Origin of the sequence: Gordonia sp. DT101, assembly GCF_049844895.1 — a bacterium.
Classification (GTDB): Bacteria; Actinomycetota; Actinomycetes; order Mycobacteriales; family Mycobacteriaceae; genus Gordonia.
This window is the reverse complement of record NZ_JBNCLX010000006.1, coordinates 284762-341497: the sequence shown is the minus strand read 5'-3', so window position 1 is coordinate 341497 and position 56736 is coordinate 284762. Positions and strand designations below refer to the sequence as shown.

Below are 56736 nucleotides of genomic sequence, written 5' to 3'. Positions count from 1 at the left end.
GCCATGACCGTGGTCGACGTGAACACCGGAAAGTTCACCGGGTCCGGCGGAAACCTCGAGGAGACCGTCACCCGCAACAACCTCGAGGCGGCCGAGGAGATCGTGCGGCAGATGCGCCTGCGCGACATCGGCGGCATGATCATCGTCGACTTCATCGACATGGTCCTCGAATCGAACCGGGACCTCGTCCTGCGCCGTCTGACCGAGGCGCTCGCACGCGACCGGACCAGGCACCAGGTGTCCGAGGTGACATCGCTGGGGCTGGTGCAGATGACGCGCAAGCGTCTCGGTACCGGTCTGCTCGAGGCCTTCTCCACGACGTGCACCCAGTGCAGCGGACGCGGCATCATCGTGCACGCGAATCCGGTGGAGGTCCGATCCGACGACACCGCGCGGTCCGACGGCGGCGGTGGATCGAAGCGATCGCGGCGCAACCGTCGCAAGGCTGAGCCGGCACCCGACACCCAGAAGCCGACACACAATCCGGCCGAGCATCCGATGTTCCGCGCCATGGCGGCGCACTCTCACGATCCCGACGGTGAGCACGAGCCGCAGGACGTGCACGGCGAATCGGAGGAGAAGGCGGATACCTCGGCCGGACGGGCAGATGCCGTTGCTCAGGGCGATGACGCCCACATGGTCGAGAAGACCCCGAAGACGTCGGGGGAGAAGTCGGCCGCCGCGGGCTCCCGTGACGCGGATTCTCGTGAGAGCGTGAGATCCGAGCCCAGCGCGGCGGCGGGCGAGTCCGTGGCCGCGCCGGCCGAGCAGCCCGCCACCGCGCCGAGCACGCCCGAGGTCGCGGCGACGGAGTCCGAGCCGGCGTCCCCCGCGCCTAAACGCCGACGTCGGGTGGTCCGCCAGGCGGCCTCCCCGCCGACGGCCTCGGAGCCGGTGGTCCTCACCGCCGACGCCGACGGATCGTCGTCGGGACCGAAGACCACGTTCGGGCCGACTGGCGGAAGCGCGTCGTCCGAGGCCGCCGTCGCGGTCCGGCGTCGCCCTCGCCGCCGGACGGCAGGCAGGCCCGCCGGCCCGCCGCCGGCGGAGGAATGAGGATGGCGACCGCTGTGAGCAGGTCGGGAGCGTACACGTGAGTTTGACCCGAGCGACGACGGTCCCGTAATCTTGATTGGTCGCCTTCCGCGGAGGGCTTGAGCTGTGCCCGGAACACCCAGGACGACCCTGGGACCGGCAGATGCGCGAGACCCGACGGCAGGCATCTGGTGTGATCCGTAGTGACTCCCCGGCGCAGATGCGGGGTTGGCGTGCGGCCCGTACCAGGCACGCACCACCCACACACCCCGGTGCGCAACAGCGCCGTGGGTCCGACAGACGAGTTAAAGAGGACAGCTTCGATGGCAACGTACGCGATCGTCAAGACCGGCGGTAAGCAGTACAAGGTCGCTGAGGGCGACATTGTGAAGGTCGAGAAGATCGACAGCGAGCCGGGCAGCAGCGTGAGCCTGCCGGTGGCGCTGGTCGTCGATGGCTCGAACCTCACCACCGATGTGGACAAGTTGGCGAAGATCTCGGTGACCGGTGAGGTCGTCGAGCACGTCAAGGGCCCGAAGATCCGCATCCACAAGTTCAAGAACAAGACCGGCTACCACAAGCGCCAGGGTCACCGTCAGAAGCTGACGGTCCTCAAGGTCACCGGTATCAAGTAACTCGATTCCCGCACGTACCTCAGGAGGACTGCAGAGATGGCACACAAGAAGGGCGCGTCCAGCTCGCGCAACGGTCGTGATTCCAACGCCCAGCGGCTCGGCGTGAAGCGTTTCGGTGGACAGAAGGTCAGCGCGGGCGAGATCCTGGTCCGTCAGCGCGGCACCAAGTTCCACCCGGGCGTCAACGTGGGTCGCGGTGGCGACGACACCCTGTTCGCACTGGAGACCGGCTCGGTGGAGTTCGGCACCAAGCGTGGCCGCAAGACGGTCAACATCGTCCCGGAGACCGTCGCGGTCTGACGGACGCCGGGAGCACGTTCAGCTCTACACAGGGCGGGCAAGGGTCATGACGTACCCGGCCCGCCCTGCTTGTTTTCTCAGGAAGGAAGTCACCGATGTCTCGGTTCGTCGACCGTGTGACGATTCACGTCGCGGCGGGCAACGGCGGCCACGGCTGCTCGTCGGTGCACCGCGAGAAGTTCAAGCCGCTCGGCGGTCCCGACGGTGGCAACGGGGGCAACGGCGGGTCGGTTCGTCTCGTCGTCGACCCGCAGGTGCACACGCTGCTGGACTTCCACTTCCGGCCGCACGCCAAGGCGTCCAACGGTAAGCCCGGCGCGGGGGACAACCGAGACGGCGCCACCGGTGACGACCTGGTGTTGGAGGTTCCCGACGGTACCGTCGTGCTCGACGAGGACGGCAAGATCCTTGTCGACCTGGTAGGCGAGGGCACCACGTTCGAGGCCGCGCAAGGCGGACGCGGCGGACTCGGCAACGCGTCGCTGGCGTCCAAGGCGCGCAAGGCGCCCGGTTTCGCCCTGCTCGGCGAGGACGGGCAGCATCGCGATCTCGTCCTCGAACTGAAGTCGGTGGCCGATGTCGGGCTGGTCGGATTCCCGTCGGCCGGCAAGTCGTCGCTCGTGTCGGTGCTGTCGGCGGCCAAGCCGAAGATCGCCGACTACCCGTTCACCACCCTCGCGCCGAATCTGGGTGTGGTGCAGACCGCCGGAGACGTGTTCACCATCGCCGATGTGCCGGGCCTGATCCCCGGGGCCTCGACCGGCCGCGGGCTGGGGCTCGAGTTCCTCCGGCACCTGGAGCGCTGCGCAGTGCTCGCTCACGTCGTCGACTGCGCCACCCTGGAACCCGGTCGCGATCCGGTCTCCGACATCGACGCCCTCGAGGCGGAACTGTCTGCATACCAACCCGCTCTCGACACCGACCACAGCCTCGGTGACCTGGCCGAGCGACCGCGCGTGGTCATCCTCAACAAGATCGATGTGCCCGACGCGGCAGACCTTGCCGATATCGTCGAACCCGAACTCGTACAACGTGGTTGGCCGGTCTTTCGTATCTCCGCCGTGAGCCACGAAGGCCTGCGGGAACTGACCTTCGCCCTGGCGAAGATGGTCGCGGACTATCGCGAGAGCCACCCGAAGCCCCAGCCGCGCCGCCAGGTGATCCGCCCCCAGGCGGTCGACGAGGCGGGATTCAGTGTGTCGGCCGACCCCGACGTGGACGGCGGATTCATCGTTCGCGGCACCCGCCCGGAGCGGTGGATCGCGCAGACCCAGTTCGACAACGACGAGGCCGTCGGTTATCTGGCCGACCGCCTCAACCGGCTGGGGGTGGAGGACGAACTCGTCCGGCTGGGTGCCAAGCCCGGCGCACCCGTGACGATCGGCGACGTGTCGTTCGACTGGGAGCCGATGACGCCCATGGGCGATGACGTTCCGGTCACCGGCCGCGGCACCGACATCCGACTCGACCGCAACGATCGTATCGGCGCGGCCGAGCGCAAGCAGGCCCGGCGACTGCGTCGCGGCGTGCCACAGCCCGACGAGGACGGCGAACAGGACGTCCGGTGAGCGACGTCCGTGAACGGATCGCCCGCGCACGCAGTGTGGTGGTCAAGATCGGATCGTCGGCGCTGACCGATCTGCACGAGGGACTCGATCGGAGTCGCCTCGACCGTCTCGCCGACGCACTGGAAGCGCGGATGCGTGCGGGTTCGGACGTGATCGTGGTGTCGTCGGGTGCCATCGGTGCCGGCATCGCACCGCTGGGATTGAAACGACGACCGACAGATCTCGCCACCAAGCAGGCTGCGGCGAGTGTCGGCCAACTGGCGCTCGCGCACGCGTGGGGAACCTCGTTCCATCGTTACGGCCGGACCGTCGGACAGGTCCTGCTCACCGCCGACGACATCTCCAACCGCGCCCATCATGCGAATGCCCAACGGACACTTGACCGTCTGCGATCGCTCGGTGCCGTTGCGGTGGTGAACGAGAACGACACCGTTGCGACCACCGAGATCCGTTTCGGTGACAACGATCGTCTCGCCGCCCTCGTCGCCCATCTCGCCGGTGCCGACGCGTTGATCCTGCTGTCGGACGTCGACGGCCTCTACGACGGTGATCCGCGCAGGGTCGGCGCCGACGGGCGAAGGGCGGGTCTGATCCCCGAGGTCCACGGGCCGGAGGATCTCGACGGCGTGATCGCCGGCTCCGGAGGCGCCCTCGGCACCGGCGGCATGGCCTCCAAACTCGCCGCTGCCCGGCTGTCGGCCGACGCCGGTGTGCCGGTGTTGCTCGCCGCGGCCGATCAGGCTCCGCAAGCCCTGGCGGATGCCTCGGTCGGGACGGTCTTCGCCGCGCGGGGCGAGCGCCTCTCGGCGCGACGTTTCTGGGTCCGACATGCCGCCGATGCGCGTGGACAACTCGTCCTCGACGACGGCGCGGTCGCCGCAGTCGCGCGACGACGCCGGTCGCTGCTCGCCGCCGGCATCGTCGGTGTGAACGGGCGGTTCTACGGTGGCGACGTGGTGGAGCTCGTCGACCTCACCGGTGCCGTGCGGGCACGCGGAGTGGTGGCCTACGACTCCGACGATATCGCCCTCGCAGTGGGGCGTTCGACCACCGACCTGCCATCGGAGCTCCGTCGCCCGGTGATCCACGCGGACGATCTGGTCGCGACCTGACCTGGCAGAGCCTTTGGCCCCAGGCACATTCATTGCGATGTCCTGGCGATCATTCACGCCGTCGCGCGCGCCCGTGATTCCGACAACCCCGGTAGCACCACCGACGCCAGATGGTCGATCTTGAGGTCTGCGATGTCGTCGGCACGGGTTGCGCCCCGGTTGACGACGGCGAGCTCCTTCCCGGTGCGGTGCGCATGGCGCGCAAACCGGAGTCCGCTCATGACGGTCAGCGACGATCCGATCACGAGCAGTGCATCCGCGTCGTCGACCATCGAGAATGCTTGGCGCACCAACGGTTTGGGAACGCTCTCACCGAAGTAGACGATGTCGGGTTTGACGATGCCACCGCATCGTGGGCAGTCGATCATCTGGAAATCGCTGGTGTCGTCGATCGCGGCGTCGGCGTCGGGGGCCACCTCGATGGCGCCGCGACCACGGACCCGCTCGGTGAATCCGGCGTTGAGCGTGTCGAGTTCGTGCGCGAGCTGATGCCGAGAGATCAGCCAGTCGCAGTCGAGGCAGCGGACGCGTCCGTAGCAGCCGTGCAGTTCGAGGACCCTTCGCGTGCCGGCCTTGGTGTGCAACAGGTCGACGTTTTGGGTGATCACGCCGGTGAGGAGCCCCAGGCGCTGGAGTTCGGTGAGTGCGCGGTGCGCGGCATTGGGCCGCGCGGCATCCATGTACCGCCAGCCGAGGTGGTTGCGGGCCCAGTAGTGGCGGCGGAACTCCGGCGACGACAGGAACATCTCCAGCGTCATCGGGGTGCGGGGTGGCGCGCCCGGGCTGCGATAGTCGGGGATTCCGGACTCGGTGGAGATCCCGGCGCCGGTGAGAGCAACGATCCGGCGCCCGTCGAGCAAGGTGCGCAACTCGTCGATCCGCGCCTCGACGTCGGTGTCGACGGCTGTCGGCTCGGCCGGATTCCAGCCGATCTGGAGTCTGGTGCGCACTCTGCCCAGAATAACCGCACGAACAGAAGACCCGCCACGACTGGTCGTCGTGACGGGTCCGGTGTCTGTGGCGCGGTCGCCGACTGACTAGACGGTGCTGTGCTTGCCTGTCGGAGCCGGCACGGCGACGAGCGGGTACACGCCGTCCTCGTCGTGCACCTCGGTGCCGACGACGGGCGGGTTGAAGACGCACAGCATGCGCAACTGCGTGTCGGCGGTGACCGTGTGCCGTTCGTGACCGTTCAGCAGGTACATGGTGCCCGGGGCGAGGGGATAGGTCTCGCCGGACTCGCGGTCGAAGAGCGTGCCCTCACCTTCGACGAGCCAAACCGCCTCCACGTGGTTGGCGTAGTGGAACTCGTTGACCGATCCGGCGTTGATCGTGGTCTCGTGGAACGAGAACCCGACGTGGTCGCCACCGAGGACGATGCGCTTGGAGACCCAATTGCCCTTCGGGTCGGCGACGTCGCGGTCGGTACCGGTGATTTCTGCTGTGGTTCGGACGATCATCCGATCACCTCCTTGACGGAATTGCTGATGATCTGCAGTCCGCGACCCAGGTCCTCGGTCGAAATCGTCAGCGCGGGAAGAAGTTTCACGACCTCATCGGACGGTCCGGAGGTCTCGGCGAGCAGGCCGGCACCGAATGCCGAAGCGCACACCTTGCTGGCGGTGGCCGACTCCTCGAAGACGAGTCCGCGGACCATCCCGCGGCCACGAGTGCTGATGCCCTCGTAGCGCTCGGCCAGTTCGGTGAAGGCGGTGTTGATCTGCTCGCCCTTGGCGTACACGTCCTTGGTGAGCGAGTCGTCGCTCCAGAAGTGCTCGATGGTCTTCATGCCGGTCACGAACGCGGGGTTGTTGCCGCGGAACGTGCCGTTGTGCTCACCCGGAGTCCAGACATCGAGCTCCGGCTTGAACAGCGTCAGGGCCAACGGGAGGCCGTAACCGCTGATCGACTTCGACAAGGTGACGATGTCTGGCTTGATGCCGGCCTCCTCGAACGAGAAGAACTCACCGGTGCGGCCACAGCCCATCTGGACGTCGTCGACGATCAGCAGGATGTCGCGACGCTCGCAGAGATCGGACAGCGCGCGCAGCCACTCCATCCGGGCGACATTGACGCCGCCCTCGCCCTGCACGGTCTCGACGATCACCGCGGCCGGGCGGTTCAGACCGCTGCCCGAATCGTCGAGCACACGCTCGAACCAGCCGAAGTCCTCGGTGACGCCACCGAAGTAGTTGTCGAACGGCATCGGGGTCGCGTGGACCAGCGGGATGCCGGCGCCGGCGCGCTTCATCGAGTTACCGGTCACCGAGAGCGATCCCAGCGTCATACCGTGAAAAGCGTTGGTGAAGCTGATGATCGACTCACGGCCGGTCACCTTGCGGGCCAGCTTGAGTGCGGCCTCCACCGCATTGGTGCCGGTGGGGCCGGGGAACTGGATCTTGTAGTCCAGCCCACGAGGCGCGAGGATCTTCTGTGTGAAGGTCTCGATGAACTTTCCCTTGGCGACAGTGGCCATGTCGAGGCCGTGGGTGATGCCGTCGTCGGAGATGTAGTCCAGCAGGGCCGCTTTCATGATCGGGTTGTTGTGCCCGTAGTTCAGTGAGCCGGCTCCGGCAAAGAAGTCCAGGTATTCGCGGCCCGTGGTGTCGGTCATCCACGAACCACTCGCGCGGGTGAACACGGCCGGCCAGCTACGGCAGTAGCTGCGCACTTCGGACTCGTGTTGGGTGAAGACCGAATCATCAACGGTCTGATCGAGAAGCTGCATCGTGACTTCCCCCTTTTTTGGTTGTGACGATCAATGCACGGCGGCGGCCGAGATCACCGGTGACCCGGAATCGTGGCACCGCCAAATTTCACAAATGTTGTGCGAAATCAGAATTCGGAAACTGTCGGTTCGAGGATGTAGAGATCCTCGGGCTCGTGGGCGTCGGGGAACTGTTCTGCTGCGAACAGATCCTGACGTTCGAATCGCAGTCCACGCGCATCGGCGACGGACTCGAACAAACGTTGCGACGCGCCGTTGTCGGGGCTGATCGTGGTGTGCATCGCCACCACACCGGACCGCTGGGTGCGGTCGAGCAACCGGTGCAGCATGGTGCCGGCGATGCCGTGACCACGGTATGTGTCGTCCACCGCGACCTGCCAGACCATGATGGTCGACGGATCGGTCTGACGGCGATATCCGGTGACGAATCCGACCGGATGTCCATCGACTTCGGCGACGATGGATGTCGTGGCGAAATCATGGCACCACAGGACATAGGCGTAACTCGAGTTGACGTCGAGAACCTTTGAGTCCGAGGCGATTTCCCACAGTCGCATGCCGTCGTCGGCGGTGGGCTGTCGATAATCGACAGTAAGGGCAGTTGTTGGGGCCGTTCTAGTTTGGGACGGGCTCATGACCTTTTCGACGTTAACAATGTGTGTCCGCGAAGTCATCTAGCAGCGGAAATCGGTCGGTGAATGCCCTACCTTCCGCCTGTTCAGCACCGGTTTGTGAAGTGGGTCACATTGATGTCACCCGGTGCCTGTGCGTGGTGGTGGGGCGGACGTCATCGACAGCGGCCCGGGGCGCAGAATGAAGGCAATGACCAGAATCATCGCCGGTGACTCCCGCGGGCGCAGATTGTCCGTTCCTGACGACGGTACGCGTCCTACGTCCGATCGGGTCCGCGAAGCCATCTTCAACATGATTTCTGCCCGATTCGATCTCGCGGGTGCCAGTGTCCTCGACCTGTACGCGGGGTCGGGTGCGCTGGCGCTCGAGGCGCTCTCCCGCGGCGCCGGGCACGCCACCCTGGTGGATTCCCGGCGACGCGCCACGTCGGTGATCAGTGCCAACCTCGCTGCCTGCGGAAAGGCCGGATCGGGTGTGGTGGTCACCCGCGCCGTGGCGTCGTATTTGTCGACGATGCCAACCGGCAGATTCGACCTGATCTTCCTCGATCCGCCGTATGACCAGGAGAACGGCGAGATGGCGGCCGATCTCGCGGCCCTCGCGCGCGGATGGCTGGCCGATGGCGGGATCGTGGTGGTGGAACGGAGTGCGCGCGCGCCGTCGACCGAGTGGCCGGACTCGATGAGCGTGCTCGTCCAGAAGAACTACGGAGATACCCGTGTGGAGGTGGCCGACAATGACTGATCGTGTCGACGGCGTCGAACCGATGGAAATCGGATCGCTGCAGGTCCCGCTGCCGATCCTGTGCGCACCGATGGCCGGCGGTCCGTCGACGCCTGCGCTGGTCGCCGCGGTGGGCGCGGCGGGTGGACTCGGCTGGCTCCCCGCGGGTTACCTGACTCCCGACGCGCTGGAGGACCTCGTCGCCGACCTCGAACAGCGGTCGGACCGGCCCTATGGCGTGAATCTCTTCCTGTCCGGGCCCGAGCCCGACGAGGCCGCCGATCGCGCAGTGCAGGCCTACATCGAGGAACTCGGCGGAGAGGCGGCGCGCTATGGCGTCGCACCGGGGGAGCCGCGGTTCACCGACGAGCGTGTGGCCGAGAAACTCGACGTACTGGCCCGGCATCGGCCATCGATCATCAGCTTCACCTTCGGCGACCCGGGCGCCACGATCATCTCGCGCGTACACAACGAGCTCGGCGTGCCCGTGGCAGTGACCGTGACGTCGGCGACGGAGGCCGGGGCCGCGGTGGCATCGGGTGCCGATGCGGTGGTGGTACAAGGCATCGAGGCCGGCGGGCACCGCGGATTGTGGCTCGACGATCCGTCCGAACCCGACGGGGGACCACGCACGACGACCGCCGACCTCGTGCGCACGGTCGTCGGGGCGGTCGATGTCCCGGTGATCGCAGCGGGCGGCATCGCCGACGGCGCCACGATCGGATCGCTGGTGGCGCTCGGTGCAGTCGGTGCGCAACTGGGGACGGCGTTCCTGTGCTGTGACGAGGCCGGGACGTCTGTGCCGCATCGTCGGGCGCTGCAGGAAGGGCTCTATGCCGACACCGTCGTCACGCGGGCCTTCTCGGGGCGCTCGGCACGCTCATTGCGGAACGGGTTCACCGAGCGGCATCCGGAAGCGCCGGCGAGGTATCCACACGTGCATCACGTGACGAAACCGATCCGGTCCGCGGCGACCGCCGCCGGTGAGGCCGACGACATCAATCTGTGGGCCGGGACGAGTTGGAGGTCGGTGACCGCCGGTCCGGTGGCCGGTCTGGTGGCTCGGCTGGCGGCCGAGCTGACTGCCGGGTCATGACCCGGGCGATGGTGACCGCTCGCGTAGATTTCCGGATATGACGTCAGCTGTCTTTCCCGGATCCTTCGACCCGTTCACGGTCGGCCACCGCTACATCGTGGAGCGAGCGGCCGCCCGATTCGACTCCCTGGTTGTCACCGTGGTGGTGAATCCGAACAAGCAGGGCATGTTCGGCGTCGACGAACGTATCGCCCTCATCCGCGAGGATTGTGCCGATCTGCCGAATGTGCGGGTGGACCGGTGGACCGGACTGCTCGTGGACTACGCCCGCAACGAGGGGATCGACACCATCGTGAAGGGGTTGCGCTCGGGCACCGACTTCGATTACGAGGTGCCGATGGCCCAGATGAACCGCGACCTCACCGATGTCGAGACGATGTTTCTGCTCACCGATCCGCGTTTCGCGCACGTGTCGAGTTCCTTGGTCAAAGAGGTGGCCAAGCTCGGCGGCGACGTCGTGCCGTTCCTGTCGTCCAGGATTCACGAGCGTCTACAGGCGCGACTGGCGGGGGAGCGCCAGATCTAGCCTCACCGCTGCGCGACACACCCCGTCCGCCTCACTGATCACACACACACCATTCGGCACAATAGTCACAGTTGTTTCATTCGCAGACCGAAGGCATACGCCGGATTGGGGTAGCTGTGTACCGGGTTTTTGAAGCGCTCGACGAACTCGTCGCGATTGTCGAGGAAGCGCGAAGCGTCCCGATGACCGCGGGCTGCGTCGTTCCGCGAGGCGATGTTCTCGAACTTCTCGACGACCTCAAGGATTCCATCCCGGGTGAGCTCGACGACGCCCAGGACGTGCTCGACCAGCGGGATTCGCTCGTCGGCAATGCCCGAGAGCACGCGGAGAACGTGATCGGCAAGGCCGACTCGGAATCCGAGGCGGTGATGGGCCACGCTCGCGCCGAGGCCGACCGCATCCTCTCCGAGGCAAAGGCGCAGGCCGATCGCATGGTGGACGAGGCGGGCGCCCACGGTAACCAGCTGGTGGACGAGGCGACTGCGGAGGCTCATCGCCTGTCGACGAGCGCGGCGCGCGAGTTCGATGCCGTCACCGGACGTGCGCGGGCCGAAGCGCAGCGGACCATCGACTCGGCCAACAACTCCTACGACAAGTCGGTTGCCGACGGCATCGCCGAACAGCAGCGCCTGGTCTCGGAGGCCGAGGTGGTCGCCGCCTCCAAGTCCGAGGCCGAGCGCATCATCGATGCCGCCCACGCAGAGGCCGACCGACTGCGTGGCGACTGTGACATCTACGTCGACGAGAAGCTGGCGCAGTTCGAGGAGATCCTCACGGGCACGCTGCGGTCGGTGAACCGAGGCCGCCATCAGCTCCGCACGGGTGCCGGCATGCATGACTACGTCGAGTACCCGCGCAGCGTGGACGAGCCGCCGGCACCGCGGGGCGGCCCGTCGTCGAGCCGGGATGTCGCCGACGAGCAGGGTTCCCGCCTGGCAGTGTGAGGCGATCGGCCTGCCGCGAGCGATTCGTGCGGATGTCGTTCGAACACCCCGCAGGCCGGGCGTATCGTGCAACTGTGTCTGAACATGCAATGAGCCGCGGAACCGCCGCGGGCGAGTCGGTGTCTCCCGGCGGCCCGCGCGGTGGCCCCGAACGGCGGACGCCCGACTCGGCAGCAGCTGTCCGTGATCCCTTCGTGCTCGACATCCGGTCCCTCGGCCGACGGCCGGGAACGATGTCGGAGGTACACCGCACCGCCATCGCCCCGGAGCGTCTCGGCGTCGACATGATCGCGATTCCCGAGGACTCGGAGGTGGACCTCGATCTGCGACTGGAATCGGTCAGCGAAGGCGTGCTGGTGACCGGGACCGTGAGCGGTGAGACCCAAGGGCAGTGCTCGCGGTGCCTGGAACCGGTCGACGGCACCGTCACGGTCTTCCTCACCGAACTGTTCGCCTATCCCGACAGCGAGACCGAACAGACCACCGACGCCGAGGACATTCACCGAATCAAGGACGATCGCGTCGACCTGGAGCAATCGATCATCGACGCCGTCGCGCTCGAACTCCCGATGTCGCCGCTGTGCTCCGACGACTGCGAAGGTCTCTGTCCGGAGTGCGGCGTCCGGCTCGCGGTCGCCGAGCCCGGGCACGCCCACGACGTCATCGACCCGCGCTGGGCGGCCCTGCGGGACAAATTCGGGTCCACCGAGGAGGCATCCCCGCACACCTCGGGACGCCCGGACAACCAGGGCGGTGACTGAGCCGTCGTGGCCGAAGGAAAGGGCGCGACCGACGAGTCGACGCGGACCGAGACCACCGACGGCGGGTTCGGGGATCTGCTCACCGCCGTACGCGGCGAGTTGTCTCCGCCGATGCTCACCCTCGCATTGACCCATCGTTCCTACGCGTACGAGAACGGGGGATTGCCCACCAACGAGCGCCTGGAGTTCCTGGGCGATTCGGTACTCGGTGTGGTGATCACCGAGCGTCTCTACCTGCGATATCCAGACAAATCCGAGGGTGAGCTGGCCAAGATCCGGGCGAGTGTGGTGAACATGCATGCACTCGCGGACGTGGCCCGCGGTCTCGGTCCGGGCGGTCTCGGTCGTCATCTCCACCTCGGCCGGGGTGAGGAGATGACCGGTGGGCGCGACAAGGACAGCATCCTCGCGGACGGCCTGGAGTCGCTGCTCGGAGCGCTGTACCTGGAGCATGGGCTGGCCGAATGTCAGACCATCATCCTGGGTCTGTTCGACGACATCATCGGGCATGCAGGTCATCTCGGGGCCGGGCTGGATTGGAAGACCTCGCTGCAGGAGCTCTCCGCCGAACACGGATTCGGTCCACCGCACTATCAGATCTCGTCGACCGGGCCCGATCACAACAAGGAATTCACCGCGACCGCGATGATCGCCGGGGAAGGGCTCGGCGAGGGCAGTGGCCGGACCAAGAAGGAGGCCGAGCAGAAAGCGGCGGCCCTGGCCTGGCAGGTGCTGACCGACCGCGCCGCGGCCGCGAACTGATCGGCGGACCCGGTGCCCGAGCTACCCGAGGTCGAGACAGTTCGACGTGGCCTCACCGACCATGTGGCCGGCAGGCAGATCGTCGCCGTCGAGGTGTTGCACCCACGATCGGTGCGGCGTCACCTCGGGGGTGGCGCGGACCTTGCCGGACGCCTGATCGGTAAGACCGTGACCGGTGCTCACCGGCGCGGCAAATATCTCTGGCTCGACCTCGGTGACGACACCGACGGATTCCCGGTCGTCGTCCATCTGGGCATGAGCGGTCAGATGCTGATCACCGACGCAGGGGCACCCGACCATGTGCATCTTCGGATCCGCGCCACTCTCGACGACGGCAACGAGCTGCGATTCGTTGACCAACGGACCTTCGGCGGTTGGCATGTCGACGAGTACCTGGGGCCGCCGGTCGCCGACGGGGGCGGGCTGCCCGAGTCGATCGCGCACATCGCACCCGACCCCTTCGACCCGACGTTCGATCCGGCCGCGGTCGTCGTCGCGATCAGGGCCCGGCACTCGGAGATCAAGCGTGTGCTCCTCGACCAGACGGTGATCTCGGGAGTCGGCAACATCTACGCCGACGAGGCGTTGTGGCGCAGTCGAATTCACGGCACGCGGATGGCGGATCGATTGAGCCGGGCCAAGATCGCCGACCTGGTCGCATCGGTCACCGAGGTGATGGGCGAGGCCCTCGTGGTCGGCGGGACATCGTTCGACTCGTTGTACGTGAACGTCAACGGGCAGTCGGGCTACTTCGAACGATCGCTCAATGCGTACGGGCGCGAAGGACTGCCGTGCCGGCGCTGCGGTGCGATCATGCGCCGCGAGCAGTTCATGAACCGCAGCTCGTACTATTGCCCGCGATGCCAGCGACGCGAATCGAGCCGGAAACAAACCGGGTCCATTCGTGTTGTGCGTTCAGCAGAGATCGCAGCACCAGAGATCGCAACGAAGCGGACCAGCGGCGGTACCCGAGAAAAAGGATCGAATCAGCGACCATGACGACCGATCAGCAGACCACGCAGGCAGCGACCGACGGCCGGGCGGCACCCCATCCCCACACCGATCTGTGGGTCGAACGGACCGGCACCCGCCGCTATACCGGGCGGAGTTCGCGGGGCGCCGAGGTCCTGATCGGCTCCGAGGATGTCGAGGGTGTGTTCACCCCCGGGGAACTGCTCAAGATTGCGCTGGCCGCCTGCACCGGCATGTCGTCGGATCGTCCGCTGTCGCGGCGGCTCGGTGACGACTACGACGCGACCGTCCGGGTGAGCGGTGCGGCCGACCGCGAGAACGAGCGGTACCCGGTCCTCGACGAGATCCTCGAGGTCGACCTGTCCGAACTCGATGACGCGGCCGCCGAGCGGCTGCTCGTGGTCGTCGAGCGGGCGATCGACGCGGTCTGCACGGTCGGCCGGACGATCAAGGCCGGTGCCACGGTGAACCTCGCGATCGAGACCGACTGAGCCATGCCCGACAACGGGGACGTCCGTCTCACCGCGTATGTGCACGGACAGGTCCAGGGTGTCGGATTCCGCTGGTGGACGCGCTCCCGGGCGCTCGAGCTGGGACTCGTCGGCTATGCCGCCAACCTGGCCGACGGCCGCGTGCTGGTGGTCGCAGAAGGGCCCCGGGACGCGGCCGACGCGCTGCTGGCGTTGCTGCGGTCGGGCGACACCGCGGGTTCGGTCGACCTCGTCGTCGAGCGGTTCGACGATGCTCGCGGCGATCTGAGCGGCTTCGTCGAGCGGTGACCCGCGCCGACCGCGGTCGCACGAGGCGCGGGAGGGACGTGCTCACTGCCGCGTGGTGACGGTGATCAGGCCACGATGGTGAGTATTCTGTACCGTCGTGCACCTCAAAAGCCTCACCCTGAAGGGCTTCAAGTCGTTTGCGTCGTCCACGACGCTGCGATTCGAGCCGGGTATCACCTGTGTGGTGGGGCCGAACGGGTCGGGCAAGTCCAACGTCGTCGATGCGCTGACCTGGGTGATGGGTGAGCAGGGCGCCAAGGCGCTGCGCGGCGGCAAGATGGAAGATGTCATCTTTGCGGGCACCTCTGGACGGCCGCCCCTCGGTCGCGCCGAGGTGACCCTGACCATCGACAACTCCGACGGCGCACTGCCCATCGAGTACTCCGAGGTCTCCATCACGCGGCGGATGTTCCGCGACGGGGCGGGCGAGTACGAGATCAACGGGAACTCCTGCCGGCTGATGGACGTGCAGGAGCTCTTGAGCGACTCGGGTATCGGCCGGGAGATGCACGTCATCGTCGGACAGGGCAGACTCGCGGCCATCCTGGAGTCACGACCCGAGGATCGGCGGGCGTTCATCGAGGAGGCCGCGGGCGTCCTCAAACATCGCAAGCGGAAAGAGAAGGCGGTCCGCAAGCTCGACGGCATGCAGGCCAACCTCGCCCGCCTGACCGACCTGACCGCGGAACTGCGCCGTCAGCTCAAACCACTGGGACGGCAGGCCGAGGTGGCCCGTCGGGCCCAGACAGTGCAGGCCGACCTCCGCGATGCGCGCCTGCGATTGGCCGCCGACGATCTGGTGTCCCGCCGTTCCGAGATGGCCGAGCACACGGCGGTCGAGGACGAGGTCCGGCAACAGCAGGACGAGGTGACCGCCGCGCTCGACCATGTCACGGCCGAACTCGCCGAGCACGAACGCCACCTCGCGGAGGTCGCGCCGGCGGCCACCGCCGCCGCTCAGACCTGGTTCCGGCTGTCGGCGCTGGCCGAGCGGGTGGACGCGACCTGCCGGGTGGCCGCCGAGCGCAGCCGCTACCTGAGCGAGCCGACCAGCCCGACCGGTGGCCCCGATCCCGACGAACTCGATCGTGAGGCCGAGGAAGCAGCGCTGACCGAAGCCGAACTCGACGGCACCGTCGGCGCCGCGGCTGAGTATCTGGACGCCGCGAAGGCAGAACTGTCCCGATCCGAGCAGGTGGCCGCCGACGCCGAACAGGCCCACATGGCGGCGGTACGGGCCATCGCCGACCGACGAGAGGGACTCGCCCGCCTCGAGGGCCAGGTCGTCAACCTGCGGACCAAATCCGAGTCGGTCGACGCCGAGACGGCACGTATCACCGCCGCGATCGCGGCGGCGAACGAGCGTGCCGAAGCTGCCCAGACCCAGCAGGACTCGATGGCCGAAACGCTGAGCGAGTACGAGGCCGCCGAGCACGGACTCGACGAGCACCACGAACGGTCGGTCACGGCACTGAACCAGGCCAACGAGCGGGTGGCGTCCCTGCAGGCCGGGCAGCGTGAGACCGAGCAGCGGATCGCGTCGCTGTCCGCGCGGATCGAGGCACTGGAGGTCGGCCTCGAACGCAACGACGGCGGTGCCTGGCTGCTCGACAACGCGCCCGACGGTCTCGTCGCACCGATGTCGGAACTGCTCACCGTCGACGCCGGCTACGAGACGGCGATCGCCGGTGCGCTCGGGCCGGCGGTCGACGCGATCGCCACCGTCGACGCGATCGCTGCGGTGCGGGCGCTCGCCGCGCTGAAATCCGGCGACGGCGGTCGCGCCGCACTGATCCTCGGCGGACTGCCGGACGCCGCAGCCCGGACGGACATCGACCTGCCGAACGGTGCCCGCTGGGCGTCGTCGGTGGTGACCTGCCGGCCGTCGATCCGCGGTGCCGTCGAGCACGTGCTGGCCGACACGGTCCTGGTGGACACGGCCGAGCAGGGCCTCGACATCGCGCAGCGGCACCGCGTCCGGACGGTCACCCTCGACGGCGACCGGATCGGTCCGGGATCCATCGAGGGCGGCTCGTCGCATCGGCCGTCGACCCTCGAGGTGCAGTCGGCCATCGATGCGGCGACGTCCGAACTGGCCACGGCTCGACGGCGGCTCGAGGAGATCGAGGCCGCCCTCGACGGCGCGACGTCCGAGCAGGTGGCCCGACGCGAATCGGCCGAGGAGGCGTTGGCAGCGCTGCACGAGTCCGATGCCAACGTCGGGGGCACCTACGAGCAGATGGCGCGTCTCGGGCACGAGATACGTGCGGCGAGATCGGAGAGCGAACGTCTGACCCGTCAGCGCGGCAAGGCCGAAGAAGGCCGTGCCGAGTCGCTGACCACCCTGCATGAGCTCGAGGAGCGCTTGCGTTATGCGCGTGACGAATCCGACGACACCCCGGCCCACGCAGGCGATGACACGCCCCGAACTCTCGCGGCGGAGGCGGTAGCCGCGGCACGGTCGGCGGAGATGGAGGCGCGACTGCAGCTGCGCACCGCCGAAGAACGACTGGCCTCGGTCCGGGGACGCGCCGACTCTCTGCGCCGGGCCGCGCAGCGGGAACGGGAGGCCCGCCTGCGCGCTGAGCGTCAGGATCTGGCGCGCCGTCGTGCGGCCGCCGTCGCGTCGGCGGTCGGGGAGGCGGGAGCTGAAGTCTCCCAGCGGCTTTCGGTCGCAGTGCAGAACGCACAGGCCGGTCGTGACGAACTCGAACAGGTCCGCGTGGAGCGGACCGCGGCCGTCGATGAACTCAAGAACAAGGCCGCGGAGCTGACCACCAAACTCAATGCGTTGCGCGACACCGTGCACCGCGACGAGCTGGCCAGGACACAGGCCGCTCTCCGGATCGAGCAACTCGAGGAACAGATCCTGGACTCGTTCGCGATCGCGCCGGATGACCTCGTGGCCGAGTACGGCCCGGACGTGCCGATGCCACCGTCGGCGCTCGAGATGCACGAGTACGAGCAGGCGAAGGCCCGCGGCGAGTCGGTGGTCGCACCTACGCCGCTGCCGTTCGATCGCGCGACGCAGGAGACTCGGGCCAAGAAGGCGCAAAAAGACCTCAACACCCTGGGCAAGGTCAACCCTCTCGCGCTCGAGGAGTTCGCCGCACTCGAGGAGCGCTACAACTTCCTGTCGGCTCAGCTCGAGGACGTCAAGGCGGCCCGTCGTGACCTGTTGTCGGTGGTCGAGGAGGTCGACGCTCGCATCCTGCAGGTCTTCACCGAGGCATACGCCGATGTCGAGCGAGAGTTCGCCCAGGTGTTCACCACCCTGTTCCCGGGTGGCGAGGGGCGTCTCGTGCTCACCGAGCCCGGCGACATGCTCACCACCGGAATCGAGGTCGAGGCCCGCCCACCGGGAAAGAAGGTCAAGCGGCTCTCGCTGCTGTCCGGTGGTGAGAAGTCGCTGACCGCGGTGGCGATGCTGGTGGCGATCTTCCGGGCGCGGCCCTCCCCGTTCTACGTGATGGACGAGGTCGAGGCGGCACTCGACGACACGAACCTGCGGCGACTGATCTCGCTGTTCGAGCAGTTGCGTGAGCGATCCCAGTTGATCGTGATCACGCACCAGAAACCGACCATGCAGGTCGCCGACGCGCTCTACGGCGTGAGTATGCGCGGGGACGGCATCACCACGGTGATCTCACAGCGCCTGCGTGGGGTGGACCTGCCGGTCACGAACACTGACGCGACCTGACGACCGTTCACCGTCACATGCGACCCTGATCGGGTCAGGTCGCTCGCATCAACCAATTCGACAGGGGTCTACCGGAGTGAACACCGCAGTCATCATCGGCATCGTTGTCGCCGTCATCGTGCTCATCGCGCTGATCGTTCTCGGCGTGATGCTGTCGCGGCGACGGCGGATCTCGCTGTCCGACGATTCGGCGACACAGGGTCCGGTCGACGGCACCACCAGGCAGGTCGACAAGTCGGGCGGCTATCAGGCGGGGTCGGGATTCAACTTCAGCCAGGGCGGTGGCGGGGTGGGGCTCGCCGAACCCCCGGAACCGGTGGTGCGTCCCGGCACGGAACGCACCGAGGTCGACGGCCAGCCCGGTGTCGGTGACGACGCCTCGGTGCCCCGCGACTCCGCGCAGCGCGGCATCCGGGACGTCGCGCTGCCCGACGCCGATGCGGACACCGGCACGCAGACCATGCTCGACGACACCGTCGGGACACCGGTAGCGGGCGACGTCGTGGAGGCTCCGACCTCGGCACCCGAGGCGCCCGCAGCCGAACCGGTGGCACCCGAGACCACTCAGCAGCCCGAAACCACTCAGCGGCCCGAGACCACTCAGGAGCCCGAGACCACTCAGGAGCCCGAGACCCCGGTGGCGCCCGGGTCGCCGGTGGCACCCGAGGCGCCCGCGGCCGAACCGGCAGCACCCGAGGTTCCGGCGGCCGCAGCACCCGAGCTCGACGAGATCGCTCCGACGGCGGGCCGGCTCGGCCGTCTCCGCGGGCGGCTGTCACGTTCCCAGGGCGCGATCGGCAAGAGCATGCTCGGACTACTCGGCGCCGGTGACCTGGACGAGGAGAGCTGGGAGGACATCGAGGACACGCTCTTGATGGCCGACCTCGGCACGGCCGCCACGATGGCGGTGGTGGAGCGTCTGCGGACCGAGCTCGCCACCTCGAACGTGCGTACCGCCGAGGACGCACGCGCGCTGCTGAAGCGGGTGCTGGTCGATCAGTTGCGTCCCGAGTTCGACCGCTCGGTCCGCGCCCTGCCGCACGCCGGGCAGCCCGCGGTGGTGCTGGTGGTCGGTGTCAACGGAACCGGGAAGACCACGACCACCGGAAAGCTGGCGCGGGTACTGGTGGCCGACGGCCGGCGCGTGTTGCTGGGGGCCGCCGACACCTTCCGTGCGGCTGCTGCCGACCAGTTGCAGACCTGGGGCGAACGTGTCGGCGCGGAGGTGGTCCGGGGCAAGGAACAGGCGGACCCGGCGTCCGTGGCCTTCGACGCCGTCGTCAGGGGCATCGACGACGGTGCCGACGTGGTGATGATCGACACGGCCGGGAGACTGCACACCAAGACCGGTCTGATGGACGAGTTGGGCAAGGTCAAGCGGGTCGTCGAGAAGAAGGCGCCGGTCGACGAGGTCCTGCTCGTCCTCGACGCCACGGTGGGTCAGAACGGCCTCACGCAGGCGCGGGTGTTCGCCGAAGTCGTGGACATCACGGGCGTGGTCCTGACCAAGCTGGACGGCACCGCCAAGGGCGGCATCGTTTTCCATGTGCAGGAAGAGCTCGGCGTACCGGTGAAACTCGTCGGCCTCGGAGAGGGCGCGGACGACCTGGCGCCGTTCGAGCCGGAGGCATTTGTGGACGCGTTGCTGTAGAAGGTTCACCGTCCTGAAATCGCGCTTCAAGAGAACGCGAATTCGCGGTCGGCGATTCTTCGACGGGCCTGAGAACCTGCTGAGGCACGACCTGCGCTGTTACCCGTAGGAAATATAAACCGGCGAGTGGTTCACATTCTCGAAACGTCCGAGCACCACGGATGAAACCGAGTGCCGACAGTCTCTTTGCAGGCGCCGAGCCGTCGGCGCACTCTGAGGAGGTTTCTACAGTGGTTTTGGCACTGCCAGACGATGCTTTCGCAGTTCCAGATGCCGGCAATACAGCGTGGATGCTCGCCAGTGCGTCGATGGTTCTGTTGATGACGCCGGCACTCGCCTTCTTTTACGGGGGGTTGTCGCGGGGCAAGTCGGTTCTGAACATGATGATGATGTCCTTCGGCTCGATCGCGACCGTCAGTGTCGTGTACGTGTTGTGGGGCTTCTCGATGGCTTTCGGTAATGGCATCACAGGCGACGACGACATCTGGGGCGTCTTCTCGAATCCGTTTGCGCTCTTCGGGTCCAATCAGTTGATGGAGACCAAGGAGGTGACCCAGGGCGGGGAGGCGGTCGAGCAGGTCGTCACCGGCGGGCTCACCATCCCGTCGACGGTGTTCCTCGCATTCCAGCTGACCTTCGCGGTCATCACGGTCGCCCTCATCTCGGGCTCGCTCGCCGAGCGCGTGAAGTTCTCGACGTGGCTGGTGTTCTCGGTTGTGTGGGCGACGATCGTGTACTTCCCGTTGTCGCACATGGTCTGGGGTGGCGGCATCATGTCCGGCGCCGAGAGTGGTTTCGCCTCATGGATGTTCGGCTCGACCGACGGCGCCGCGAACGTCGCGCCGATCGACTTCGCCGGCGGCACCGTGGTCCACATCAACGCCGGTATGGCGGGCCTCGTGCTGGCCGTGATCGTCGGTTCCCGTGCCGGATTCGGCAAGACCGCGTACCGGCCGCACAACATCCCGTTCGTGATGCTCGGCGCGGCCCTCCTGTGGTTCGGCTGGTTCGGATTCAACGCCGGATCGGAACTCGCCGCCGACATGGTCGCCGGCAAGGTGTGGATCAACACGACAGCGGCCACCGCCGCCGCGATGATCGGCTGGCTGGCCGTGGAGTGGATTCGCGATCGGCATCCCACCTCGGTCGGTGCGGCATCGGGCATCGTCGCGGGTCTGGTCGCCATCACCCCGGCCTGTGGGGCGCTGACCCCGGTCGGATCGATGATCCTGGGTGTTGTCGCCGGTATCCTGTCCGCGCTCGCCATCAGCCTGAAGAACAAGTTCGGCTACGACGACTCGCTCGACGTCGTCGGTGTGCACCTCGTCTCGGGTCTCTGGGGCACGATCGGTATCGGTCTGCTGGCCGAGGAGACCGGTCTGTTCTACGGACACGACTACAAGCAGCTCGTTGTGCAGATCGTCATCGCACTCTTCGCCCTGGTGTTCACCGGTGTACTCACCACGATCATCGCGCTGGTCCTCAAGCCGCTGGGCTGGAAGGTCGCACAGGAAGACGAGCACAACGGCATCGACGAGGCGGAACATGCGGAGACGGCATATGAACTCGCATGAATCCCTGCACTTTCGCTACTACGCTGATTCTTGTGGAGAGGGATAACTCATGAAGCTGATCACCGCAATCGTGAAACCGTTCACGCTTGAGGACGTCAAAGCAGGTTTGGAGCAGGCCGGAATCCTGGGTATGACCGTCAGTGAGGTCCAGGGGTACGGACGGCAGAAGGGTCACACGGAGGTGTACCGCGGCGCCGAATACTCGGTGGACTTCGTACCCAAGGTCCGCGTCGAGGTCGTCGTCGACGATGCGGCGGTGGACAAGGTCGTGGACGTCATCGTGGAGGCCGCGCGCACCGGCAAGATCGGTGACGGGAAGGTGTGGGTGTCACCGGTCGAGTCGGTCGTCCGCGTCCGCACCGGTGAGCGCGGCGCCGACGCGCTGTAAGCCGGGCCGATGCCCTTTCTCAACCCATCTCACGGCCCCGCGTCTGATGACTCAGGCGCGGGGCCGCGTCCTGCACGTCCGATTCCCGAGACGCCGGTGGCCGCAACCGATCTCGCCGCGACCCGCCGCCAGCTCCTGGAGTCGGGCAAGAGTGGGAAACTCGACGCACCGGGCCTTCGTCAGGTGCTCGTCGACCTTCACGAGTTCTGGCTGGTCTCCAAGGGTGTCGAACTCGGGATCCGGTCGGACAGCGGATATTCGATCATCGCGGTCGGCGGACTCGGACGCGGCGAACTGCTGCCGTTCTCCGACCTCGATCTCATCCTGTTGCACGACGACATGCCACCGGACGAGGTCGCCGAGGTGGCCGACGGTCTGTGGTACCCGTTGTGGGATGCCAACATTCCGCTCGACCACAGCGTGCGCACGGTCCCGCAGGCGCTCCAGGTCGCCAGTGAAGACGTCAGTGCTGCACTCGGATTGCTCGAGGCGCGGCACATCGTGGGTGACGAGGATCTGTCCACCCTGTTGATCGGCGGTATCCGTCAGCAGTGGCGCACCGACATCCGCGATCGTTTCCCCGCGGTGGTCGCGCATGCGCAGGATCGCTGGCGTCGCGCCGGCGACATCGCGCACCGTGCCGAGCCAGACCTGAAGAACGGTCGCGGCGGTCTGCGTGACGTCCAGTTGCTCGGTGCGCTCGCCATCGCGCAGCTCACCGACGGGATGGCAAGTCTGCGGCCGGACTCCCCGGGGGCCGGGCCGCAGATGGCCTACGGCCGATTACTGGACATCCGCACCGAATTGCACCGGATCGCCGGCCGTCCCAGGGAACAGGTCCGCGCACAGGACGCCGACGAGATCGGCGCGGCCTTGCGGATCGGCGACCGTTTCGACCTGGCGCGGGTCATCAGCGATTCGGCCCGCACCATCAGCTATTCCATCGATGTCGGCCTCCGGACCGCGGGTAATGCGTTGCCGCGCCGCGGTCTGGCCAAACTGCGCCGATCGCCGATCCGCCGTCCCCTGGATGAGGGCGTGGTGGAGCACAACGGTGAGATCGTGTTGGCGCGCAACGCGATTCCGAGCAAAGATCCGGGGCTCATCCTGCGGGTGGCGTCGGCGTCGGCGCGTACGGGTCTGCCGATCAGCGCGTCGACGCTCAGCCGTCTCGCCGACTACGCTCCCGAGCTCAGGGAACCGTGGCCCGCCGAGGCCCTCAGCGATCTTCTGGTGCTGCTGGGGTCGGGCCATCACATGGTCGACCCCATCGAGGCGCTCGACCGGACCGGGCTGTGGGGTCGGCTGTTGCCGGAGTGGGGTGCGGTTCGTGATCTCCCGCCACGCGATGCCATCCATACGTGGACCGTCGACCGACACCTGGTGGAGACTGCGGCGCATGCCGGGTCGATGACCACGCGGGTGTCGCGTCCGGATCTGCTGGTGCTCGGTGCGTTGATCCATGATCTCGGCAAGGGGCGCGGTGCAGATCACAGCATCGTCGGCGCGGACCTGGCCATCCAGGTGGGAAATCGGTTCGGGCTGTGGCCCCAGGATGTGACCCTCCTGTCGGAGATGGTCCGGCACCACCTCCTCCTCCCGAGCGTGGCCACCCGCCGCGACCTCGACGACCCGGCAACCGCGGAATCGGTGGCCGCGACGCTCGGCCACAACAGGACGCTGCTGGAGCTGCTGGCGACGCTGGCCGAGGCCGACTCGCTCGCGACCGGGCCGGGTGTGTGGGGCGAGTGGAAGGCCTCCCTGATCAACGACCTCGTGCGTCGTGCGCTCCGATTGATCGACGGGGGAGGCCCGGTCCGGCCGGAGTCGTTGTCGCTCGAGCAGATCTCGTTGGCGGAGGCAGGCGGATTCTCCGTGATCATGTCGCCCGCCGACGGCCCGCACACCTTCCGGGTGACGATGGTCGCCCCGGACCAGCCCGGTCTGCTGTCCAAGATGGCCGGTGTGCTGGCTCTCAACGGCCTTCGGTCGCACTCCGCGACGGTGCAGGGGCATGGGGACAGCGCGGTGAACTCGTTCGTCGTGGTCCCGATCTTCGGGAGTCCACCCGAAGGCGGGCTGATGCGCCAGCAGCTGATGGCGGCGGTCGACGGGAAGATCGACGTGCTGGCCCGCCTCGACGTGCGGGAGGCCGAATCGCCGATCCCGACGATCGGGTCGGTGTCGGCGACGCCCGGGGTGTCGGCGGGAACGGGAGCCTCGGCAGGCAGCACCGACCCGGCGGTGGATGGTGCCGGTCACCCGAAGACCGCAGTGCCCGCTCTGTTCGCAGTCGCACCGCCCCGTGTCATCTGGGTCGATCTCGACGCCGCCGATTCACCCGCGGAGTCCGGCGATGTCCTGATGGAGTTGCGGACCGATGACCGCATCGGTTTGTTGAGCCGTGTCAGCGCGGTGATCGAACGTCACGGCGCGCAGGTGCGCTGGGCCAAGGTCGCCACCCTGGGCAGCACCGTCGTCGACACGTTCTGTCTACGCCTCGACGACGACGGCGAGCCGGCGAGAACACGCCTGGCCGACGACGTCATCGCGGTGTGTCCACCTCTGCAACCGCGTGCCGAAGGCGACGACGGAGACGGCCCGCAGAATCATGGCGGGACCGCGCGGTCAGGGGTGCCGATCAGCTGACCGCACCCGCCGGAAGGTCCGTGACGATCACACGACCACGCGCCGGTGATCCATTCCGACACCGGAGGTGATCGGGCCGGGGCACGAGCATGGAAGACTAGAGGCATGTTCGATTCGCTTTCCGATCGGTTGGCCGATGCCCTGAAGGATCTTCGCGGCAAGGGCCGGTTGTCCGATGCCGACATCGACCGCACCTGCCGGGAGATCCGACTGGCGCTGCTCGAGGCCGACGTCTCCCTGCCCGTGGTCCGTGGTTTCATCGCCAAGATCAAGGAGCGTGCCAAGGGCGCCGAGGTCTCCGGTGCGCTGAACCCTGCCCAGCAGGTCGTCAAGATCGTCAACGACGAGCTCGTCGGGATCCTGGGGGGCGAGACGCGACGGATCACCTTCGCGAAGAACCCGCCGACGGTGATCATGCTCGCCGGCCTGCAGGGTGCCGGTAAGACCACCCTGGCCGGCAAGCTCGGTCACTGGTTGCAGAAGCAGGGCCACACACCCCTGCTGGTGGCCTGCGACCTGCAGCGGCCCGGCGCGGTCTCGCAGCTGCAGATCGTCGGTGAGCGTGCCGGCGTCAAGGTCTTCGCTCCACATCCCGGAACCTCCATCGGCGGCGAGGGCCAGCTCGGTGTCACCGCCGGCGACCCGGTGTCGGTGGCGCGCAGCGGAGTGGCGGAGGCCGCGGCCCAGCATCACGACGTCGTGGTGATCGACACCGCGGGTCGGCTGGGCATCGACCAGGAGCTGATGAAGCAGGCATCGGACATCCGCGATGCCACCGATCCGGATGAGGTCCTGTTCGTCGTCGACGCGATGATCGGTCAGGACGCGGTGTCCACGGCCGAGGCTTTCCAGGACGGAGTCGGCTTCACCGGCGTCGTACTGACCAAACTCGACGGCGACGCCCGTGGTGGCGCGGCGCTCTCGGTGCGTGAGGTCACCGGTCGGCCGATCATGTTCGCGTCCTCGGGCGAGAAGCTCGACGATTTCGACGTCTTCCATCCGGACCGGATGGCCAGTCGGATTCTCGGGATGGGCGACGTGCTGTCGCTCATCGAACAGGCCGAACAGCATTGGGACACCCAGCAGGCCGAGGCCGCCGCGGCGAAGATCACGCAGGGGGAGCTGACCCTCGAGGACTTCCTCGAGCAGATGCTGATGATCCGCAAGATGGGTCCGATCGGCAACATCCTGGGCATGCTGCCCGGCGCGGGCCAGATGAAGGACGCGTTGTCGCAGGTCGACGACAAGCAGCTCGACCGTGTGCAGGCGATCATCCGCGGTATGACACCGGCCGAGCGGGACAACCCGAAGATCATCAACGCGTCGCGCCGGCTGCGTATCGCCAACGGGTCGGGTGTCTCGGTCAGCGAGGTCAATCAGCTCGTCGACCGGTTCTACGACGCCCGCAAGATGATGTCCCAGATGTCCGGCCGGATGGGCATGGGCGGTGGCGGACGCAAGACCAACCGCAAGAAGGGCAAGGGCAAGAAGGGCAAGAACCGCGGACCCACGCCACCGAAGGCCGCGCGTGCCGGTCTCCCCGGCATGGGCGGTATGCCCGGGATGCCTGCCGGTTTCCCCGACCTATCAAACATGCCCGCGGGTCTCGACGAGCTGCCACCGGGGCTCGAAGGCCTCGACGTCAGCCAATTCCAGCCCAAGAAGAAGAAGTAGCAGCAGTGGCCGGACCGATGGGAATCGGGTCGGCGCCCGCCGACGACGTGCGGCACTACCGTGGGCGAGACCCGTTCGGCGACGAACAGATCGACCTCTGGGTGGTGGGTGACACCATCACCCGCGAGCCGGTGGCGTCGGCCCGTACCGCCCTCGATGGCGGCTGGATCATCCCGGGCCTGGTCGACGCGCACAACCACGTCGGGATCGCACCGGGGCTCGGCGTCACCATCGACCGGGCGCGTGCGTACGCGAAGGCGGATGCGCGCGCCGGCACACTCCTGATCCGTGAGGTGGGGTCGCCGCTGGACACCCACCCGCTCGACGACGACCCGTCGTGCCCGCGCTTTATCCGGTCGGGCAAGCACATCGCGCGCCCCAAACGCTATTTGCGGGATTACGGTGTCGACCTCGAGAATCCCGACGAGCTCGCCGATGAGGTGACCAGGCAGGCGCGCGACGGTGACGGCTGGGTGAAGATCGTCGGCGATTGGATCGACCGCGAGGCGGGGGATCTCACGCCGTTGTGGACGCGGCGGCAACTCGATGCGGCGGTGGCCGCCGCGCACACGGAGGGAGCGCGGATCACCGCCCACGTCTTTGGTGCCGACGCGTTACCCGATCTCATCGGGGCCGGAGTCGACTGCATCGAGCACGGTACCGGATTGACGACAGATCTCATGGACGAGATGGTCGAGCGGTCGATCTCGTTGGTGCCCACCCTGATCCAGGTGGAGAACTTTCCGGGTATCGCCGACGGCGCCGACCGATTCCCGACCTATCAGGCGAATATGCGCAAGCTCCATCAGAATGCGGAGGCCGTGTTCGCGGCCGCTCGTGAGGCGGGGATCACGATGTTCGCCGGCACCGATGCGGGTGGCTTCGTCGAGCACGGGCGGATCGTCGACGAGATCGTGGCGATGGCCGCGGTCGGCTTCGGGGCGGAGGGTGCGTTGCGGGCCGCCAGCGTCGCGCCGCGGGAGTGGCTCGGTGCCGGCGTTCTCGGCGAGGGCGACCGCGCCGACTTCATCGTCCTCGACGACGACCCCCGAGAAGACCTGACGACGCTGCGTCGACCACGGTCGATTGTTTGCTCTGGGCTAACCGTCTCCTGACCTCGTCGCGCACAAAACCCCAGTTCACATCCCCGAGTGTGAGGTGTTCGTGTGAGGTACTCCACGTTCGTTGAGCTGGTACCGCTAACTTACCGGCTGGTAATGTGACGACCGCGTTGCATGGGTTCGCGGGCGCGGAGACATCGCCGACTTCACTCCGAGACAGGTCAGGGGAGGGCCGTCATGGGAGATATCGGCGAGTCGGGGTCTCCGCGGTTGGCACGCGACATGTGGTTACCTTCAGCGGGGTGGGTAACCACATGTCGAACCCCGTGCACGACCTCTGGGACCTCGACGCCGCAGTGTCGAGGCCGATGCGGTTTTTGCTCCGGGAGCCCGGTCTGGCAGAATGGCACGCTGGTTCGTCGGACCCGGTTACGTACCGACCGACGGTCACACCACAACAGATCGCAAAACCGGGTCCGTCACCGGACGGGCCGCTGAATTGCGTAGTGACCACTGAGGAAGAAACATGGCTGTCAAGATCAAGCTCACGCGTCTCGGTAAGATTCGCAACCCGCAGTACCGCATCGTCGTCGCAGATTCTCGGACCCGCCGCAACGGCCGGGTGATCGAGACCATCGGCAAGTACCACCCGAAGGAAGAGCCGAGTCTGATCGAGGTCGATTCGGACCGCGCGCAGTACTGGCTGGGTGTCGGGGCGCAGCCGACCGAGCCTGTCGCGGCCATCCTGAAGGTCACGGGTGACTGGCAGAAGCACAAGGGTCTCCCGGGCGCCGAGGGAACCTTGAAGACCAAGGAGCCGAAGCCGTCGAAGCTCGACCTCTTCAACGCTGCCTTGGCCGCTGCCGACAGCGGACCGGCCGCCGAGGCCACCACCCCGAAGAAGAAGGCCGCCAAGAAGGCCGACGAGGAGACCCCGGCCGAGGCCCCCGCCGACGCCGCCGCGACCACCGGTGACGACAAGGCCGGCGCGTGACCGCAGTCGTCGCTGACGCGGTCGAGCACCTCGTCCGTGGCATCGTCGCGAACCCGGACGACGTCCGTGTCGAGATGATCACCGGCCGTCGTGGCCGGCTGGTCGAGGTGCACGTCAATCCCGAGGACCTCGGCAAGGTGATCGGTCGCAACGGCCGCACCGCAACCGCACTGCGTACGCTCGTCACCGGTATCGGTGGCCGCGGTATGCGTGTGGACATCGTCGACACCGATCGCTGAGCGAGAACGACTCCGCGATGGATCTCGTGGTGGGCCGTGTGGCCAAATCGCACGGTGTTCGCGGTGAGGTGGTCGTCGACATCCGCACCGACGATCCGGCGTCGCGATTCGCTCCCGGCACCGACCTGCGTGGCAGACTGCCGCGTGGGGGCGGGGAGAAGACGTTCACGGTGACAGCCGCCCGGCAGCATGCCGGGCGGCTGTTGCTGTCCCTGGACGAAGTCGCCGATCGGTCGGCGGCAGATGCTCTGCGCGGCACGCTGTTTCTCATCGACAGCGCCGACGTCGACTCGGGTGAGGACCCCGACGAGTTCTACGATCACGAACTCGAGGGTTTGCCGGTCTCGACGATCGACGGCGTGGAGGTGGGCGTGGTCGCTTCCGTGCTCCATCTGCCCGGCGGCGAGATCCTCGCCGTCACGACCTCGGAGGGTGGCGAGGTGCTGATCCCGTTCGTCCGCGAGATCGTGCCCACCGTGACCTCCGAGGTCATCGAGATAGATCCCCCCGACGGTCTGCTGGATCCCGAGGCGTGATGATGCGCATCGACGTCGTCTCGATCTTTCCCGAATACCTGGACCCGTTGCGGGCTGCCCTGCTGGGCAAGGCGATCGACGCGGGTCGCATCAGTGTCGACGTGCACGACCTGCGTACGTGGACCCACGACGTGCACCGCAGCGTCGACGACTCGCCGTACGGCGGCGGGCCCGGGATGGTCATGAAGCCCGAGGTGTGGGGACCGTGTCTGGACGACGTGTGTCCCGACGACGCGCTGCTCGTCGTCCCGACCCCGGCGGGCGTGCCGTTCGGCCAGGCGACCGCACAGCGGTGGAGCGTGGAAGATCATCTGGTGTTCGCCTGTGGGCGCTACGAGGGCATCGACCAGCGCGTCTTCGACGACGCGGCCCGTCGCGTACGGGTCGAGGAGGTCTCCCTCGGCGACTTCGTGCTGATCGGCGGCGAGGTCGCCGCGATGGCGATGATCGAGGCCACCGTCCGCCTGATCGACGGCGTCCTCGGCAATCCACGATCGCATCAAGAGGATTCGTTCTCCGACGGGTTGCTCGAGGGGCCCAGCTACACCCGGCCGGTGTCCTGGCGCGGCCTCGATGTGCCCCCGGTGCTGCTCAGCGGAGACCATGCGAAGGTGGCGGCCTGGCGGCACGAGCAGTCGCTGGCGCGGACGGCGGCGCGCAGGCCGGACCTGCTGCCTGCCGAACCACACGACGATCGCATCAGATGAACCTCGCTGTCGTCGTCACCCGCCGACAGTGGTTGGACGCGACGCTCGAATCTCGCGTGGGCGCCCGCTAGGATTGCTCGACCGGGAGGGGGTCGGATGATGGCGGACCGATGGTCGGCGATGCTCGACGAGCTGTCTCGGCAGAGATCGGAGTTGACCAGGGTCGGGGAGGCGATGGCGGGGTTGACCGCTCATGCCGTCAGTATCGATCGTCTGGTGTCGGTCACCGTCGACGCCCGTGGGATGCTCCTCGATCTGACGATCGATCCGCGCGCGATGCGTCGCCTCCGGGCCGAACAGCTCTCCGCGCAGATCACCACGCTCGTCGCCGAGGCGGACCAACGATTGCATGACCAACGGAACCAGATCTACACGGCGGCCGTCCAACCAACACCGGACTACTCCGATGTCCGGGTGGATGCGAGCGCACAGCCGCGACGACCGGGGGACACCGATGGCTGACATGTCGTTTCCCGGCGAGGCGTCGGCGCGTGGTGGCGGGCATGGCGATCCGGTGGCCGGCGCTGGGCGACTCGATGTCGATGTCGAGTCGCTGGGCAGGCTCACCGCCCGCCTGGCGGTCGTCGACACCCAGTTCGGGTGGCTCGCCGTCGAGGTGACCGAGGCGCTCGCCGACGCCGAGGCAGCAATCGGCGTCGACGATGCTGCACGCGCATTTCGCACTGGATTCGCCGGCCTCGCCACCGATTTGGCGGCCGCGTCGGGCGGGGTGGCGCGAGCACTGGCAGACCATCAGGTGCTGATCGCCCGCGGGGCGCGCGAGATCGGCGACGCAGACGACGATGTGGCTCTGCGGCTGAAGTCGGGCGAACGATGACCATGGGCGCGACGCCGATGACCGTGCCGCCGGAGATCCGTGCCCTGGCCGAAGAATTGGCACCCGGCACGTGGCCGAGTGCCGACGTCGGCGGACTACGAGCGGCCGCTGTCCGCTGTCGTGACCTGGCGTCGCGGGTGGCCGACCTGGCCGCGGAGGTCGGAGCGGCGCATCGTGACCGTGCGATCGGCGCCGGGGCGTTCCACGACGGCGTCGTCGAGGGCGGGCGTGCGCTGACCGACTCCCCGGACACGGGATTCGGTCGGTTGATCGGACGGCTCGAGACGACCGCGACGGCGCTGGACACCTACGCAGACGCCGCGGCGACCACACACAACGAGATGACCGTGATCGCGTCGCTGGCCGACCGCGAGCGACTGCGATCGGATCTGCTCTCGACGCTGGGGGACGACTCTGCGCGCGTCGTCGCTGCCGGCGGAGGTCGAATGGCGCTGACTGCGGCCGGCGAGGACTACACCGAGGCGGCAGGCGACGCCGGCCACCGACACCACGACGACCAGCCACAACCCGCCGCGACCAGCGGCATGCTGCCGTTCTCGGCGATGAGTGGATTGGCCGCGGGAGCCGGCGCGCTGGCCGCCACGCACGCCGGGACCGTGAGTGTCGGTCCGGCGGAGTTGAGCGGTGCCGACACCGACTGGCTCCAGCGGCGGGCGGCCCACCTGCAGTCGGGTCTGCCGTCGTCGGTGGCGGGTTGGGTCCGAATGGCTGTGGGGATCGGTGTGGCCCCCGACGGATCCCGCGCGGTGGTGGTCGGTACCAGCGACCCGTATCCCTATCAGCGAGAGGGGATCACGCTCGGCGCCGGCGAGATCATGGCCGGCAACGGGCGCGCGGCCGAACTCGCCGTCGTCGATCACATGACCGGGTCCGGGATCAGCCTGCAAGCGATCGCATCGGCGACGCCGATGGCACCGGCGACCCTCGCGGCACTGGCCGGAACCGACGCCGAGTTGTTCGCGCCCGACCAGCAGGGGACCGACGACGGTGTTCTGTCGCTGTCCCACGAATCGGGGAGCGATCACCCGTGAGCAGTCGGATCACGCGACTGCCCGACGGAGTCGCCGAACTGGTGGACCGAGTCCCCGACAGTGATCTCGCCCCGTGCATGTACTTTCTGGCGATCACGGTGCTGTCGGGTGTCGACGTCGGCGACAGCCCCGAGCTCACCACCGCGCTGACCGAATTGCGGGAGCGCGGAGCCGTGTCCGCGGGAAACCGGTTGGAGGTCGCCAGCCGCCTCGCGCAATTGGAACAACGTGCGTTCATCGCGGGTCGTCGAGGTGAGCACGAGGCGCGTGATCGTGCCTTCTTCCAGGCGCGCGCCGTCAACTGTCTCGTCCACGTGATCGGGGCGGGCTCCGGGACCACCGCCGCCCAGGAGCCGAGGGACCGGCTGCGGGAGGCCGCCTATGAAGGTGCGATCGCGTTCCGCGGGACGCCGGGGGTGGTGAGCGTCCTCAATCGCTACGCGGGGTGAATGGCGGCATTAACCTTGGCGTGTGCACCACTGGCTCTCGCATCGGGCCGCCGACTGGATGTCGCACGACATCATCGAGCGGGGTCGATTGCCACTGCTGGTGTTCTTTCTGGGCCTGATCGTCGGGTTCGTGGTGATCCGCATCAGCGTGCGGTTGATCAGGGCCGACGTCGGCTGGTGGTTCTCGAACGTGACCGCGGGCGACACACACGTCCACCACGTCGTGTTCGGGGTGGTCCTGACGCTGTTGTCCGGGCTCGGGTTGATCGCGTTCGCGCTGAGTGGCGACCAGGCGGCCATGTCCATCCTGGCCGGGCTGTTCGGTATCGGTGCTGCCCTCATCCTCGACGAGTTCGCGCTGATCTTCTATCTGCGTGACGTCTACTGGTCGCAGGAGGGTCGGACGTCTGTGGATGCGGTCTTCATCGCCCTCGCGGCAACCGGCATGATCCTGCTCGGTTTCCGGCCACTCGATCTCTACTTCGACGCTCTCCACGACCTGCGGATCGGTCGGACCTTTCTGGTCGACCTGATCGCCGCGGTGCTGAACCTGGTGCTGGCTGCGATCGTCGTGCTGAAGGGCAAGGTGTGGACCGGCGTGATCGGGGTCTTCGCGTGGCCGTTGCTGATCGTCGGGGTGATCCGGCTGGCGCGTCCGACGTCACCGTGGGCGCGCTGGCGATATCTGTCGCGACCGAGGAAGCTGGAACGCGCGATCGAGCGGGAGCGAAAGCTCCGACGTCCGTTCGTCCGGGTGAAGATCTTCGTGCAGGACCTGGTCGCCGGGCGGCCCGACGTCCTGCCGCACGTCCGGGCGGCGACCGAGGATCGGCTCGATCATGTGGTGCATCCGGCGCCGCCGCCACCGGCGATTTCGCCGCAGCGGGGTCTGTCTGGCACAATGGTCGGGTTGCCTGGCGATGATGTCCCACCTGAGGGACGTGGTCCCGGGACGCACCTTGACTCGGAGCACGAACCGGTCGAACCTCACACATGATCACCCGCTGGCCGGGAGGTCGAGTGTGGGCCGCCAGGTTCCTCTGTTCACGCGAACCGCCAGATTGGACCAACCACGATGAACACCCTCGACTTTCTCGACAAGCAGTCGCTGCGCGACGACATTCCCAAGTTCGGACCCGGTGACACCCTCGACGTACACGTCAAGGTGATCGAGGGCTCGAAGGAGCGTGTTCAGGTGTTCAAGGGCGTCGTGATCCGTCGCCAGGGCGGCGGCGTGCGCGAGACCTTCACCGTGCGCAAGGTGTCCTTCGGCGTCGGCGTGGAGCGCACCTTCCCGGTGCACAGCCCGAACATCGCCAAGATCGATGTGGTCACCCGCGGTGACGTGCGTCGCGCAAAGCTCTACTACCTGCGCGATCTGCGCGGTAAGGCAGCCAAGATCAAGGAAAAGCGCTGACGCGTCTACCCTGACGACGTGGCTGACACACACTCCACGGGTGGGGAATCCGAACACGCTGCCGATCGCTCGTCCTCCGATGCCGGGGACTACGACTGGGACCGCGACGGCGACCACCCCGATGAGCGCCCATGGCGCACCAAGAGTGACAAACCCATGAAGCGTGGCTCGCTACTTCGTGAAGCCGTCATCATCATCGGCTGCGTCTTGCTGCTGACCTGGTTGTTGCAGACCTTCATCGGCCGTCAGTACGTCATACCGTCTGAATCGATGGAGCAGACCCTGCACGGCTGTGCAGGCTGCACCAACGACCGCATCGTCATCGACAAGCTGTCGTATCGCTTCGGCGACCCCAGTCCCGGTGACGTGGTGGTGTTCAAGGCTCCCAGTGAGTCATGGGACGGCGCATGGCTCTCGCCCCGCTCGGAGAACCCGGTGGTCCACGGACTGCAGGATGGTCTGTCGTGGTTCGGTTTTGCGCCGCCGGACGAGAACGACCTGGTGAAGCGTGTGATCGCGACCGGCGGACAGACCGTGGAATGCAAGAACGAGGAGAACGTCGGGGTCAAGGTCGACGGTAAGCCGTTGACAGAGCCATACGTCGACAAGCAGTTGCAGGCCAGCGACGTCGCGGCCGGCAACGAGATGGCTGCGGGCCCCAACGGTCAGCCGAACTCCTGCTACGGGCCAGACTTCGGTCCGGTCAAAGTGCCCAACGGCAACGTGTGGGTGATGGGGGACAACCGCGCCAATTCGGCGGATTCCCGATTCCACATGGAGGACGAGTTCCACGGCACGGTCCCGGAGAGCGACATCCGCGGCAAGGTTCGATTCATCATCTATCCCTTCTCGCGGATCGGTGGTGTGTCCTCGCCCAATCCCCAGTCATGACATCGGCGATCGCACCGATGTGGGGAAGAGGTGAACTGTGAGCCGTTGGCCGCCACGATTTCCGATTCGTCGGGCCGCCAGTCTGCGCACCTTCGAGTTCGCGTTGCATCGTAACGGGCTCGGTCCGGTCGCAGGCGTCGACGAAGCAGGCCGGGGAGCGTGCGCGGGACCGCTGGTCGTCGCCGCATGCGTCCTCAAACCCACGCAGATCGCCTCGCTCGCCGATCTCGACGACTCCAAGCGCCTCACCGAGGCGGTACGTGAGTCGCTGTACAAGGCGGTGACGAAGTACTCCTTGAGTTGGAGTGCGGTGATCATCGACGCTGACGAGATCGACCGGATCGGCATCCACGTCGCGAACATCGAAGGGATGCGTCGCGCGGTTGCCGGCCTCGATGTCACACCCGGGTACGTGCTCTCGGACGGATTCGTGGTCCCGGGCCTGACGGTCCCGTCGCTACCGGTGATCGGTGGCGATGGTGCCGCCGCCTGTATCGCGGCCGCCAGCATCATCGCCAAGGTGACCCGGGACCGGATCATGGTTGCGATGGACGCCGCCGTGCCCGGCTACGATTTCGCAGTTCACAAGGGCTACAGCACAGCCCATCACATGGCTTGCATCGATCGACACGGACCGTCGGTGCAGCACCGTATGTCCTACCGGAATGTCGCCGCGCGGGTGACGTCCGGCCCCGACCCGACCACGATAGGCTTGTCGAATGAGTGCTGAGGATCTCGAGAAGTACGAAACCGAGATGGAACTCTCCCTGTACCGCGAGTACAAGGACATTGTCGGTCAGTTCACCTATGTGGTGGAGACCGAGCGGCGCTTCTACCTCGCCAACGCGGTGGAGATGGTGCCCCGCAACACCGACGGCGAGATCTACTTCGAGCTGCGCATGTCCGACGCCTGGGTCTGGGACATGTATCGACCCGCGCGCTTCGTCAAACAGGTTCGGGTCATCACGTTCAAGGACGTCAACATCGAGGAGCTCGAAAAGCCGGAACTCCGGCTCCCGGACGAGCCCTGATCCACCCAACCTCCGCCGGTTCCGCCCGTCCGCGATTTTGTAGCATTAATCCGCACCTGCTGCGGGTTAATGCTACGGATTCATTTGGCGGGGTGGTTATTTGGGGATTTTGTCGATGGTGGCGCGGGTGAGGTCTATTGCGACGTCACAGAGTTCGCTGTAAGGCTTCCGTGGGAGGCTGAAGTAGGACGCTTTGGTGAGGACACCTGCCTCGCCTGACTGGACGTACGTCCAGCATGAGTCTCCGGAGTCGAGCATCACTCCCACCGTGCGTCCCGAGATACTCAGATCTGGCCGCCAAACATTCGTACGATATTTGTCTTTGTATTGTTCGATAGAGGTCGAATTTCCGAGAATCTGGGCAACCCGCCAGTCCCTCTCGGCTGGAGGAAGGCGTCGCCACGTGCAGCCACGGAGACTCTGCCCATCAACAGTTGCTGCATCAGTCACGGACCCCGCATCAATGCCAAGACCCGCTAGTTCTGGTGGTGTTAGCGCGGTGCAAGGCTCGTAGGCGGTCCCATCATTTGACGGGTTCCACCGTTGCAGATAGTTGTTCTCAAAGGGGAGTTCCTTGCCAGCATCATCCATTTGCCTCGGTCCGTTAGGCGCTGGTTGAGAGCTTGCAGGAACTCCCATGCCCTCCGTCGAGCTGGTGCATCCAGCGAGCAATAACAACAGTGCGCAACCGGAAATCATTACACTACGCGGCGACATTAGATCTGAAAGTCATTCGAGGCGATATTGCGATCTGTGTCGGCAAGGGTTCGCGCCGCATCTCTGCAATTAGTAGCGAGTTTACGAAGTTCCTCTACCTGGCTAGCAAGTGTGTGATTCCAGCCATCGTCGCGAAGTGCTCGCTTTAGACGCTCAAACAGAAATCGCCCCTCCTCACAGCTATCGCCGAAGTAATTCCTTCCGACAATGCTTGAAATAGCGTCCTGAGCGGTTGCAAGTTGATCCGCGGCGTGGTCGGCCGCGTCAGCGCGCCGGGTCCAAGCGACGTCATCGGACACGACTTTGGGAGCGCCCAGGATTCCTCCCACCTCCCCACGCATCGACGTCCCATCCCCACCGCTCATACAGTCCTCCCCACAGAACCTTCGACGTCGCATGCGTCGCAGCGGTTCCACCCTAGCTGTCCACACATGCAGGTCTCGTGCCCGCAGACACAGAAGTCACAAGTAGGATAGCCAACCGTTGGGCATCGATGGTGGCGACCGGTGGAAGGCGCAGACCGAGGGGGATCCGTGGCGGACGATGGCTCCAAATATTTCTGGAACGCGTCGGATGGTGGCAAGAACGCGGGGTCGGCCGGCGGCTCGAGCAGCGGATCGACCGACTGGCAGCTCGCTATCCAACAGATGCTGAGCCGTATCGCCTCGATGGAACCGGGCTCGGCTGGGGCGGATGCGGCCGCGCTGCAACAGGCAATCGATGCCGCGATCAAGGCGACAGAACGCCTGAAAGACTTCGGTCAGGATGGTCTCGAAGGCCACGCCGCGCGAGGAAGTGCAGAACGCGCAACTCGACTCGCGACCGAAATAACCTCCGGAGCGAAGTCCGTCTCGGGGGGAGTGGGCGCCTTGGCAACAGCGCAGGGGATTCTCGCGGCCGCCAAGGTACAGGAGCCATTCCTCCAGCAGATGCAGAAGGAGATGGAGGAAAAGCCCGAGGACGCCGCGGACATCATGACGCGCGCTGCATCCCTCATGACGAGCCTCTACAACGGACCGATGAGCTCTGCGGCAGGTCAAGCGCCCGACTCGATCATGAATCCAACAGTCGGTTCTGCCCTGATCTCAGGTTCGACCGCCAACGTCGTCGGCGGCTCAGGTGGTGGAGGTGGAAACAGTGGCGGCGGAAGCACTCACACCACGGTAGGCGGATCTTCTGACCTCGGCGAGTACGGCAACAACGGTGCGTCGACAACGGCGGCGACGCCGACCGATGCTGGTACAGCAGCTCAGGCGCCGACATCGAAGACCGAAACTTCTGGCGACAAACCATTGTCGCTGGGCAATGACGCCGCGAGCAGTGGTGGCGGTGCCGATGATCCCGACGATCTGAGCCGAGGCGGCCTCGGGAGCGCGAACAACTCCGGCAGTTCGGCCTTCCCGTCCGGAATGATGCCCGCCGGTGGCGCTGCCGGAGCGACCGGCGCAGGCGGGAAGGTCGGCGGCGTAGGTGCGGGCGCCGGTGGGTCGGGCGCGGCCGGCGGAGCCAACGCGGCATCGGCGATGTCTCGAAGACTGTCCGGTGCGATGCCGACACCCGCGCCGACGTCGACTACGCCTGCGAGTTCCACGGCACCGCTGGGTGCCGGTCCGGGTCGCGCAGGCGGCCCGATGGGCGGTGCACCCCACGGTGGGCGCGCGCGCGGATCCGACGACCGAAGTCACAAAGCGGCGCACTACCTCCACACGCAGGAAAACGGGGCGGAGCTCGTCGGCAGCCTGCCATTGGTCGGGCCGCCGGTGATCGGGGACTGGTCGCCGCCGCAGGCTCCGGAAGCGGCCGAATCGTCCGCGTCAAAATCAGGTGAAGCAGATGGGACCGACAAGGATCTCAAGCTCTGATCCGTCGGTGGGAACAGAACGCAAGCTGTCCACATTCTCGGAACCATCCACAGAACCGGCCGATTTCGTTGGTGACGAACTGAATCGTCATCGGCGGGAGCGATGCTTATGGCATGAGCGACAACACATCCCGGCCGCAGCGGTCTGCCTCGACTCGACGCCCGCGCAGCGCGGATATCGGCCGTCTCGGCGAGGATCTCGCCGCCGACCACGTGCAGGGTCTCGGTTGGACCGTTATCGAGCGCAACTGGCGTAACCGATTCGGCGAGCTGGATCTGATCGCCGCCGACGGGGCTGTGTTGGTGGTCGTGGAGGTGAAGACGCGGGCCTCCCGGGTCTTCGACGATCCGGCCGCGGCCGTCACCCCTCTCAAGCTGGCGCGTATGCGTCGACTGATCCGACAGTGGCTGGCCGACCATCGCGAGGGGTGGTGGAACGAGATCCGCTTCGACGTGCTGTCCGTTCAACTCGATTCGCGGGACCCGACCGCAGTCGACCGGGCCGTGGTGCGTCATCATCGAGGCGTGTTCGAATGAGTGAGCCAGGCCTCGTCACCGGGCTCGGGCGCGTCCATTCGGTGGGGCTCAACGCGTTTGTCGCGCGGCAGATCGAGATCCAGGCCAACGTGGGGCACGGACTACCGGGTTTCGCGGTCACCGGCACGGTCGATGCGTCGCTGCGAGAGGCCCGCGATCGCGTCCGTGCGGCGATCTCGAACAGCACGCTGAAGTTCCCGGACATGAAGGTGACGGTCTCACTCGCTCCGGCCGACCTCCCCAAGACGGGCTCCTCGTTCGATCTCGGTATGGCTCTGGCGATCCTTGCCGCGACCGATCAGGTGGCCACCAGCAGATTGAATCACACAGTGTTCCTCGGCGAGCTCGGCCTCGACGGCGGGCTGCGGCCCGTGCGCGGCGTCCTGCCGGCCCTGAAGAGAGCCCGCGACTGCGGCTTCACCCATGCCGTGGTGCCGATCCCGAACATCGCCGAGGCCGCTCTTGTCGCCGATCTCGACGTCGGTGGCGCATATACCTTGCGGGAGGTGGTCCGCTGGCTCGCTGGAGACCACGTGCTGGACACGGTCACCGACGCCGACAACATCCCACCGCCGTCGGAGGTCGCTGACATGGCCGACGTCGTCGGACAGGCCGAGGCGCGCCACGCCCTCGAGATTGCCGCTGCCGGAGCGCATCACGTTCTGATGACCGGGCCGCCCGGCATCGGCAAGACGATGCTCGCGCGACGGTTGCCCGGCATCCTGCCCGCGCTGTGTCCCGAAGAATCCCTGGAGGTCACCGCTATCCACTCCATCGCCGGGACCTTGCGGGCCGGCCATCCACTCATCACCGACGCGCCGTTCGTCGCGCCGCATCACACGACAACGGCAACCGCATTGCTCGGCGGCGGTACCGGTCTCGCCCGACCGGGCGCCGTGTCTCGTGCACACCGAGGTGTTCTGTTCCTCGACGAATGTGCCGAGATGGGGGCCAAGGTTCTCGACTCATTACGACAACCGTTGGAAGAAGGCGAGGTCCGTGTCTCGCGACGAGATGGCGTGGCCACCTACCCGTCCCGATTTCAGCTGATCATGGCCGCGAATCCTTGTCCGTGCGCACCTGCACATGACATCGACTGCGTCTGTTCGGCCGTCGCGCGACGTCGATACCTCGGGAAGCTGTCGGGACCGTTGATGGACCGCGTAGACATCCGGGTTCGTATGGATCCACCCGGGAACACCGCCCTGATGAACTCGGTCGAGGAGCCCAGTGCGACGGTTCGAGAGCGTGTCTCGCAGGCTCGTGCCACCGCAATCGAACGATGGTCGGAGCACGGCTGGCTGACCAATGCGGAGGTGTCGGGGTCCGCGTTGAGGCAGCGATTTCGATTGTCACCCAAGGCACTACGTCCGGTCGAGCTGTTCCTCCGAGACGGGCGAGTGACGGCTCGCGGCGCCGATCGCGCGATCCGCTTGGCGTGGACCTTGGCCGACCTGAAGGGATGTTCCGAGCCGGGTGAGACCGAGATCGCCGAGGCCCTGCTGTACCGGGACCGGAGAGGGCACCGATGAGCCACCACCTCGACGACGCCGAGCGTCGGGCCTGGGCCTACCTTGCCCGGGTCGCCGAGCCACCGTGCGCCGCACTGGAGGCCCTGTGCGATCTGCTCGGCCCCGCCGAGGCGGCAGCCGCGGTGCGGGCACGTTCGGTTCCCGCCGGTCACCAATTGGTACTCGAGGCCACGGGCGCGCGCGCCGACATCGACACCTCCGCAGAAGACCTGGAGATCGCGGAGCGGACCGGGGCCAGGCTGGTGACCCGCGACGACGCCGAATGGCCGGGCTGGCCGCTGATGTCGTTGAGTCAGTCGGACACGGCCGCCCGCGGCGGTGAGCCGTTGGCGTTGTGGGTCCGTGGGCCTAGGCGACTCGACGAATTGGCGACGACTGGTGTCGCGCTGGTGGGTTCGCGTGCCGCGTCGGGCTATGGCGAACAGGTCGCGTCGAGCCTCGCGTCCGGACTCGCCGCGGAGAACTGGACAGTGACCTCGGGCGGGGCGTATGGGATCGACGGGGTAGCCCACCGAGCCGCCCTGGCCTCCGGCGGTTCGACGATGGCGGTCATGGCTTGTGGGATCGATCGCGACTATCCCGCCGGTCACGCACGGTTGCTCGCGGAGATCGCCGGCCGGGGCCTGGTGGTCTCCGAGTACCCGCCTGGCACCACGGCTGCCAAGCATCGTTTCCTCACCCGGAATCGCCTGGTGGCCGCGATGTCCGACGCCGTGGTGGTGGTCGAGGCGGGACGTCGGTCGGGCGCGGCGAACACTGCCGCGTGGGCTCGGAAACTCGGTCGGCCTCTCGGGGCGGTACCCGGCCCCGTGACGTCGGCGACATCGATCGGATGTCACCAGATGATCGCCGACGACCTGGCAGTTCTCGTGATCGACACCCGGTCGGTCATCGCGCTCGCCGCTCCCGACGGCACAGGCGACATCGGCCGCGGCCGAACGCGGTCCACCGATCGCCTCACCGCAGACGAGCAGCGCGTGCACGACGCGTTGCCAGGACGGGGTTCGGTCACGATCGAGGAGATCGCGTTCTCCGCGGGCCTCGACATCTCGGCAGTACGATTCGCTCTGGCCCGGATGGATGTCACTGGACACGTGGTGAATGACGCGGGAATGTGGCGATTGCCATGAGGGAACCGACGGCAGCGGGACGAGAGCACGAACTGTGCGCCCGCCGGCCGCACTGTCAGCGAGCGCCCCCCGACACATGCCGGCCGACGATGATCGGTAGGTCGAGGAAGGTTCGGATGCCGTGGGCGGCGCACAGCGGTCTGATGGCGTGGATGCGGTGGAACCCGAAGTCCGTGAGAGGGTCTCGATTCCACTCGCTGCTCTGCGACTGATTCGACCGGCCCCATGACATCGATCCTCAACGAGTAGTCGGCGCGGGTGACATGAGCATCACCTCAGCAGGACGTCGGCCGCATGGTGCGCTCAACGGTCCGCTGAGGTGATCCTGGTGTCAGGCTTGTTCATGCCCCGCCGCTTTGACGACCCTCCGCGCACGCGCTCGGTCCGGAACCTTCCCGGCCCCTTCCTCGTGATGATGCAAGCCGACGAGCCATAGGCCGGATATGGGCGACCGTGGGGGCTCCGTGAAGACGATCAGGAGGTAGGAGACCGCTCAGCGTCCGGTGAGCAGGTCGATGAAGATCCGGGTGTCGTCGTCACTCGCCGGGCCGTGGCGCCGGCGCGCGTGCAGGTAGCCGATCCCGGCGTACAGGAGCGTCGTCGCACGCGCATGTGCCTCCGGCTCGTCGAATCCGAGTTCGCGCATCGTCTCGTGGGCGACGGCGAATATCTGATCGTCGAGTGCGGCCACGGTTTCCGCCAGGGATTCGTCGGTTTCCGCCCAGGTGCGGACGGCGGCTTCGACCGTCCAGCGTCGAGGGTCGGACACCAGCCGGACCATCGCCTCGATCCGCTGCACCGGGGGAAGTGTCCGCAGATCGGCCAAGGTCTGCCGCGCCGACTCCTCGACCTTTCGGCAGTGATCGGCGAGCGCCGACATGAGGGCGGCGATATCGGTGAAGTGCCAGTAGAAGCTACCCTTGGTCACCCCGAGGTGTGCGCACAGTCGCGAGATCTTGATGGCTCCGACGCCCTCGGTGATCAGCAGCTGCATCGCGGCATCGAGCCAGTCATCCACGGTCAGACGCGATCCGCGTCGAGGGGACGGCTCCGGCATGTTGACCTCGATGGGTTGTGACTGTGTACTGGCAATTCGACGAACTGAACTCCCACGTTAGATCACGCCGCGAATACGATGCGCCGGATCTCTTTACTTAGGTTTACCTAACGCAGCGTACGGTGGTGCTCGAGAGGAGGCTTCATGGCCAAACACATGAACATCATGACGGTGCTCCGGCGTGAGCAGCTCAGCCCGCATTTCGTCCGTCTCTACCTCGGTGGCGATGAGTTCGACGACTTCACTCCCGACGGCGATCCCGGCACCTGGGATACCGACCTGTACATCAAGATTGCCTTCGGCCCCGATGGGGCGCCATTCCAGGGCGACGTCGACCGCAAGGAGATGCGGCTGATGCCACCGGCGGAGCAGCCCGTACTGCGGACCTACACCGTGCGCTCGATCGACGTGGACCGCCGCGAGATCGCCGTCGACTTCGTCGTCCATGGGGACGAGGGCATCGCGGGTCCATGGGCGGCAACCGTCGAACCCGGTGCGACCGTTCGATTCCTCGGTCCCGGCGGTGGCTATCGGCCGGCGGCGACGGCTCCCTGGCACCTGTTGGCCAGTGATGAGGCCGGATTACCCGCGGTCGCCGCGGCTCTCGAGGCGCTCCCCGACGACGCTGTCGCAAAGGTGTTCATCGAGGTCGCCGGTCCCGACGATGAGATCGCACTCACGGCACCGGCGGGTGCGGAGATCGTGTGGGTCCATCGCGGTGGTCCGGCGGGTGAGGTCGGAGACGGCCGGGCCGGCGACAACGCGCCCCTGATCGCCGCGGTCCGCGACGCCGAATGGCTCGACGGGGAACCGCACGTCTTCATCCACGGCGAGGCGCAGGCGGTGATGCACAATCTGCGCGCCTACGTGCGCAAGGAACGCGGTGTCGGGGCAAAGAATGCGTCGATCTCCGGTTACTGGCGCCGGGGTCGCACCGAAGAGGGCTTCCGCGAATGGAAGTCGGAGTTGCGCACTGCCGAGGAGGCCACCGGAGCCGCGGTGTAGCGGCCGGGACGGGCACGATCCGGCAACGGACCGCGCGCCCGGTTGCGCTCGGCGACGGCGACTAGTTCTGTCGATGCCATGACCGCCGAGTCCGACCCCGCTTCGCCTCACGACGACGGCGTCCTCGACGACTTCGCCACTTTTCTCACCTACGAGAAGGGGCACAGCGAACACACCGTGCGCGCGTACGTCGCCGACGTCCGCGGACTCGTCGCGTTTGCGGGTGCGCGCGGCGTGTCCGTCTCGGACATCGACCTGCCGCTGCTGCGGAGTTGGCTCGCCGATCACACGCGCCGCGGTGCGGCGCGCACCTCGATCGCGCGCCGGGCGTCGTCGGCGAAGGCGTTCTGTGCATGGGCCACCCGCGAGGGTGTGCTCGGCGCCGATCCGTCCACGCGGCTGCAGGCGCCGAAGGCGCACCGGACGTTGCCTGCAGTGCTCGCACCGGACCAGGCCGCCGCGACGATGCGATCGGTGGCAGGCGGCGCGACGGATGAGGAGCCGCTCGCATTGCGCGACCGGTTGATCGTGGAACTGTTGTACGCCAGTGGGATTCGTGTCGGAGAGCTGTGTGGCCTCGATGTCGGCGACGTCGACGCGACGCGACGCGTCCTGCGGGTTACCGGTAAGGGGAACAAGGAGCGGACGGTGCCGTACGGGGAGCCGGCCGAAGTGGCGATCGACCGTTGGTTGACTCACGGGCGGCCGGCACTGGCCGGACCGTCGTCGGCGGGTGCGCTCTTGCTCGGCGCACAGGGCGGTCGGCTCAACCAGCGGATGGCCCGACGCGTGGTCCACCGCGCGGTGGCGGCGGCCGGCGGCCCGGACATGGGGCCGCACGGACTGCGGCACAGCGCGGCCACCCATCTTCTCGAGGGCGGTGCCGATCTCCGGGTGGTGCAGGAGTTGCTCGGGCATTCTTCGTTGGCGACCACACAGCTCTACACCCATGTCAGCGTGGAACGTCTGCGTGCGGTCCATCGGCAGGCGCATCCCCGGGCCTGATCCCGCCGACGGGTTTCAGCCGGACGCGGAGTGCGCCGATCAGGGCGAGCGGATTCAGATAGGTGGCCGCTCGGCCCCGGCCCCGGCGAGCGCCCCAGTGCAGGCAGGCCATCGCCGGGCATCCCTCATGCCCGGCGATCACCGTGCCGATGACCTCACCGCGCTCTACCGTCGCGCCCTGCCGGACCGAGGCGCGGACCGGCTCGTAGGTGGTGATCAGCGCATCGGCATGACGGACCGACACGACTGGACGTCCGGCGACCAGACCGGCGAACTGCACCGTCCCGGGCCCGGCCGCGCGTACGACGCTGCCCGGCGACGTGGAGAGATCGACTCCGCGATGACCCGGTTGCCACCGGTGCTCGGGAGGATCGAATCCGCGGATCACCGCAGGCGGCGGGGGCAGTGGCAATCGGAATCGTGGATTCGCGGCGCTGGCGACGCCCGGCAGCGCATACAGCAGCACGGCAACGATCACGAGCTCGGACAATGCGTACAGGACGATCCCGAACAGACGTTTCCGGCGGCGCCGTCGAGCCCCGCGGTCGTGGTTGGCCATGAACATCTGACGCACCGGCGGCTCGATCGGCTCCCACGGAGATCGCCGCCGGCGGGCCGGCCGTACACGGTTCGGTCGAACGCCGGGTGGGGATTTTGTTTTTCGGCAGGTGACCGGCGTAAACTGACCGACGCACCTCATCGATTTCGGTGAGGTGACTTCGCGCGCCTGCGTTGCGAACCGCACATCACCTCGTGAAAGCGGTTCATCACGCCGGGTGGGCGGTCTCGGAAGCGGTCGAGAACTGCGACCCGGGTCCACCACGGCGGCAGGCGTCAGGATCGGCACCGACCGGTGTCGATGTCAACTGCACACAAAGGAAATGACGACATGGCTGTCGTGACCATGAAGCAGCTGCTGGACAGCGGCGCACACTTCGGGCATCAGACCCGCCGTTGGAATCCGAAGATGAAGCGGTTCATCTTCACCGACCGCAACGGCATCTACATCATCGACCTGCAGCAGACGCTGACCTACATCGACAAGGCGTACGAGTTCGTCAAGGAGACCGTTGCCCACGGCGGCACGATCCTCTTCGTCGGTACCAAGAAGCAGGCGCAGGAGTCGATCGCCGCAGAGGCCACTCGCGTCGGTATGCCGTATGTGAACCAGCGCTGGCTCGGCGGCATGCTCACCAACTTCTCGACCGTCCACAAGCGCCTCCAGCGCCTGAAGGAACTCGAGACCATGGAGCAGACCGGTGGCTTCGAGGGTCGCACCAAGAAGGAAATCCTCATGCTGACGCGTGAGAAGAACAAGCTCGAGCGGACCCTCGGTGGTATCCGCGATATGGCCAAGGTGCCGTCCGCCGTTTGGGTGGTGGACACCAACAAGGAGCACATTGCTGTCGGTGAGGCACGCAAGCTCAACATCCCGGTCATCGCGATCCTCGACACCAACTGCGATCCGGACCTCGTCGACTACCCGATCCCGGGCAACGACGACGCGATCCGCAGCGCCGCTCTGCTCACCCGCGTGGTCGCCTCGGCAGTCGCCGAGGGAGTGCAGGCCCGAGCCGGCCAGTCCTCCGACGATTCCAAGCCGGAAGCGGGCGGCGGCGAGCCGCTGGCCGAGTGGGAGCAGGAACTTCTCACCCAGGCGACCGCGCCCGCCGGTGGCGAGGCCGGTACCACCCCGGCCCAGTAGGAACCAGTCCTGATGCCTCCCCGGGCCGGGACCCGGCCCGGGGAGGCATTCGACACTCTCTCTAAGGAGGCTCGCCAACGATGGCGAACTACACCGCAGCCGATGTGAAGCGTCTCCGTGAGCTCACCGGCTCAGGAATGATGGACTGCAAGAACGCGCTCGCGAACAACGACGGCGACTTCGACAAGGCCGTTGAGGAGTTGCGCATCAAGGGCGCGAAGGACGTCGGCAAGCGTGCCGAGCGCTCCACCGCCGAGGGCCTCGTCGCAGCCAAGGACGGCGTGCTGATCGAGCTGAACTCGGAGACCGACTTCGTCGCGAAGAACGCCGAGTTCCAGGAACTCGCCGACCAGATCCTCGACGCCGCAGCGGTCGCCAAGACCAGTGACGTGGACGCGCTCAAGACGGCGGCACTGGGTGGCGGCACCGTGGACGAGGCCGTCGCCGCACTGTCGGCCAAGATCGGCGAGAAGCTCGAATTGCGTCGGGTCGCCTACTACGACGGGCCTGTTGCCGTGTACCTGCACAAGCGTGCATCCGACCTGCCACCGGCTGTCGGCGTGCTGGTGTCCTATACCGGTGAGGGCGACGCTGCCGCGGAGGCCGCGCGAGGCGCCGCCATGCAGGTCGCCGCGCTGCGTGCGAAGTACGCAACCCGTGACGAGGTGCCCGCCGACGTGGTGGAGAACGAGCGCCGCATCGCCGAGCAGACCGCGAAGGAAGAGGGCAAGCCCGAGCAGGCGCTGCCGAAGATCGTCGACGGCCGCGTCAACGGCTTCTACAAAGATGTCGTGCTGCTCGACCAGCCGTCGGTGCAGGACTCCAAGAAGACCGTCAAGGCTCTTCTCGACGAAGCGGGCGTGACCATCAACGGGTTCACGCGCTTCGAGGTCGGCCAGTCCTGACCTGTTGACCAGCAGACGACCCCGCGTCACCGCTCAGGTGACGCGGGGTCGTCTGCTGTCCGGGGTTGTACGCGCGGTCGGCGGCCGAGACCCAGCGTCAGCACGGCGATCGCCGCGCACATCCCGGCGAGCACCCACAGCGTGGTCTGAAACGCCCCCACGAAGCTTCGTGCCGCCACCGACCGGCCCGCCACCTGCAATTCGCGCGTGGCCTTGCCGACCAGATCCGCGGCCATACCGGTCTGCGCCGAGGCATCGTCGCCGCACCCCGGCGCGGGTCGATCGGGATGCGGCGAGGTCAGCTGGCCGCGCGCACAGTCGGCGAATCGATCGGCCATCGGAGCACGGAACAGCGGCTCGACGGCGGTGTTCTGCAGGTCTGCCACGAGCCCAGCGCGCGCCGCGGGCACCGCGGACTGCGCTTGAGCGGCAACCTGACCGAAGAAGAACAGCGACACGACGGCCAGCCCTATCGACGCGCCGATCTGCTGAACAGTCGGCACGCATCCCGATGCCGAGCCGATGTTCGCCTCGGAGGTGTCCGACAAGATCGCCGTCTGTAGTGGCGCGACGAACAGCCCTGTGCCGATCCCGCCGACCACGAGTGGTGCGATCACGGCGGGTATCGACATCGTGCCACTGATCGGCTGGAGGGTCAGCCCGACCCAGGCCAGTCCGGCGCCGAGGACGATGGCGCCCGCACACAGTGTCCGGGCCGAGCCGATCCGATCGACGACGGCAGGGGAGACCACGGAGCCCACCGCGCCGCCGAGAGCGAACGGCAGCGCCAACAGCCCGGTCCGCAAGGGCGAGTAGCCGAGACCGAACTGCGCCGAGATGGACACGGTGAAGAAGAATCCGGCGAACACACTGAAGAAGAGCAGTGACAGCGACAACCCGACCGAGAAGCGTCGCGACCGGAACAGATCCACCCTGAGCAGGGGGGTGCCGCCACGTGCGAGGAGGCGCCGTTCGAGGACCACGAACAGCACGAGCAGCACCACCGACACACCCATCATCACCCAGAGCTGCGGAGGCCAATCCTGCTCGCGCCCGACCGCAAGGGGATACAGCAGGAAGAACAGACCCGCGGTCGACAACACCACGCCCCGCAGGTCCAGTCGGGGTGCCGGCAGCTCACGCAGCTGCGGAAGCCTGCGCCACGCCAATCCGCACGCGATCACGCCGAGCGGGACGTTGACGAAAAAGATCGTTCGCCAACCCCACCCGAGAACGTCCGAGGTGACGAGGACACCGCCGATGACGGGTCCGAGCATGGCGGCGAGACCTGCGACCGCGCCGTAGATGCCGAAGACCAGACCATGTCGGGTCTTGGGGAACAGCGCGGCGATGAGCGCCAACGTCTGCGCCGACATGAGGGCCGCGCTGACTCCCTGGGCGCCCCGGAACACGATCAGTTCCACCGGTCCCCGCGCCACCCCACAGAGCACCGACGTGACAGTGAATGCCAGGATCGCGGTGACGAACACCCGCCGACGACCAAGTCGGCCGCCCAGGGTTGCGGCTGTCAACAAGGTGCACGCGAATGCCAGGGTGTACACGCTGAGGACCAGGAGTTGCTCGGAGGTGGATGCTCCGAGGTCGACGGTCAGGTCCGGCAGGGCGATGTTGACGATCGTGGTGTCCAGCATCTGCATGAACAGACCGAGCAGACAGCCGGCAAGGGCCAACCAGGCTGCGCGGACCACCGGCTCGGCCGCGATCGAATCCGCGGGCACGGCATCGGCCCTCGCCATCGTGCCCAAGCGGTCGTGCGCTGTCGGGCTCACCGGGTCAACGCGGGGACAACCTGGTCGTAGTCGCCCTGCCTTGCAATAGTTTCCATGATCTCGATGAACTTGTCGGTATAGTCGCGCACGGATGCCCGGGCGATCTCGGTGTCGGGGTACAGAAAGGTCATCGAGGTCTCATCCTGGAATCGGTTGATCCACATGAACACTTCCTCGCTGCTGCCCCGGTTGCCGTACAGGCATCCGTTGATGGCATCGAACATCTCGACGCCGGGAAGCTTCCGCACGTCTATGTAGGAGATCATCGGGACCGACCAGCCGGGTTCGACATCGATGTCGTCTTCTGGCCGCACGAGTTCGAGGACCCGGTGGAAGGACACATCGGTCAGGCCTTTTCCGGCGTCGTAACTCCGGGCGGCCTGTGCGACCGCCGAGGCGAATGTGCTGTCGGGCTGCACTGTCACAGGAACCGGGATGAGGCTGGTGAACCAGCCCACCGAGTTCAGCTCACTCCCGGCCTGCCGGGTGCTCTTGGGCGTCATGCCCAGATAGCCGGACTCACCGGTGAACTCGGCGTAGACCAGCGCGGCGATCGCCATCAGGCCGGCGGTGACGTTTCCGCCGTTTGCCCGACACGCGTCCTCGAATCGCTGTGCCGCAGCGTCGTCGTCGAAGACTCTGGTCGTGAGATGTGCGCTGCGGGTGTGGGTGTCGGCATCCTTCCCGAGCGGTAGCGGAAAACGGGGAAGATGGCCGCCGTGAGTCGACACAACGTCGATCCACCGCTGGACCTGGGGAGAATTCCGAGAGAGTTCGCGCGAGATGGACCGCTCGCGCTCGCAGTAGTCGACGTAGCTTCCCACCGGCGCCAGCGGGGTGTCCATGCCGAACGCGGCATTCATGTACAAGGTCATCAGATCGACGCAGGTCATCGCCTGCGACATGCCGTCGGTGTTCAGATGATCCACCGCGCAGTAGATGGTGAAACCGCCATCCCACTCGATTGCGCCGAACGAGAAGCAATCCCAGTCGAATGGGCCAGGTGTCTCCTGCTGTACATGCGTACGGATTCGGGCCGGTGTCGGGGAATCGCCGTGATCGTTCCGGAGCAGGTCGATCGTCTCGGGTTCGGTCACGTGCCTGGCGATCGACCCGTCGGGCTCGACCGAGAACCAGGACCTGAACGTGTCGTGGCGGCGCAGGAAGGTGGTCAGTGCGGTGGTCAATGCCGACGGGTCCAGCTGCGCCTGGATGTCGAACGCGATCAAACAGAGACGTGAGAACCGGAAGCCCGTGGATTGGTTGCGCCGGGCGGCGCGGAGGTACTCCTCTTGCTGGTGCGACGGCGGCACCGGATGAATTGCGGCACGCGCTGATTCGGCGATCGATGACGGTGACGCGACCCAGCTGGTCAATCGACCCGGACGAGGGTTCCACTCGTCGATGAGCCCGAAACTTACCATCTCTAACCTCTATTCGCTGATTGCGGATGGAGCGGTGGCTCGCCCGTGGGCTGCCGCACTGAAGCATGAGATCTCGAAACGAGACCCAACCGGACGGACTGGAATGTCAATCCCTCCCAGAGCATCCACCCATGAAAGGTCTTGGCTGTCAACAATTTTAATTGGACAAAGGTCCCAGTCGTCCGTACTGTCGTGGGGCTGGACAGTGGGGCGGTGTTGCGGCACACTCCAATCGTCGACACCGAGTCGGGTGTTTCTGCGATGGGGGTGACAAGGTGGACCAGCCCGGAACGGGGCCTTCGGTCTCGCGTGCCAAGCGGGTCGCTGTAAGGGGAGTGGCGGCGGCGGCCGCAATGGCGTGTGTCGCCCTGGCGGGGCAGTTGATGCCGGCGATGTCGTCGGCGGCTCCGTTGGGCGCGACGATCGTTGCCGAACATGTCCGGCCGACCCACGAGATCGATCTCACGGTGCGCTCACCTGCGATGCGTAGGTCGTTGTCCGTCAAGGTGATTCCCGCGTCCGGCGGTGGTCCCGCGCCGACTCTCTATCTGTTGAACGGAGCTGCCGGAGGTGAGGGCGGGAGCAGCTGGTTCGACCAGACCGACATCCGATCGTTCTTCGCTGACCAGCATGTCAATGTCGTCGTACCGATGGGAGGTGCGGCGAGCTACTTCACGGACTGGAAGCGTCCGGATCCCACTCTGGGGTACCAGAAGTGGGCCACCTTTCTGACCGACGAGCTCCCCCGCGCCATCGACAAGCGGTTTGACGCCAACGGACGCAACGCAATTGCCGGCATCTCCATGGCTGGAACATCGGTCTTCCAGCTGTCGCTCCACGCTCCGCAGCTCTACCGCGCGATCGGTTCCTTCAGCGGGTGCGCGCAGACCAGCGACCCACTCGGACAAGCCGTCGTCCGGATGGTGGTGGAGAGTCGCGGCGGCGGGAACACTCTCAACATGTGGGGGCCGTCCACCGACCCGGCCTGGCGGGCGAACGATCCGTACCTGCACGTCGACAAGTTCCGCGGCAAGTCCGTCTACGTCTCCAACGGTTCGGGTACGCCCGGCCGCTACGACACGATCAACGGGCCGGGCATCGACGGCAGCGGCAGCAAACTGTTCGACCAGCTCGCAGTCGGTGCGGTCATCGAGACCGCGACCGGCGAATGCACCCGCAACCTCCAGCGACGGATGCGCGAACAAGGGGTGCCCGCGACCTTCCACCTGTACGAAGGCGGCACGCACGCCTGGCCGTACTGGCAGGACGAACTGCACCGGGCGTGGCCGCAGTTCCGACGGGCGCTCGCCGCGTGACGGCCCGTCGTCACGACCCCGGCGGGGTTGCCGCGGACGGTTCGGCCGCGATGGACCGTGATTCGATGACGATTGCCGCCATGCAGGGCTCGGCGACCTGGCTGGAATCGAACACGTGGGAGCGGCCCGACTGGACAGTTGACGACTTGATCGCCCGCAAGGACGGTCGGTCTATCTCGGTGGTGCTGCCCGCCCTCGATGAGGAGCGGACTGTCGGGTCCGTCATCGCGAGCATCATGCCCCTCGTGGGTGGGCTCGTCGACGAGGTCGTCGTCGTCGACTCCGGGTCGTCGGACGCCACCATGGCCCGCGCGGAGGCCGCGGGGGCACGTGTGGAGAGCCGGGAGTCGGCGTTGCCGGAAGTGACGCCGCTGCCGGGCAAGGGTGAGGTCCTGTGGCGGTCGCTGGCGACGACGGTCGGCGACATTGTGGTCTACATCGACAGTGACCTGGTCGATCCCGATCCGATGTATGTTCCCAGTCTCGTCGGTCCGCTGCTGATGGTGCCCGAGTTGCAGCTGGTCAAGGGCTACTACCGACGGCCACTCCTGGGATCGGGCGGGATCGATCCGACCGGTGGTGGGCGTGTCACCGAACTCGTGGTGCGCCCTCTGGTCTCTGCCCTGAGACCAGAGCTGTCCGCCCTGATCCAGCCGTTGGCGGGTGAATACGCCGGAACGCGCGAGCTGCTGACATCGATCCCGTTCGCCCCCGGATACGGCGTGGAGATCGGTATCGTCCTCGACACGCTGAGCCGGTACGGGATGGATGCGATCGGTCAGGTCAATCTCGGGACCAGAATCCATCGGAACCGCCCTCTCCGTGAGCTGGGGCCGATGTCCCGCCAGATCATCGCGACGATGATGAGCCGGCTCGGGATCGAGGATTCGGGGAGTCCTCTCACCCAGTTCCTGATGGAGGTCGACGGGCACTCGGTCCGGCGTGCCTATCCGGTCCTCGACGATCGGCCTCCGATGCGGCTGGTGCCGGGACGCACCCTGGCCGACGTCGGCGCTCACTGACCGCGCACGTCACACCGTCCGCCGGGGTGCTCTGCGTCGGCCGTCTCTCCCGGCGAACGGGCGCGCCGACCGCTCTTTGCCGGACCTCTCGTCGAGGGACGTACGATGTTCACCGAACCGACGAGTGAGGATGTTGATGAGCGAAACCCCCGACATGCAGCAGTCCGAACGTCACGGCTACCGTCGCGTGCTTCTCAAACTCGGGGGTGAGATGTTCGGCGGCGGCGAGGTCGGTCTCGATCCCGACGTGGTGGCAACCGTCGCCGACCAGATCGCCGAGGTGGTCGGATCGGGAGTACAGGTTGCGGTCGTCATCGGCGGTGGCAACTTCTTCCGAGGCGCCGAACTCCAGCAGCGTGGCCTCGACCGATCCCGGTCGGATTACATGGGCATGCTCGGTACGGTGATGAATTGTCTCGCTTTACAGGACTTTCTGGAGAAGCGTGGCGTGAGCACCCGCGTCCAGACCGCCATCTCGATGGGCCAGGTGGCCGAGCCCTATCTGCCGCTGAGGGCGCAGCGCCATCTGGAGAAGGGTCGGGTGGTGATCTTCGGTGCAGGCATGGGGATGCCGTATTTCTCCACCGACACCACGGCCGCCCAGCGGGCCCTGGAGATCAAGGCCGAGGTCGTGTTGATGGCGAAGGGAGTCGACGGCATCTACGACGCCGACCCCCGGATCGTCCCGGATGCGACCATGTTCACCGAGGTCACCCATCGCGAGGTGCTCGACAAGGAACTCAAGGTCGCCGACGCGACCGCGTTCAGTCTGTGTATGGACAACAAGATGCCGATCCTGGTGTTCAATCTGCTGGAGGAGGGCAACATCGCCCGGGCAGTCGCAGGCAAGCGAATCGGCACCCTGGTGGCAACGTAGTCATGACGGCTCGCGCTCTCATGACGTGCACCAATCCGAACCCGTATCGAGTAGAAGTGGGACGACGATGATCGACGACGCGCTGCTGGACGCCGAAGAGAAGATGGAGAAGGCGGTCGGCGTCGCCAAGGACGACATGGGCTCGATTCGCACCGGCCGTGCCAATCCGGCGATGTTCAACAAGGTCAACATCGAGTACTACGGTGCGCTCACCCCGGTCACCCAGGTGGCGAGCATCAACACGCCGGAGGCCAGGATGGTGGTGATCAAGCCCTACGAGCCCTCCACGCTGCGTGACATCGAGACGGCGATCCGGAACTCGGACCTCGGCGTGAACCCGACCAACGACGGCACGATCATCCGTGTCGCGATCCCTCAGCTCACCGAGGAACGGCGTCGCGAACTCGTGAAGCAGGCCAAGGGTAAGGGCGAGGACGCGAAGGTGGCCATCCGCAACGTCCGCCGGAAGGCCGTCGACGAACTCAAGCGCATCCAGAAGGACGGCGAGGCCGGCGAGGACGAGGTGAACCGCGCCGAGAAGGAACTCGACAAGACGACCGGCGGCTACGTCACACAGGTCGACGACCTGGTGAAGCACAAAGAGAACGAATTGCTCGAAGTGTGAGCACTGACCCAACCCACGCGTCTATACCGGAAGTGATGGCCACCGAATCCTCCGCGAACACGCCGCCTGCGGACGGCGGCGAGGGTTCGGGGACCCCTGCCGAGGCCGTTTCCGGGGAACCTGCTCCCAAGAAGTCGCGGGCCGGCCGAAATCTTCCCGCGGCGATCGCCGTCGGCGGGTCTCTCGGTGTCTCGATCATTCTGATCCTGATCTTCGCGCCGAAGATCTGGTACGGCGTGGTGGCCGTTGCGTTCGCGATCGCGACGTGGGAGGTGACCAAGCGGCTGCGCGACGGCGGCTTCCAGGTGGCGCTGTGGCCGTTGCTGATCGGCGGCCAGGCGATCATCTGGTCGAGTTGGCCCTGGGCGCAGACCGGAGTGCTCACGGCCTTCGCGGCGACGGTGCTGATCCTGATGGTCTGGATGCTGCTGGCTCAGGGAATCGGTCATGCACCCGAGAACTATCTCCGAAACCTGGCCGCGAGTGTGTTCGTCCTGGCATGGTTGCCGTTGCTCGCGTCGTTCGGCGCGCAGATGGTGGTGCAGGACGACGGCGCGGCCCGGGTGGCGACGTTGATGGTGGTGGTGGTGTGCTCCGACGTCGGCGGTTATGCGGCGGGCGTGTTGTTCGGCAAGCACGCGATGGCGCCCGCCATCAGCCCGAAGAAGTCCTGGGAGGGGCTCGTCGGATCACTGGTCGTCGGTACGACGGGCGCAATCTGCTGCGTGGTCTTCTTCCTCGACACCCACTGGTGGGTCGGCGCGATCCTCGGTCCGGTGCTGGTCGTCTGCGCAACGCTCGGTGATCTGGTCGAATCCCAGGTCAAACGAGATCTCGGCATCAAGGACATGGGCACGTTGCTGCCGGGACACGGTGGCATCATGGACCGTCTCGACTCGCTGCTGCCGTCGGCGTTCATCGTGTGGGCGGTCCTGACGGCGCTGCTCTGACCTGCAGGCCGCTGCTGCGTGCTCGCGGCCTGCGCTACTTTTTGGCCTTGCGCATCGCTCGGCTCATCTGCAACATGCGCAGGCCGCCGGCCAGCGCGACGATGAGTGCTCCGGCGATCGCCGCGATGAGAAGGCTCACACCCAGCGGCAGGTTGACCTCCCAGAAGATCAACGTGATCCGCTGCGAGTCGAGGTTCTGCAGGATGAAGACGAGCAGCAGCACCGTGATGACCGCACCGATCACCAGGCCGATGAAAGTCGCACGGGTGCGCGTGTGTTCGACGTTTTTCACCTTCGTGCGGAGCTCGTCGCGTTCGTCGAGCAGCGCCTGGTGATCTCGATCCAGGTCGGCATCCGCCGGGGGCAGATCGCCCGGTGTCACCTCGGGTCGCTGCGGATCAGGTGTCGTCATGTACCTATCATGACATGCGACAATGTCAACATGTCGTCATTGCCGCTCGTGTTCGACGCGCCCAAACGGGGGCGTCCGCCGACTCATTTCGCCGACCTCGCCCCCGAGGGCCGGGTCGCTGCCCTCGCCGCCCTGGGGCTCCCCAAGTTCCGGGCCAATCAGCTGGCGCGACAGTACTACGGTCGCCTCAACGGCGACGTCGAGGAGATGAGCGACCTGCCCGCGACGTCACGCGATGCCGTCGGCGAGAAACTCTTCCCGCCCTTGCTGAGTCCGGTGCGGCACATCTCCTGCGACGACGGCGACACGCGGAAGACGTTGTGGCGACTGCACGACGGCACGCTCCTGGAGAGCGTTCTCATGCGCTACACCGAGCGCAACACACTGTGCATTTCCAGTCAGGCCGGTTGCGGGATGGCTTGTCCGTTCTGCGCGACCGGGCAGGGCGGCCTCGACCGCAATCTGTCGACGGCCGAGATCGTCGACCAGGTTCGGGCTGCGGCGCGGGCGTTGCGCGACGGCGAGTTCGGTGAGCCCGGCCGGTTGTCGAATGTCGTCTTCATGGGTATGGGCGAGCCACTCGCGAACTACAAGCGGGTGGTCAGTGCGGTCCGGCAGATCACGTCGCCGGTACCGGACGGGCTGGGGATCTCGGCGCGGTCGGTGACCGTCTCGACGGTCGGCCTCGCACCTTCGATCCGGCGCCTGGCGGACGAGGGACTCGCGGTCACCCTGGCGGTGTCGCTGCACACACCCGACGACGAACTCCGCGACACCCTGGTGCCGGTGAACAACAGGTGGTCGGTGTCGGAGGTCCTCGACGCCGCGCGCTATTACGCCGATACCACGGGCCGGCGCGTGTCGATCGAGTACGCACTGATCAGGGACGTCAACGATCAGCCGTGGCGGGCGGATCTGTTGGGGGAGAAGCTGCACAAGGCGCTCGGTTCGCGCGTGCACGTCAACCTGATCCCGCTCAATCCCACCCCGGGGTCGGAATGGGACGCCAGTCCCAAACCGGTCGAACGCGAGTTCGTCCGGCGGGTCCGGGAACAAGGTGTCTCCTGCACGGTGCGGGACACCCGCGGGCAAGAGATCGCCGCCGCCTGTGGGCAGTTGGCGGCCGAAGAACGCTGAGACCGGTAGGCGGTCAGTTCTTCCAGCGGCCCCGATTGCGGATCGACGGCCGGATCAGGAAGAACGCGAGAACGGCCGCCATCCCGACGAGGTAGATGTCCTCGATGTGTCCCCGCTGGTTGCCGATGAGCATGCAGAGCAGCGCGACCACACAGAACCATCCGGCGATCATGAAAGACTTGGTCGCCTGACCGTGCCAGCCGAACCGGGCCGAGGGCGCATCCGCGGGTTCGCGAACCCAGCCGGTGTCGACGTGCTCAACCTCGGTGCTTGCCACGGTGGCTCCTCACTGCACGGTCAGCGA

The 56736-nt window shown here is 66.7% G+C and carries 59 protein-coding genes (1 of these 59 running past the window's edge); 48 read left to right on the top strand and 11 right to left on the bottom strand.

Annotation, left to right across the window (positions count from 1 at the left end; all coding sequences use genetic code 11):
* The 5 genes from ACLQ3I_RS20955 to proB form a co-directional block, all read left to right on the top strand.
* Window positions 1-1056 carry part of the coding region annotated (locus ACLQ3I_RS20955; protein ID WP_425804400.1) for an Rne/Rng family ribonuclease on the top strand (this coding region is incomplete at its 5' end). The annotated region extends 1705 nt beyond the left edge of the window, so 1056 of the 2761 annotated nt are shown.
* Between the two features lie 302 nt (window positions 1057-1358).
* Window positions 1359-1670: a 50S ribosomal protein L21 gene (rplU, locus tag ACLQ3I_RS20950; RefSeq protein ID WP_425793627.1), complete on the top strand. Its 312-nt coding sequence runs from the start codon at window positions 1359-1361 to the stop codon at window positions 1668-1670.
* A gap of 36 nt (window positions 1671-1706) precedes the next feature.
* A complete protein-coding gene (gene rpmA / locus ACLQ3I_RS20945) occupies window positions 1707-1970 on the top strand; it encodes a 50S ribosomal protein L27 (protein ID WP_164306645.1) in 264 nt (87 codons plus the stop codon).
* Between the two features lie 95 nt (window positions 1971-2065).
* Complete coding sequence (obgE, locus tag ACLQ3I_RS20940) at window positions 2066-3538, top strand: GTPase ObgE (RefSeq protein WP_425804397.1); 1473 nt, start codon at window positions 2066-2068, stop codon at window positions 3536-3538.
* Window positions 3535-4650: a glutamate 5-kinase gene (gene proB / locus ACLQ3I_RS20935; RefSeq protein WP_425804394.1), complete on the top strand. Its 1116-nt coding sequence runs from the start codon at window positions 3535-3537 to the stop codon at window positions 4648-4650. Before obgE ends, proB begins: the two co-directional genes overlap by 4 nt.
* A 53-nt stretch (window positions 4651-4703) precedes the next feature.
* Here proB and ACLQ3I_RS20930 read toward each other — a convergent pair whose 3' ends face one another.
* The 4 genes from ACLQ3I_RS20930 to ectA all read right to left on the bottom strand — a co-directional run bounded on the left by ACLQ3I_RS20930 (window position 4704) and on the right by ectA (window position 8013).
* Entirely contained in the window at window positions 4704-5600 is an 897-nt protein-coding gene (locus tag ACLQ3I_RS20930; RefSeq protein ID WP_425804391.1) for a Sir2 family NAD-dependent protein deacetylase, read from the bottom strand.
* Window positions 5601-5687: 87 nt separating this feature from the next.
* Complete coding sequence (locus ACLQ3I_RS20925) at window positions 5688-6110, bottom strand: ectoine synthase (RefSeq protein ID WP_425793633.1); 423 nt, start codon at window positions 6108-6110, stop codon at window positions 5688-5690.
* On the bottom strand, window positions 6107-7378 hold the full coding sequence (ectB, locus tag ACLQ3I_RS20920) for a diaminobutyrate--2-oxoglutarate transaminase (RefSeq protein WP_425793635.1): 1272 nt from the start codon (window positions 7376-7378) through the stop codon (window positions 6107-6109). Before ectB ends, ACLQ3I_RS20925 begins: the two co-directional genes overlap by 4 nt.
* 107 nt (window positions 7379-7485) lie before the next feature.
* Window positions 7486-8013 carry a diaminobutyrate acetyltransferase gene (gene ectA, locus ACLQ3I_RS20915; RefSeq protein ID WP_425793637.1) on the bottom strand — a complete coding sequence of 176 codons (528 nt, stop codon included), beginning with the start codon at window positions 8011-8013 and terminating at the stop codon, window positions 7486-7488.
* A gap of 187 nt (window positions 8014-8200) precedes the next feature.
* Here ectA and rsmD point away from each other — a divergent pair, with 187 nt between their 5' ends.
* From rsmD to ACLQ3I_RS20770, 29 genes are all read left to right on the top strand, one after another.
* Entirely contained in the window at window positions 8201-8755 is a 555-nt protein-coding gene (gene rsmD / locus ACLQ3I_RS20910) for a 16S rRNA (guanine(966)-N(2))-methyltransferase RsmD (protein ID WP_425793639.1), read from the top strand.
* Window positions 8748-9830, top strand: a complete 1083-nt coding sequence (locus ACLQ3I_RS20905; protein ID WP_425804388.1) for a nitronate monooxygenase — start codon at window positions 8748-8750, stop codon at window positions 9828-9830. The genes rsmD and ACLQ3I_RS20905 overlap by 8 nt, the downstream gene beginning before the upstream one ends.
* 37 nt (window positions 9831-9867) lie before the next feature.
* A complete protein-coding gene (coaD, locus tag ACLQ3I_RS20900; protein ID WP_425804386.1) occupies window positions 9868-10356 on the top strand; it encodes a pantetheine-phosphate adenylyltransferase in 489 nt (162 codons plus the stop codon).
* A gap of 116 nt (window positions 10357-10472) precedes the next feature.
* Entirely contained in the window at window positions 10473-11300 is an 828-nt protein-coding gene (locus tag ACLQ3I_RS20895) for a DivIVA domain-containing protein (RefSeq protein WP_425793645.1), read from the top strand.
* An 89-nt stretch (window positions 11301-11389) separates the two neighbouring features.
* On the top strand, window positions 11390-12061 hold the full coding sequence (locus tag ACLQ3I_RS20890) for a YceD family protein (RefSeq protein ID WP_425804472.1): 672 nt from the start codon (window positions 11390-11392) through the stop codon (window positions 12059-12061).
* Window positions 12062-12136: 75 nt separating this feature from the next.
* Window positions 12137-12823 (top strand): ribonuclease III, encoded by a 687-nt coding sequence (gene rnc / locus ACLQ3I_RS20885; protein WP_425793995.1) that lies wholly within the window; start codon window positions 12137-12139, stop codon window positions 12821-12823.
* A gap of 12 nt (window positions 12824-12835) precedes the next feature.
* Window positions 12836-13822, top strand: a complete 987-nt coding sequence (gene mutM / locus ACLQ3I_RS20880) for a bifunctional DNA-formamidopyrimidine glycosylase/DNA-(apurinic or apyrimidinic site) lyase (protein WP_425793646.1) — start codon at window positions 12836-12838, stop codon at window positions 13820-13822.
* Entirely contained in the window at window positions 13819-14286 is a 468-nt protein-coding gene (locus ACLQ3I_RS20875; protein ID WP_425793648.1) for an OsmC family protein, read from the top strand. Before mutM ends, ACLQ3I_RS20875 begins: the two co-directional genes overlap by 4 nt.
* A 3-nt stretch (window positions 14287-14289) precedes the next feature.
* The gene (locus tag ACLQ3I_RS20870) at window positions 14290-14574 is read left to right on the top strand and encodes an acylphosphatase (RefSeq protein WP_425804384.1); all 285 of its coding nucleotides are present in this window, start codon (window positions 14290-14292) and stop codon (window positions 14572-14574) included.
* A gap of 97 nt (window positions 14575-14671) precedes the next feature.
* The gene (smc, locus tag ACLQ3I_RS20865) at window positions 14672-18274 is read left to right on the top strand and encodes a chromosome segregation protein SMC (RefSeq protein ID WP_425804381.1); all 3603 of its coding nucleotides are present in this window, start codon (window positions 14672-14674) and stop codon (window positions 18272-18274) included.
* 76 nt (window positions 18275-18350) lie between these two features.
* The gene (gene ftsY, locus ACLQ3I_RS20860) at window positions 18351-19925 is read left to right on the top strand and encodes a signal recognition particle-docking protein FtsY (RefSeq protein WP_425804379.1); all 1575 of its coding nucleotides are present in this window, start codon (window positions 18351-18353) and stop codon (window positions 19923-19925) included.
* A gap of 230 nt (window positions 19926-20155) precedes the next feature.
* Complete coding sequence (locus ACLQ3I_RS20855; protein WP_425793656.1) at window positions 20156-21499, top strand: ammonium transporter; 1344 nt, start codon at window positions 20156-20158, stop codon at window positions 21497-21499.
* Between the two features lie 49 nt (window positions 21500-21548).
* Entirely contained in the window at window positions 21549-21887 is a 339-nt protein-coding gene (locus ACLQ3I_RS20850; protein WP_005176661.1) for a P-II family nitrogen regulator, read from the top strand.
* A gap of 9 nt (window positions 21888-21896) precedes the next feature.
* The gene (locus tag ACLQ3I_RS20845) at window positions 21897-24536 is read left to right on the top strand and encodes a [protein-PII] uridylyltransferase (RefSeq protein ID WP_425793658.1); all 2640 of its coding nucleotides are present in this window, start codon (window positions 21897-21899) and stop codon (window positions 24534-24536) included.
* Window positions 24537-24641: 105 nt separating this feature from the next.
* Window positions 24642-26210 carry a signal recognition particle protein gene (gene ffh / locus ACLQ3I_RS20840; RefSeq protein ID WP_425793659.1) on the top strand — a complete coding sequence of 523 codons (1569 nt, stop codon included), beginning with the start codon at window positions 24642-24644 and terminating at the stop codon, window positions 26208-26210.
* A gap of 17 nt (window positions 26211-26227) precedes the next feature.
* Window positions 26228-27325: an amidohydrolase family protein gene (locus ACLQ3I_RS20835; RefSeq protein ID WP_425804469.1), complete on the top strand. Its 1098-nt coding sequence runs from the start codon at window positions 26228-26230 to the stop codon at window positions 27323-27325.
* A 472-nt stretch (window positions 27326-27797) separates the two neighbouring features.
* Complete coding sequence (gene rpsP / locus ACLQ3I_RS20830; RefSeq protein WP_425793660.1) at window positions 27798-28265, top strand: 30S ribosomal protein S16; 468 nt, start codon at window positions 27798-27800, stop codon at window positions 28263-28265.
* The gene (locus ACLQ3I_RS20825; protein ID WP_124706967.1) at window positions 28262-28504 is read left to right on the top strand and encodes an RNA-binding protein; all 243 of its coding nucleotides are present in this window, start codon (window positions 28262-28264) and stop codon (window positions 28502-28504) included. The genes rpsP and ACLQ3I_RS20825 overlap by 4 nt, the downstream gene beginning before the upstream one ends.
* Window positions 28505-28521: 17 nt before the next feature.
* Entirely contained in the window at window positions 28522-29040 is a 519-nt protein-coding gene (gene rimM / locus ACLQ3I_RS20820) for a ribosome maturation factor RimM (protein ID WP_425793662.1), read from the top strand.
* Window positions 29041-29042: 2 nt separating this feature from the next.
* Window positions 29043-29747 carry a tRNA (guanosine(37)-N1)-methyltransferase TrmD gene (gene trmD / locus ACLQ3I_RS20815; RefSeq protein ID WP_425804376.1) on the top strand — a complete coding sequence of 235 codons (705 nt, stop codon included), beginning with the start codon at window positions 29043-29045 and terminating at the stop codon, window positions 29745-29747.
* Window positions 29748-29846: 99 nt separating this feature from the next.
* On the top strand, window positions 29847-30209 hold the full coding sequence (locus ACLQ3I_RS20810) for a YbaB/EbfC family nucleoid-associated protein (protein WP_425804374.1): 363 nt from the start codon (window positions 29847-29849) through the stop codon (window positions 30207-30209).
* A complete protein-coding gene (locus tag ACLQ3I_RS20805) occupies window positions 30202-30585 on the top strand; it encodes a hypothetical protein (protein ID WP_425804371.1) in 384 nt (127 codons plus the stop codon). The genes ACLQ3I_RS20810 and ACLQ3I_RS20805 overlap by 8 nt, the downstream gene beginning before the upstream one ends.
* A 2-nt stretch (window positions 30586-30587) precedes the next feature.
* On the top strand, window positions 30588-31637 hold the full coding sequence (locus tag ACLQ3I_RS20800) for a hypothetical protein (protein WP_425793670.1): 1050 nt from the start codon (window positions 30588-30590) through the stop codon (window positions 31635-31637).
* A complete protein-coding gene (locus tag ACLQ3I_RS20795) occupies window positions 31634-32086 on the top strand; it encodes a hypothetical protein (protein WP_425804369.1) in 453 nt (150 codons plus the stop codon). The genes ACLQ3I_RS20800 and ACLQ3I_RS20795 overlap by 4 nt, the downstream gene beginning before the upstream one ends.
* 22 nt (window positions 32087-32108) lie before the next feature.
* A complete protein-coding gene (locus ACLQ3I_RS20790) occupies window positions 32109-33083 on the top strand; it encodes a hypothetical protein (RefSeq protein WP_425804367.1) in 975 nt (324 codons plus the stop codon).
* Between the two features lie 78 nt (window positions 33084-33161).
* Window positions 33162-33503, top strand: coding sequence for a 50S ribosomal protein L19 (gene rplS, locus ACLQ3I_RS20785; RefSeq protein ID WP_164306672.1), 342 nt, complete (start codon window positions 33162-33164; stop codon window positions 33501-33503).
* An 18-nt stretch (window positions 33504-33521) separates the two neighbouring features.
* Window positions 33522-34394: a signal peptidase I gene (gene lepB, locus ACLQ3I_RS20780; RefSeq protein ID WP_425804364.1), complete on the top strand. Its 873-nt coding sequence runs from the start codon at window positions 33522-33524 to the stop codon at window positions 34392-34394.
* A 37-nt stretch (window positions 34395-34431) separates the two neighbouring features.
* Window positions 34432-35124, top strand: coding sequence for a ribonuclease HII (locus tag ACLQ3I_RS20775; protein WP_425793675.1), 693 nt, complete (start codon window positions 34432-34434; stop codon window positions 35122-35124).
* Window positions 35114-35425 (top strand): DUF2469 domain-containing protein, encoded by a 312-nt coding sequence (locus tag ACLQ3I_RS20770; RefSeq protein ID WP_124706974.1) that lies wholly within the window; start codon window positions 35114-35116, stop codon window positions 35423-35425. The genes ACLQ3I_RS20775 and ACLQ3I_RS20770 overlap by 11 nt, the downstream gene beginning before the upstream one ends.
* Before the next feature lie 96 nt (window positions 35426-35521).
* Here the strand turns inward: ACLQ3I_RS20770 and ACLQ3I_RS20765 are convergent, their stop codons facing one another.
* The gene (locus tag ACLQ3I_RS20765; protein WP_425804466.1) at window positions 35522-36124 is read right to left on the bottom strand and encodes a DUF3558 family protein; all 603 of its coding nucleotides are present in this window, start codon (window positions 36122-36124) and stop codon (window positions 35522-35524) included.
* 551 nt (window positions 36125-36675) lie between these two features.
* Between ACLQ3I_RS20765 and ACLQ3I_RS20760 the strand changes: the two genes are divergently transcribed.
* The 4 genes from ACLQ3I_RS20760 (at window position 36676) to dprA (ending at window position 41202) form a co-directional block, all read left to right on the top strand.
* On the top strand, window positions 36676-38004 hold the full coding sequence (locus tag ACLQ3I_RS20760) for a hypothetical protein (protein WP_425804362.1): 1329 nt from the start codon (window positions 36676-36678) through the stop codon (window positions 38002-38004).
* A gap of 113 nt (window positions 38005-38117) precedes the next feature.
* Window positions 38118-38540, top strand: a complete 423-nt coding sequence (locus ACLQ3I_RS20755) for a YraN family protein (protein ID WP_425804359.1) — start codon at window positions 38118-38120, stop codon at window positions 38538-38540.
* Window positions 38537-40072 (top strand): YifB family Mg chelatase-like AAA ATPase, encoded by a 1536-nt coding sequence (locus ACLQ3I_RS20750; RefSeq protein WP_425804356.1) that lies wholly within the window; start codon window positions 38537-38539, stop codon window positions 40070-40072. Before ACLQ3I_RS20755 ends, ACLQ3I_RS20750 begins: the two co-directional genes overlap by 4 nt.
* Window positions 40069-41202, top strand: coding sequence for a DNA-processing protein DprA (gene dprA / locus ACLQ3I_RS20745; protein WP_425804354.1), 1134 nt, complete (start codon window positions 40069-40071; stop codon window positions 41200-41202). The genes ACLQ3I_RS20750 and dprA overlap by 4 nt, the downstream gene beginning before the upstream one ends.
* A 493-nt stretch (window positions 41203-41695) precedes the next feature.
* On the opposite strand, the gene ACLQ3I_RS20740 is transcribed toward dprA, so the two are convergent.
* Window positions 41696-42259 (bottom strand): TetR/AcrR family transcriptional regulator, encoded by a 564-nt coding sequence (locus tag ACLQ3I_RS20740; protein ID WP_425804351.1) that lies wholly within the window; start codon window positions 42257-42259, stop codon window positions 41696-41698.
* Between the two features lie 144 nt (window positions 42260-42403).
* Here ACLQ3I_RS20740 and ACLQ3I_RS20735 point away from each other — a divergent pair, with 144 nt between their 5' ends.
* Together ACLQ3I_RS20735 and ACLQ3I_RS20730 are read left to right on the top strand one after the other, a co-directional pair.
* Window positions 42404-43264 (top strand): siderophore-interacting protein, encoded by an 861-nt coding sequence (locus tag ACLQ3I_RS20735; protein WP_425793683.1) that lies wholly within the window; start codon window positions 42404-42406, stop codon window positions 43262-43264.
* Window positions 43265-43342: 78 nt separating this feature from the next.
* Entirely contained in the window at window positions 43343-44269 is a 927-nt protein-coding gene (locus ACLQ3I_RS20730; protein ID WP_425793685.1) for a tyrosine recombinase XerC, read from the top strand.
* Here ACLQ3I_RS20730 and ACLQ3I_RS20725 read toward each other — a convergent pair.
* On the bottom strand, window positions 44217-44834 hold the full coding sequence (locus ACLQ3I_RS20725) for a peptidoglycan DD-metalloendopeptidase family protein (protein WP_425804463.1): 618 nt from the start codon (window positions 44832-44834) through the stop codon (window positions 44217-44219). The two genes, ACLQ3I_RS20730 and ACLQ3I_RS20725, sit on opposite strands and share 53 nt — an antisense overlap.
* 324 nt (window positions 44835-45158) lie before the next feature.
* Here ACLQ3I_RS20725 and rpsB point away from each other — a divergent pair, with 324 nt between their 5' ends.
* Together rpsB and tsf are read left to right on the top strand one after the other, a co-directional pair.
* Window positions 45159-45974: a 30S ribosomal protein S2 gene (gene rpsB, locus ACLQ3I_RS20720; protein WP_164306762.1), complete on the top strand. Its 816-nt coding sequence runs from the start codon at window positions 45159-45161 to the stop codon at window positions 45972-45974.
* 80 nt (window positions 45975-46054) lie between these two features.
* Complete coding sequence (gene tsf / locus ACLQ3I_RS20715; protein WP_425793686.1) at window positions 46055-46879, top strand: translation elongation factor Ts; 825 nt, start codon at window positions 46055-46057, stop codon at window positions 46877-46879.
* 26 nt (window positions 46880-46905) lie between these two features.
* On the opposite strand, the gene ACLQ3I_RS20710 is transcribed toward tsf, so the two are convergent.
* Window positions 46906-48636, bottom strand: coding sequence for an MFS transporter (locus ACLQ3I_RS20710; RefSeq protein WP_425804460.1), 1731 nt, complete (start codon window positions 48634-48636; stop codon window positions 46906-46908).
* 29 nt (window positions 48637-48665) lie between these two features.
* Window positions 48666-50093 (bottom strand): condensation domain-containing protein, encoded by a 1428-nt coding sequence (locus tag ACLQ3I_RS20705; protein WP_425804349.1) that lies wholly within the window; start codon window positions 50091-50093, stop codon window positions 48666-48668.
* Between the two features lie 353 nt (window positions 50094-50446).
* Here ACLQ3I_RS20705 and ACLQ3I_RS20700 point away from each other — a divergent pair, with 353 nt between their 5' ends.
* From ACLQ3I_RS20700 to ACLQ3I_RS20680, 5 genes are all read left to right on the top strand, one after another.
* Window positions 50447-51409, top strand: a complete 963-nt coding sequence (locus ACLQ3I_RS20700) for an alpha/beta hydrolase (RefSeq protein WP_425804346.1) — start codon at window positions 50447-50449, stop codon at window positions 51407-51409.
* Between the two features lie 65 nt (window positions 51410-51474).
* Window positions 51475-52431, top strand: coding sequence for a glucosyl-3-phosphoglycerate synthase (locus ACLQ3I_RS20695; protein ID WP_425804344.1), 957 nt, complete (start codon window positions 51475-51477; stop codon window positions 52429-52431).
* A gap of 136 nt (window positions 52432-52567) precedes the next feature.
* A complete protein-coding gene (pyrH, locus tag ACLQ3I_RS20690; protein WP_425793690.1) occupies window positions 52568-53308 on the top strand; it encodes a UMP kinase in 741 nt (246 codons plus the stop codon).
* Window positions 53309-53375: 67 nt separating this feature from the next.
* Window positions 53376-53933: a ribosome recycling factor gene (gene frr, locus ACLQ3I_RS20685; protein WP_425793691.1), complete on the top strand. Its 558-nt coding sequence runs from the start codon at window positions 53376-53378 to the stop codon at window positions 53931-53933.
* A gap of 35 nt (window positions 53934-53968) precedes the next feature.
* Window positions 53969-54883 (top strand): phosphatidate cytidylyltransferase, encoded by a 915-nt coding sequence (locus tag ACLQ3I_RS20680; protein WP_425793693.1) that lies wholly within the window; start codon window positions 53969-53971, stop codon window positions 54881-54883.
* Between the two features lie 34 nt (window positions 54884-54917).
* Here the strand turns inward: ACLQ3I_RS20680 and ACLQ3I_RS20675 are convergent, their stop codons facing one another.
* On the bottom strand, window positions 54918-55295 hold the full coding sequence (locus ACLQ3I_RS20675) for a LapA family protein (RefSeq protein ID WP_425793695.1): 378 nt from the start codon (window positions 55293-55295) through the stop codon (window positions 54918-54920).
* Between the two features lie 30 nt (window positions 55296-55325).
* Here ACLQ3I_RS20675 and rlmN point away from each other — a divergent pair, with 30 nt between their 5' ends.
* Complete coding sequence (gene rlmN / locus ACLQ3I_RS20670; protein WP_425793696.1) at window positions 55326-56432, top strand: 23S rRNA (adenine(2503)-C(2))-methyltransferase RlmN; 1107 nt, start codon at window positions 55326-55328, stop codon at window positions 56430-56432.
* Window positions 56433-56445: 13 nt separating this feature from the next.
* Here rlmN and ACLQ3I_RS20665 read toward each other — a convergent pair whose 3' ends face one another.
* A complete protein-coding gene (locus ACLQ3I_RS20665; protein ID WP_425793697.1) occupies window positions 56446-56709 on the bottom strand; it encodes a DUF2631 domain-containing protein in 264 nt (87 codons plus the stop codon).
* Between the last annotated feature and the right edge of the window lie 27 nt (window positions 56710-56736).

Coding starts and splice junctions, on each gene's coding strand:
- rplU (WP_425793627.1), top strand. CDS start 1,359: ATGGCAACGTACGCGATCGTCAAGACCGGCGGTAAGCAGTACAAGGTC.
- rpmA (WP_164306645.1), top strand. CDS start 1,707: ATGGCACACAAGAAGGGCGCGTCCAGCTCGCGCAACGGTCGTGATTCC.
- obgE (WP_425804397.1), top strand. CDS start 2,066: ATGTCTCGGTTCGTCGACCGTGTGACGATTCACGTCGCGGCGGGCAAC.
- ACLQ3I_RS20925 (WP_425793633.1), bottom strand. CDS start 6,110: ATGATCGTCCGAACCACAGCAGAAATCACCGGTACCGACCGCGACGTC.
- ectB (WP_425793635.1), bottom strand. CDS start 7,378: ATGCAGCTTCTCGATCAGACCGTTGATGATTCGGTCTTCACCCAACAC.
- ectA (WP_425793637.1), bottom strand. CDS start 8,013: ATGAGCCCGTCCCAAACTAGAACGGCCCCAACAACTGCCCTTACTGTC.
- rsmD (WP_425793639.1), top strand. CDS start 8,201: ATGACCAGAATCATCGCCGGTGACTCCCGCGGGCGCAGATTGTCCGTT.
- ACLQ3I_RS20905 (WP_425804388.1), top strand. CDS start 8,748: ATGACTGATCGTGTCGACGGCGTCGAACCGATGGAAATCGGATCGCTG.
- coaD (WP_425804386.1), top strand. CDS start 9,868: ATGACGTCAGCTGTCTTTCCCGGATCCTTCGACCCGTTCACGGTCGGC.
- ACLQ3I_RS20890 (WP_425804472.1), top strand. CDS start 11,390: ATGAGCCGCGGAACCGCCGCGGGCGAGTCGGTGTCTCCCGGCGGCCCG.
- ACLQ3I_RS20875 (WP_425793648.1), top strand. CDS start 13,819: ATGACGACCGATCAGCAGACCACGCAGGCAGCGACCGACGGCCGGGCG.
- ACLQ3I_RS20870 (WP_425804384.1), top strand. CDS start 14,290: ATGCCCGACAACGGGGACGTCCGTCTCACCGCGTATGTGCACGGACAG.
- ACLQ3I_RS20850 (WP_005176661.1), top strand. CDS start 21,549: ATGAAGCTGATCACCGCAATCGTGAAACCGTTCACGCTTGAGGACGTC.
- ACLQ3I_RS20845 (WP_425793658.1), top strand. CDS start 21,897: ATGCCCTTTCTCAACCCATCTCACGGCCCCGCGTCTGATGACTCAGGC.
- ffh (WP_425793659.1), top strand. CDS start 24,642: ATGTTCGATTCGCTTTCCGATCGGTTGGCCGATGCCCTGAAGGATCTT.
- ACLQ3I_RS20835 (WP_425804469.1), top strand. CDS start 26,228: ATGGGAATCGGGTCGGCGCCCGCCGACGACGTGCGGCACTACCGTGGG.
- rpsP (WP_425793660.1), top strand. CDS start 27,798: ATGGCTGTCAAGATCAAGCTCACGCGTCTCGGTAAGATTCGCAACCCG.
- rimM (WP_425793662.1), top strand. CDS start 28,522: ATGGATCTCGTGGTGGGCCGTGTGGCCAAATCGCACGGTGTTCGCGGT.
- trmD (WP_425804376.1), top strand. CDS start 29,043: ATGCGCATCGACGTCGTCTCGATCTTTCCCGAATACCTGGACCCGTTG.
- ACLQ3I_RS20810 (WP_425804374.1), top strand. CDS start 29,847: ATGGCGGACCGATGGTCGGCGATGCTCGACGAGCTGTCTCGGCAGAGA.
- ACLQ3I_RS20805 (WP_425804371.1), top strand. CDS start 30,202: ATGGCTGACATGTCGTTTCCCGGCGAGGCGTCGGCGCGTGGTGGCGGG.
- ACLQ3I_RS20800 (WP_425793670.1), top strand. CDS start 30,588: ATGGGCGCGACGCCGATGACCGTGCCGCCGGAGATCCGTGCCCTGGCC.
- rplS (WP_164306672.1), top strand. CDS start 33,162: ATGAACACCCTCGACTTTCTCGACAAGCAGTCGCTGCGCGACGACATT.
- ACLQ3I_RS20770 (WP_124706974.1), top strand. CDS start 35,114: ATGAGTGCTGAGGATCTCGAGAAGTACGAAACCGAGATGGAACTCTCC.
- ACLQ3I_RS20765 (WP_425804466.1), bottom strand. CDS start 36,124: ATGATTTCCGGTTGCGCACTGTTGTTATTGCTCGCTGGATGCACCAGC.
- ACLQ3I_RS20755 (WP_425804359.1), top strand. CDS start 38,118: ATGAGCGACAACACATCCCGGCCGCAGCGGTCTGCCTCGACTCGACGC.
- ACLQ3I_RS20750 (WP_425804356.1), top strand. CDS start 38,537: ATGAGTGAGCCAGGCCTCGTCACCGGGCTCGGGCGCGTCCATTCGGTG.
- dprA (WP_425804354.1), top strand. CDS start 40,069: ATGAGCCACCACCTCGACGACGCCGAGCGTCGGGCCTGGGCCTACCTT.
- ACLQ3I_RS20740 (WP_425804351.1), bottom strand. CDS start 42,259: ATGCCGGAGCCGTCCCCTCGACGCGGATCGCGTCTGACCGTGGATGAC.
- ACLQ3I_RS20735 (WP_425793683.1), top strand. CDS start 42,404: ATGGCCAAACACATGAACATCATGACGGTGCTCCGGCGTGAGCAGCTC.
- ACLQ3I_RS20730 (WP_425793685.1), top strand. CDS start 43,343: ATGACCGCCGAGTCCGACCCCGCTTCGCCTCACGACGACGGCGTCCTC.
- ACLQ3I_RS20725 (WP_425804463.1), bottom strand. CDS start 44,834: ATGTTCATGGCCAACCACGACCGCGGGGCTCGACGGCGCCGCCGGAAA.
- rpsB (WP_164306762.1), top strand. CDS start 45,159: ATGGCTGTCGTGACCATGAAGCAGCTGCTGGACAGCGGCGCACACTTC.
- tsf (WP_425793686.1), top strand. CDS start 46,055: ATGGCGAACTACACCGCAGCCGATGTGAAGCGTCTCCGTGAGCTCACC.
- ACLQ3I_RS20710 (WP_425804460.1), bottom strand. CDS start 48,636: ATGGCGAGGGCCGATGCCGTGCCCGCGGATTCGATCGCGGCCGAGCCG.
- ACLQ3I_RS20705 (WP_425804349.1), bottom strand. CDS start 50,093: ATGGTAAGTTTCGGGCTCATCGACGAGTGGAACCCTCGTCCGGGTCGA.
- ACLQ3I_RS20700 (WP_425804346.1), top strand. CDS start 50,447: ATGGCGTGTGTCGCCCTGGCGGGGCAGTTGATGCCGGCGATGTCGTCG.
- ACLQ3I_RS20695 (WP_425804344.1), top strand. CDS start 51,475: ATGACGATTGCCGCCATGCAGGGCTCGGCGACCTGGCTGGAATCGAAC.
- pyrH (WP_425793690.1), top strand. CDS start 52,568: ATGAGCGAAACCCCCGACATGCAGCAGTCCGAACGTCACGGCTACCGT.
- frr (WP_425793691.1), top strand. CDS start 53,376: ATGATCGACGACGCGCTGCTGGACGCCGAAGAGAAGATGGAGAAGGCG.
- ACLQ3I_RS20680 (WP_425793693.1), top strand. CDS start 53,969: ATGGCCACCGAATCCTCCGCGAACACGCCGCCTGCGGACGGCGGCGAG.
- ACLQ3I_RS20675 (WP_425793695.1), bottom strand. CDS start 55,295: ATGACGACACCTGATCCGCAGCGACCCGAGGTGACACCGGGCGATCTG.
- rlmN (WP_425793696.1), top strand. CDS start 55,326: ATGTCGTCATTGCCGCTCGTGTTCGACGCGCCCAAACGGGGGCGTCCG.